Source organism: Bacteroides sp. D20, from assembly GCF_003436255.1.
In the GTDB taxonomy this organism is placed as follows: Bacteria; Bacteroidota; Bacteroidia; order Bacteroidales; family Bacteroidaceae; genus Bacteroides; species Bacteroides uniformis.
In genome coordinates, this window is sequence record NZ_QSOO01000003.1 from 288357 (window position 1) to 346027 (window position 57671).

General features: G+C 48.0%; 36 protein-coding genes (2 of these 36 cut by a window edge). 27 read left to right on the forward strand and 9 right to left on the reverse strand.

Annotated elements, in window-relative coordinates; translation table 11 throughout:
- From speA to DXD78_RS04660, 7 genes are all read left to right on the forward strand, one after another.
- Positions 1 to 1834: the 3' portion of a biosynthetic arginine decarboxylase gene (speA, locus tag DXD78_RS04630; RefSeq protein ID WP_005825878.1), read on the forward strand. It extends 59 nt beyond the left edge of the window; the window shows 1834 of its 1893 coding nt (coding positions 60-1893); the start codon falls outside the window, past its left edge; it ends in the stop codon at positions 1832 to 1834.
- 1 nt (position 1835) lies between these two features.
- Entirely contained in the window at positions 1836 to 2606 is a 771-nt protein-coding gene (argB, locus tag DXD78_RS04635; RefSeq protein ID WP_005825877.1) for an acetylglutamate kinase, read from the forward strand.
- Between the two features lie 60 nt (positions 2607 to 2666).
- Positions 2667 to 3176, forward strand: a complete 510-nt coding sequence (locus tag DXD78_RS04640) for an RNA polymerase sigma factor (RefSeq protein ID WP_009037385.1) — start codon at positions 2667 to 2669, stop codon at positions 3174 to 3176.
- Entirely contained in the window at positions 3166 to 3648 is a 483-nt protein-coding gene (locus tag DXD78_RS04645) for a hypothetical protein (RefSeq protein WP_009037384.1), read from the forward strand. Before DXD78_RS04640 ends, DXD78_RS04645 begins: the two co-directional genes overlap by 11 nt.
- A 288-nt stretch (positions 3649 to 3936) precedes the next feature.
- Complete coding sequence (locus DXD78_RS04650; RefSeq protein ID WP_009037383.1) at positions 3937 to 5607, forward strand: LuxR C-terminal-related transcriptional regulator; 1671 nt, start codon at positions 3937 to 3939, stop codon at positions 5605 to 5607.
- Positions 5608 to 5761: 154 nt separating this feature from the next.
- Positions 5762 to 6166 (forward strand): hypothetical protein, encoded by a 405-nt coding sequence (locus tag DXD78_RS04655; RefSeq protein WP_005825870.1) that lies wholly within the window; start codon positions 5762 to 5764, stop codon positions 6164 to 6166.
- A 12-nt stretch (positions 6167 to 6178) separates the two neighbouring features.
- Positions 6179 to 8515, forward strand: coding sequence for a carboxypeptidase-like regulatory domain-containing protein (locus DXD78_RS04660; protein ID WP_009037382.1), 2337 nt, complete (start codon positions 6179 to 6181; stop codon positions 8513 to 8515).
- Between the two features lie 148 nt (positions 8516 to 8663).
- Here DXD78_RS04660 and DXD78_RS04665 read toward each other — a convergent pair whose 3' ends face one another.
- Entirely contained in the window at positions 8664 to 9524 is an 861-nt protein-coding gene (locus tag DXD78_RS04665; protein WP_009037381.1) for a head GIN domain-containing protein, read from the reverse strand.
- Between the two features lie 287 nt (positions 9525 to 9811).
- Here DXD78_RS04665 and DXD78_RS04670 point away from each other — a divergent pair, with 287 nt between their 5' ends.
- The gene (locus tag DXD78_RS04670) at positions 9812 to 10522 is read left to right on the forward strand and encodes a SprT family zinc-dependent metalloprotease (RefSeq protein WP_005825865.1); all 711 of its coding nucleotides are present in this window, start codon (positions 9812 to 9814) and stop codon (positions 10520 to 10522) included.
- A gap of 314 nt (positions 10523 to 10836) precedes the next feature.
- Here DXD78_RS04670 and DXD78_RS04675 read toward each other — a convergent pair whose 3' ends face one another.
- A complete protein-coding gene (locus DXD78_RS04675) occupies positions 10837 to 11235 on the reverse strand; it encodes a hypothetical protein (RefSeq protein WP_005825862.1) in 399 nt (132 codons plus the stop codon).
- A 62-nt stretch (positions 11236 to 11297) separates the two neighbouring features.
- Positions 11298 to 15350, reverse strand: a complete 4053-nt coding sequence (locus DXD78_RS04680) for a hybrid sensor histidine kinase/response regulator transcription factor (RefSeq protein ID WP_083790045.1) — start codon at positions 15348 to 15350, stop codon at positions 11298 to 11300.
- A 259-nt stretch (positions 15351 to 15609) separates the two neighbouring features.
- Between DXD78_RS04680 and DXD78_RS04685 the strand changes: the two genes are divergently transcribed.
- The 18 genes from DXD78_RS04685 (at position 15610) to DXD78_RS04770 (ending at position 44356) form a co-directional block, all read left to right on the forward strand.
- On the forward strand, positions 15610 to 17265 hold the full coding sequence (locus tag DXD78_RS04685) for a carboxylesterase/lipase family protein (RefSeq protein WP_034529157.1): 1656 nt from the start codon (positions 15610 to 15612) through the stop codon (positions 17263 to 17265).
- 49 nt (positions 17266 to 17314) lie between these two features.
- Positions 17315 to 20446 (forward strand): TonB-dependent receptor, encoded by a 3132-nt coding sequence (locus tag DXD78_RS04690; RefSeq protein WP_009037377.1) that lies wholly within the window; start codon positions 17315 to 17317, stop codon positions 20444 to 20446.
- 51 nt (positions 20447 to 20497) lie between these two features.
- Positions 20498 to 22048 (forward strand): RagB/SusD family nutrient uptake outer membrane protein, encoded by a 1551-nt coding sequence (locus DXD78_RS04695; protein WP_229079545.1) that lies wholly within the window; start codon positions 20498 to 20500, stop codon positions 22046 to 22048.
- A gap of 153 nt (positions 22049 to 22201) precedes the next feature.
- On the forward strand, positions 22202 to 24568 hold the full coding sequence (locus DXD78_RS04700; RefSeq protein ID WP_117652549.1) for a glycoside hydrolase family 3 N-terminal domain-containing protein: 2367 nt from the start codon (positions 22202 to 22204) through the stop codon (positions 24566 to 24568).
- A gap of 86 nt (positions 24569 to 24654) precedes the next feature.
- Entirely contained in the window at positions 24655 to 25539 is an 885-nt protein-coding gene (locus DXD78_RS04705) for an esterase family protein (protein WP_009037375.1), read from the forward strand.
- 31 nt (positions 25540 to 25570) lie between these two features.
- Complete coding sequence (locus DXD78_RS04710; RefSeq protein ID WP_008661994.1) at positions 25571 to 26776, forward strand: esterase; 1206 nt, start codon at positions 25571 to 25573, stop codon at positions 26774 to 26776.
- Positions 26777 to 26821: 45 nt separating this feature from the next.
- A complete protein-coding gene (locus DXD78_RS04715) occupies positions 26822 to 28018 on the forward strand; it encodes an esterase (RefSeq protein ID WP_008661993.1) in 1197 nt (398 codons plus the stop codon).
- Between the two features lie 4 nt (positions 28019 to 28022).
- Complete coding sequence (locus DXD78_RS04720; protein WP_009037374.1) at positions 28023 to 30347, forward strand: glycoside hydrolase family 3 C-terminal domain-containing protein; 2325 nt, start codon at positions 28023 to 28025, stop codon at positions 30345 to 30347.
- Positions 30348 to 30483: 136 nt separating this feature from the next.
- Positions 30484 to 32973 (forward strand): glycoside hydrolase family 3 N-terminal domain-containing protein, encoded by a 2490-nt coding sequence (locus DXD78_RS04725; RefSeq protein WP_009037373.1) that lies wholly within the window; start codon positions 30484 to 30486, stop codon positions 32971 to 32973.
- A 470-nt stretch (positions 32974 to 33443) separates the two neighbouring features.
- A complete protein-coding gene (gene rimP, locus DXD78_RS04730) occupies positions 33444 to 33911 on the forward strand; it encodes a ribosome assembly cofactor RimP (protein ID WP_005824352.1) in 468 nt (155 codons plus the stop codon).
- 4 nt (positions 33912 to 33915) lie between these two features.
- Positions 33916 to 35181 (forward strand): transcription termination factor NusA, encoded by a 1266-nt coding sequence (gene nusA, locus DXD78_RS04735; protein ID WP_005833693.1) that lies wholly within the window; start codon positions 33916 to 33918, stop codon positions 35179 to 35181.
- A gap of 118 nt (positions 35182 to 35299) precedes the next feature.
- Positions 35300 to 38347, forward strand: coding sequence for a translation initiation factor IF-2 (infB, locus tag DXD78_RS04740; protein ID WP_009037372.1), 3048 nt, complete (start codon positions 35300 to 35302; stop codon positions 38345 to 38347).
- Between the two features lie 153 nt (positions 38348 to 38500).
- Positions 38501 to 39013: a CvpA family protein gene (locus DXD78_RS04745; RefSeq protein WP_034529152.1), complete on the forward strand. Its 513-nt coding sequence runs from the start codon at positions 38501 to 38503 to the stop codon at positions 39011 to 39013.
- 48 nt (positions 39014 to 39061) lie between these two features.
- Positions 39062 to 40516 (forward strand): Fe-S cluster assembly protein SufB, encoded by a 1455-nt coding sequence (sufB, locus tag DXD78_RS04750; protein WP_005824359.1) that lies wholly within the window; start codon positions 39062 to 39064, stop codon positions 40514 to 40516.
- Between the two features lie 44 nt (positions 40517 to 40560).
- Positions 40561 to 41316: a Fe-S cluster assembly ATPase SufC gene (sufC, locus tag DXD78_RS04755; RefSeq protein ID WP_005824362.1), complete on the forward strand. Its 756-nt coding sequence runs from the start codon at positions 40561 to 40563 to the stop codon at positions 41314 to 41316.
- Between the two features lie 17 nt (positions 41317 to 41333).
- Positions 41334 to 42677, forward strand: coding sequence for a Fe-S cluster assembly protein SufD (gene sufD, locus DXD78_RS04760; protein ID WP_009037370.1), 1344 nt, complete (start codon positions 41334 to 41336; stop codon positions 42675 to 42677).
- 67 nt (positions 42678 to 42744) lie between these two features.
- Positions 42745 to 43965, forward strand: a complete 1221-nt coding sequence (locus DXD78_RS04765) for a cysteine desulfurase (RefSeq protein WP_050756854.1) — start codon at positions 42745 to 42747, stop codon at positions 43963 to 43965.
- Between the two features lie 70 nt (positions 43966 to 44035).
- Complete coding sequence (locus DXD78_RS04770) at positions 44036 to 44356, forward strand: heavy metal-binding domain-containing protein (RefSeq protein ID WP_005824368.1); 321 nt, start codon at positions 44036 to 44038, stop codon at positions 44354 to 44356.
- A gap of 93 nt (positions 44357 to 44449) precedes the next feature.
- Here DXD78_RS04770 and DXD78_RS04775 read toward each other — a convergent pair whose 3' ends face one another.
- Positions 44450 to 46531: an LruC domain-containing protein gene (locus tag DXD78_RS04775; protein ID WP_034529148.1), complete on the reverse strand. Its 2082-nt coding sequence runs from the start codon at positions 46529 to 46531 to the stop codon at positions 44450 to 44452.
- 66 nt (positions 46532 to 46597) lie between these two features.
- Here DXD78_RS04775 and DXD78_RS04780 point away from each other — a divergent pair, with 66 nt between their 5' ends.
- A complete protein-coding gene (locus DXD78_RS04780; protein ID WP_009037367.1) occupies positions 46598 to 48802 on the forward strand; it encodes a sodium-translocating pyrophosphatase in 2205 nt (734 codons plus the stop codon).
- Here the strand turns inward: DXD78_RS04780 and DXD78_RS04785 are convergent.
- The 5 genes from DXD78_RS04785 to pnp all read right to left on the reverse strand — a co-directional run.
- Positions 48799 to 50400: a SusD/RagB family nutrient-binding outer membrane lipoprotein gene (locus DXD78_RS04785; RefSeq protein WP_009037366.1), complete on the reverse strand. Its 1602-nt coding sequence runs from the start codon at positions 50398 to 50400 to the stop codon at positions 48799 to 48801. The genes DXD78_RS04780 and DXD78_RS04785 overlap by 4 nt on opposite strands.
- A gap of 12 nt (positions 50401 to 50412) precedes the next feature.
- Positions 50413 to 53760: a SusC/RagA family TonB-linked outer membrane protein gene (locus DXD78_RS04790; RefSeq protein ID WP_009037365.1), complete on the reverse strand. Its 3348-nt coding sequence runs from the start codon at positions 53758 to 53760 to the stop codon at positions 50413 to 50415.
- Positions 53761 to 53925: 165 nt separating this feature from the next.
- Entirely contained in the window at positions 53926 to 54861 is a 936-nt protein-coding gene (locus tag DXD78_RS04795; RefSeq protein WP_005833683.1) for a FecR family protein, read from the reverse strand.
- A 96-nt stretch (positions 54862 to 54957) separates the two neighbouring features.
- Entirely contained in the window at positions 54958 to 55530 is a 573-nt protein-coding gene (locus DXD78_RS04800) for an RNA polymerase sigma-70 factor (RefSeq protein ID WP_005833682.1), read from the reverse strand.
- Between the two features lie 172 nt (positions 55531 to 55702).
- Positions 55703 to 57671, reverse strand: partial view of a polyribonucleotide nucleotidyltransferase gene (gene pnp, locus DXD78_RS04805; RefSeq protein WP_009037364.1) — the 3' portion only. It continues 176 nt past the right edge of the window; the window shows 1969 of its 2145 coding nt (coding positions 177-2145); its start codon lies beyond the right edge, outside the window; it ends in the stop codon at positions 55703 to 55705.

The window sequence follows — 57671 nt, forward strand, 5'->3', positions numbered from 1 at the left end:
TTCGTACTTTGGTATCAATGACAAAGGTCATGTTGTGGTGACACCGCGTAAGGATGGGGTTGCCGTCGATTTAAAAGAGTTGGTGGACGAGTTGCAGTTGCGCGATGTAGCGGCTCCGGTATTGGTGCGTTTTCCCGATATTCTGGACAACCGCATCGAGAAGGTGTCCTGCTGCTTCAGACAGGCAGCCGACGAGTACGGGTATAAAGGAGAGAACTTTATTATCTATCCCATTAAAGTGAATCAGATGCGTCCCGTGGTAGAAGAGATGATTAACCATGGGAAGAAGTTCAATCTGGGGCTGGAAGCGGGTTCAAAGCCGGAGTTGCATGCTGTGATAGGGGTCAATACAGACCCGGGTTCCCTCGTGGTTTGTAACGGATATAAGGACGAGAGCTTCATTGAACTGGCACTGTTGGCACAGAAAATGGGCAAACGCATTTTTCTTGTTGTAGAGAAACTTAATGAGTTGAATCTTATTGCCAAGATGGCGAAGCAATTGAAGGTGAAACCTAATATCGGTATTCGCATTAAATTGGCTTCCAGTGGAAGTGGCAAATGGGAAGAAAGCGGAGGAGATGCCAGCAAGTTCGGACTGACATCCAGTGAACTGCTCGAAGCGCTGGACTTCTTGGAGAAAAAAGATATGAAGGACTGTCTGAAGCTGATACATTTCCATATCGGCAGTCAGATAACCAAGATACGCCGCATCAAGAATGCTTTGCGTGAAGCTTCGCAATTCTTTGTGCAGCTGAACAAGATGGGCTTCAACATCGAATTCGTGGATACTGGTGGCGGTATGGGAGTTGATTATGACGGTACACGCTCTTCAAGTAGCGAAAGCTCCGTCAACTATTCCATCCAGGAATATGTCAACGATGTGGTGTCGACTTTCGTTGATGTTGCCGACAAACACGGGTTCCCTCATCCCAATATCATTACCGAGACGGGACGCAGCCTGACTGCCCATCACTCCGTGCTTATCTTCGAAGTGCTGGAAACGGCTTCCCTGCCCGAAATGGACGACGACTGGGAACCGGGAGAGGATGCTCACGAACTGGTGAAGGAACTGTATGACATCTGGGATAATCTGAGCCAGCGCAGTATGCTGGAACCTTGGCACGATGCGCAGCAGATACGCGAAGAGGCACTCGACCTTTTCAGCCATGGCATCGTCGACCTGAATACGCGTGCACAAATAGAGAAACTCTACTGGAGTATCTGCCGCGAAATCAACTCCATTGCCAGCGGCATGAAGCACTGCCCCGAGGAATTCCGCAAGTTGAGCAAGCTGCTTGCCGACAAGTATTTCTGTAACTTCTCGCTGTTCCAGTCATTGCCCGATTCCTGGGCTATCGACCAGATGTTCCCCATCATGCCCATACAACGGCTGGATGAAAGACCCGACCGCGAGGCTACCTTGCAGGATATGACTTGCGACTCGGACGGCAAAATTGCCAATTTCGTCAGCTCGCGTGCCGATACGACCACCCTGCCGCTGCACTCGTTGCGCGACAAGGAACACTACTATCTGGCGGTTTTTCTGGTCGGAGCTTATCAAGAGATTCTGGGAGATATGCACAATCTGTTTGGTGATACGAATGCCGTGCATGTGTCTGTCAATTCCAAAGGCTACACCATCGACCAACTGATTGACGGCGAGACGGTGGCTGAGGTGTTGGACTACGTGCAATATAATCCTAAAAAACTGGTACGTACGCTGGAAACTTGGGTGACGCAGTCCGTCAAGGAAGGGCGTATCTCTGTGGAAGAAGGGAAGGAATTCTTGTCTAATTACCGTTCCGGACTGTACGGATATACTTATTTGGAATAAAATGGAGAAACTGACTGTAATAAAGGTGGGTGGCAAGATTGTAGAAGAGGAAGCCACCCTCTATAAGTTATTGGATGACTTTGCAGCCATCGAAGGCTACAAGGTCTTGGTACACGGAGGCGGACGCTCGGCCACGAAGCTCGCTGCCCAACTGGGTATTGAAAGTAAAATGGTGAATGGCCGCCGCATCACTGATACCGAAACGCTGAAGGTGGTGACCATGGTGTATGGCGGACTGGTGAATAAGAATATCGTTGCCGGCTTGCAGGCGCGTGGTGTCAATGCACTGGGCTTGACGGGAGCCGATATGGATGTAATCCGTTCGGTAAAGCGTCCCGTGAAGGAGGTGGATTATGGGTTTGTGGGCGATGTGAAGCAGGTGAATGATGCTTTCTTGGCAGACCTCATTCATAAGGGTGTGGTTCCCGTGATGGCTCCGTTGACACACGATGGAGACGGGCACATGCTGAATACGAATGCCGACACCATTGCCGGAGAGACCGCCAAGGCTTTGGCGGGCTTGTTCGATGTTACTTTGGTATTCTGCTTTGAGAAGAAAGGGGTGCTGCGTGACGAGAACGACGATGATAGCGTGATTCCACAGATAACGCCGGAGGAATTCAAGCAATATGTGGCAGATGGTGTGATTCAAGGTGGCATGATTCCAAAATTGGAGAACTCTTTCGAGGCGTTGAATGCGGGTGTGTCCGAAGTCGTAATCACTTTAGCATCAGCCATCAACGGGAACAGTGGAACCCGTATCCGAAAATAATTCAAAAAAAACGGCAATAGGCTGTAACTTTCTGAATACTTAACCGTCAATTTATTAGAGATGCAAGAACTCAGCTTTCGCAATGACATTCTCCCGCTGAAGGATAAGCTTTTTCGGTTAGCCTTGAGAATTACGTTTGATAGGGCAGAGGCAGAGGATGTCGTGCAGGAAACGCTGATAAGGGTTTGGAACAAGCGTGACGAGTGGTCGCAGTTTGGTTCTATTGAGGCCTATTGCCTGACAGTGGCAAGAAATCTGGCGATAGACCGTAGCGAGCGAAAAGACTCCCGTACCGTGGAGCTGACCCCCGAAATGGAGCAGGCCTCCGATGCATCGGGCCCTTACGAGAAGCTGGTGAACAAGGAACGGATGGCGTTGATACACCGGCTGATGAACAGACTTCCCGAAAAGCAGCGGCTGATTATGCAGCTTAGGGATGTGGAAGGTAAAAGCTATAAAGAAATAGCAGCAGTCCTGAACTTGACCGAGGAGCAGGTAAAAGTGAACCTCTTCAGGGCGCGGCAAAAAGTGAAACAAACGTTTATTGATATAGAAGGTTATGGACTCTAAATATATAGAACAACTCTTGGAGCGCTACTGGCAGTGCGAAACTTCTTTGGAAGATGAGGCTGAATTGCGTGCTTTCTTTAGCGGAAGCGATGTGCCCAAGCACTTGCTTCGCTACAAGGATTTGTTCGTATATCAGCAGCTTCAGCAGGAAGTGCATCTGGGTGAGGATTTTGATGCCCGGGTGCTTGCCGAAGTGGAAGTTCCGGTGGTCAAGGCAAAGCGCCTGACACTGGCCGCACGCTTCATGCCGCTGTTCAAAGCCGCCGCAGTAGTGGCAGTGGTTCTTTCGCTGGGAAATGTGATGCAGCATTCATTCTTTTCGGATGTAGAGGAAGTAGCCGCAACCGATACTATCGGTAAACAGATTTCCGCACCGTCGGTAGCTCTTTCGGGAGATGTGCCCGTGTCTCATGAGAAGCAGGTGATGGACAGCCTGCGCCGGGTGAACAAGGAGCTGGAAATCAAGGAATAGATATTTTCATTTGCTTTTAAAATAACATTTTCATTTGCTTTAAACATAATAATAGTTAGTGTGCTTTATTAAAACAACTTGAGGCTGTGAAGTTTCAATTCTCTCAAAATCTTATAAAAACTAACTAAAATAGAAGGGACGCCGCGTGATGCAGCGTCCCTTTGTTGTTCTTGCCTGTGGGTTACAAGGCTTTTTATTTAAGGGAGTTATTATTTACAGTATATATAGTTTGGAGTCTGCCGTTTTTTTTCTCAACTTTACTCACTGCAAATATATACAATGGAGAAGATGAGAAACATACTATACATCTGTATTATGCTTTTAGGCATTATGTGCTTTGTAGGCTGTAATGACTGTCATGGCAACAAAAAACTTTTGGCGCAGACCGACTCTTTGTTGCAGAGCCGTCCGGACAGTGCGCTGAAGTTGCTTAATTCCATAGAAAAGGATGTCGGGTTTTCAGAAGCGGAGTGGATGCAGTTCGTTTGGAACTGTGCGCAGGCCCGCTACCGTATGGGTATGTCATTGGCGGAAGATTCGCTGCTTCCTGAAGCGATACACTACTATCGTGAGCGGAAAGACTCTTCCCGTATGCTTGATGGCTACCTGCTTGAAGCCTCCTATTATAAATGGATGAAGCAGGAGGAACGCATGGATGAAGCGATTGAGAATGGCTTGGACTATGCCATAGCCCGGAAAGACACCTTCTGGCTTCTTCTTTTTTATCGGGGAAAGGCAGAGATAGCTTATCTGAGAAATGACCACTCCCAGGCGATAGAGTTGATGGAAAAGATATTGCAATATGCTGATAAGCTATCTGTCCGGGAACATTGCTCCATACTCTATGACCTGGGACTCAATATGGCGCTTGCCAACCACCCTTCTTCTTCGGATTACCTGGAACAGAGTATTGACATGGCATTGGCGGCAGCCGATACAGCTTCGGCCTGTCACTATCTGAGGAATTATGCCGCTTTTCTTGCCAACAGCCATGAATATACCAAGTCCAATGAACTGCTTCACCGGGTTAGACGGCTGATGCCTATGACCGACAACTATCCCATTCTGCAGGTAATCTTTGCTGAAAACTTCCTGAACCTTCATCAGTTGGATTCTGCCCGTTACTATTGGGAGCAGGCGTGGAACAATGAATTGAAGCAGGAAGAAAAGAGAGCCGAGGGCTTTTCTGTACGCAGTGCGCTGGCACAGTTGAAAACAATTCTGGACTATACTTCCGGGGCACCTTTGGACATTGTCACTTTCGGTAGGTTTGCTGATTCTGTCAGGAATGAGATGAGGGACCAGAATAGCGTGATAGAGCAACAGCTGGTGACCAGGAACAAGCTTCAACAGTTGAACTATGAGTTGATAATCAAACGGCAGAAGACACGGATGTATTCGATGCTGGTTGTTGTTGTGTTTGTCGGGGTACTTGTTTCCCTTACCTTTTATATCCGTAACAGACGGAAGCGCCTTGCCGAAGCCGAGGAACGTATTGATGCACTGACCCGCCTGCTGGAAGATGCCCAGAAGGTATCGGACAATCAGGAAGAGAATAGCGGTGCTTTCTTCAAGAAGCTGCTTCTTCAGCAGCTGGGTATCATACGGCTTGTTGCCAATACGCCTACCTCACAGAACCAGGCGTTGCTGAAACTTATTTCGGGCATCGGCAATAAGGAGATTCCGGTGGAAGGACTTCTTGCCTGGGCAGACCTTTATCCGGTAATTGATAAACTATACGATGGCTTTTATTCCCGCATGATGGAAAAGTTCGGACAGGTATTGTCTGATAAGGAAGTGCAGATATGCTGTCTGCTCTGTGCCGGTTTCTCCACGAAAGAAATCGGTGTGGTCACCCAACAGACAAGTGCAACCATCTACGTGCGTAAGACTTCCATCCGAAAGAAGATAAATGCAGGCGAAAAACAGGATATTGTGGAGTGCATAAGAGGCATTTAGACCGGAAGAGGCCGGATTAAGACTTTTATAATATGTCATTGTTGATAATCAGTGCTTTATGTGCTAAGTATTAAGACTTTTAATAGTGCGATTTAGTAGGAGTTAAGAGACTTCTTGCCTTAACTTTGCATCAAATCAAAAAACAGAAAGTCTTATGAAAAGTACATTCAGAACAATGGCAATCGCAGCGTGTTTCGCACTTGTATCTCTTACTTCATGTTACTTCCCCGGAAGCGACCAGTATAAAATAAAGTCGGCAACTAAGGAATATGTTAAGTCGCAGTTAGGCGAAGGTGAGAAATTCCGTTACGGATACCTGGAGCGTAAATGTGGTCGTAACGTAGACGGCAAATTTTGCAAGTATGCCGAAGTGCACTATGAGGTAATAAGCGCGTCGGGCGAAACTTCAGAGAAAATGCTCTTTCTGCTGATGTCGGAACATTGCGATTCCGTATTGGATATCTCGGAGGAGAGAGACAAGGAGTGGACCAATAAAGAAACTCTTTCGTCAGAAGAGATAAAGGCAATCATCGAGTCAGCTTTAAAAGACAAACTCTAAACACCGGCATTTATGAAAAAGATTCTTGTTATAGCTATCGTATGCCTGTTGGGTAGCTTTGCCGCAGCGGCACAAACAGTGAAAGTAAACGGTACAATTGTAGATGAACAGAACCGTCCGGTGGAATTTGTCAATGTAGCCCTGATTTCCTTGCCCGACTCTTCATTCGTTACGGAAAGCACCACTGATGGCAAAGGTAAATTTGCTTTGAGAGCCACTGCCGGTTCGGATTTCCTGTTAAGACTCTCTTATATCGGTTACGTCGGCGAACAGATTGTCATCAGGACTCCCCAAGGCACTGTGCAGATGGGAGACATTATCTTGAAAGAACAGTCGGTAGCACTGGACGAGGTGGTAATATCGGGCAGCAATATCACGCAGAAGGTAGACCGCATGGTTGTAGTACCCACCGCTACTGCCATGAAGAATTCCTATAATCCCTACGACCTGATGCTGAACCTTGCCATTCCGCACTTGAAGGTGGATGCTCTTGGTAAAGGCCTGGAAGCCAATGGCGGCAGCGTACAGACACGTATCAACGGTATTGTGGCTACCTCCACCGAAGTGGCAGCCCTCCTGCCCAAGGAGATTGTAAGAATAGAATTCATCGAAAATCCGGGAGAGCGCTATGGCGACAGCAGCCTGGGCGCTGTGGTGGACATCATTGTCCGCCGCCGCGAAACGGGTGGACTGGTCAATATACAAGCCACTAATGCTCCCCACATGTTGTTTAGCGAGGACAATGTGGTGGCAAAGTTCAATCATAACAAGTCACAATGGGGATTGTTCTATAACTTGTCTGCCCGTAACTTCAAAAAAACATATACGGATATAGACGAGACATATGTGTTGGAAAATAAGACGATACATCGTGTGCAGGAGGGGCTTCACGACCAAAACAAGCACTTTACCCACAATATCGACCTCTCTTACAATCTGACGGAGCAGGATAAGTACGTATTCAACGTCGTGTTCCGCAACAGTGTCTATGATGCCCCTTGCCTGAACCAGTCGAACAAGTTGTATGATGCTGCGGATGCCGATAACTATATCTTCTCCAGACTGAAGAACAAGCAGTCCAGCTACACTCCTTCGCTCGACCTTTATTACCAGCGTACATTACCGAAGAATCAGATGCTTACGATGAGCGTGACCGGTACGCTGATGCACACCGACAATAATAGGCTCTACCACGAATATACGCCTCAAGCCGAAGACCTGGCGATGATTGAAACAGATGTGACGGGGAATAAGCGTTCCATTATCGGTGAAGCCATCTACGACAAGCGTTTCAAGTTCCTCGTATTCAGCGCCGGATTGCGCCACTACCAGATGTATGCCAGGAACGAGTATGCAGGCTCTTCACCCGTCGTATCGGAAATGAACCAGGCAAAGACAGCGGCGTTTGCCGAGGTGCAGGGTAATATCAGGAAAGTGAGCTATGGTGTGAGTGCCGGACTGACCCGCTCTTATTTCAAGGAAGGAGGGGAGGAACATACCTACTATACCTTTACTCCCACTGTCCGTCTGAACTTCTCTCCGCACAAGAACGGCAACATCAACTATCGGTTCAATGTCGAACCCAAGATTCCTTCGCTCAGTGCATTGACCAATGTGGAGCAGGCGATAGATACCATCCAGATAGTACGCGGTAACCCGGCATTGGAGACTTACAGCGTTTTCAACAATACGTTGAACTATTCCTATATGAAGAAGAAGTTCGTCTTCATGCTGAATGTGACACATGGCTATCACAAGAATATCATCATGGAGAGTGTGTTTGCCGAGGGAGACAAGTTGGTTTCGATGAACGAGAACCAGCGTTCTGCACAGTTTCTGCGCTTTGGCCCTTCTTTCACATTCCGCGGACTGAACATTGGTAGTCTGAAGAATTTCCTGACGCTGAGTATAGATGGTGGATTTACACGTTACTGGTCTAACGGCAATACCTATACCCATACGTATAATGATTTCTATTACAACCTGGGTGCCGTGTTCAATTATAAGCAGTTCTCTCTGTTGGGACAATTCAGTAAAAGGGCGAACGAGCTGATGGGCGAAACGATTTATAAGGGTGAAAACCAGGCTGCTGTTTTAGCCACTTATACCCACAAGCGGCTGCAATTAGGAGCAGGGATGATGTTCCCGTTCACCAACAACTACAAGACGGGCAAGGAACGGGTGAGCAAAGTGGCGCCCTATACCTCGTGGAGTCATGCGAAAGAAATAGGACAGATGGCGGTTATCAAGCTGAGTTATAACTTCGAGTTTGGTAAGCGTTACAAATCATCCGGCAGACGCATCAATAACAGCGACAATGAATCGGGCATTCTGAATATAGATAAATGACAACTGTTCCCGTGCTTCGGAGGTGTGGGGTGATAAAAGAACGAAGGGCTTCCTCGCGGGAGTCCTTCGTTCTTTTTGCAGGTAATTATTTGAGAGAGAATTTAGTTTAGGTTTATAGTCATCAATCTGAGAATCTATGTTTTCTATGTTAGAGTTTATACAGTCCTTTCTTGGGATAGTCCAGTTCCGGATTACCCTTGTAGCCTACACTGCCGCTTCCGCTGGTGCGTACTTTCAGGAAATCTGTGGCATGGCACTTGATGTCGCCTGAACCGGCAACACTGGCAGATGCTTTCTTGGCAACGAAATCGGAAGCAAGCAAATCACCCGAACCTGCCACGCTGTATTCAGCTTCTTGGGTACTGCCGCTCAGGATGGCGGTACCCGAACCGGCAACGGATGCTCTGGTGAAGTTGGCGGTTACGTTATTCAGCTTCATGTCACCTGAACCTGCAACGGATACTTGGAGGTCATTGCAAGTGATGTTGCTGCTATTGATGTCTCCCGAGCCTGCGATGGAAATATCGAGGTCTGTGCAGGAGATGTTGTTTCCACTGATGTCACCCGAACCAGCCACAGAGATTTTGATGTCATCCGTCTTCAGTCCGTTTTTCAGTTCCACGTCTCCCGAACCTGCCACGGCAATGCCGTTCAGCTTTTCTGCGGACACACGTACTTCCAGTTTATTATAGGATACGCTGACGTTCTTCTTGAAGCCGATGTAGAGGGTATTGTCCTTGACACGGATATCCAGTAAGTCTACAATGTTGTCCGAGGTGTATACTTCCACTGTCGGTTTGCCGGACTTCTGCGTGTAGGTCACGTCGGGGCTGCCGGCTACACTCAGCTTGGTGAAGTTGTCCACTTTTATGTCTTTGGTTACATAATTCTTGCTTGCCTTGACCGTCTTGCTGCCGAAGCCTCCGGAACGGTATGTGTGTTGTTGTGAACAAGCGGTTGTACTGAATGCCAATAAGGCGATTGCGATAAATGTTGTTAGAGCTTTCATATTCTTTTGTTTTTTGTGATTCAGTATTTATTAGTTAGACGTGATCTACCTTGAAAAAGTTGCATATAAAAATGCTTTTTTCAAAGGACGCTCGGTCATCATACTTTAATCAATTATTGTGCCATAAGTGTAAAATGTTGATTATTAAAGGATAGTCGCTTTTGTGTAGTGTTCATTATCGGACACTCCGTCCGCTTTTGTCAGGTATTTGCTTGCGTTTTTGGACGATTCTTTGTTCATTTGCAAAGCCTCTTCCCGCCCCTTTCCTATGGGAGAGGCTTTGATTTATGACAGTAAACCGCATTATAGAAGATAAAGAGCTTGGTCCTTTGTTTGTCCGGGTCAATGCCCGGGCACGGCGTCTTACTTTCCGTACAAAGGAAGATGGAATTTACGTGACTGTGCCTCCCCGGACTTCTCTTGCCGAGGTAGAGAGTGCCATCGAGCAGCTTCGTCCGCGTCTGAAAGCTGCCAGACAGAAGCTGGTCAGAAAGCTGATTGATTTGGATTACCGCATTGATACGGAGTTCTTTAAACTGACGTTGGTCAGCGGACAACGGGAACGGTTCTTGTCCCGTTCGGAATTGGGGGAAATGCAGATAATCTGTCCTCCTGATGCCGATTTCTCGGATGAGAAGTTGCAGGCTTGGCTGCGCAAGGTAATTGAGGAAGCTTTACGGCGAAATGCGAAGATTATTCTTCCGCCCCGTCTGTATATGCTTTCCATGCAGCACAACCTTCCTTACAAGAGTGTGAAGATAAATTCCAGCAGCGGGCGTTGGGGAAGCTGTTCGGCACAAGGCAATATCAACCTTTCCTATTATCTGGTACTTCTTCCCAAGCATCTGATAGACTACGTGCTACTGCACGAACTGGCACATACCCGCGAGATGAATCACGGGGAGCGTTTCTGGGATTTGCTCGACCGGATGACTGATGGAAAGGCACAAGCATTGAGAGCGGAGCTTCGGAAATATCAAACGAAAATAAATGGTTAGAGATTAGTATGGACGGTAAGTAGTTCCTTGTTTTACAGACAGTGATACTGCAAAACTACTGCATACCTCTTGCACTGTCACTGCACTCCTTTTGCAGTGCTGCTGCAATACCTTTGCAGTGACACTGCAACTGTTTTGCAGTAACGCTGCAAAAGGTATGCAGTATCGCTGCAGTGTCACTGCAGGAGTTGTGTAATGTCTTTGCAGTAGCACTGCAAAAGTTATGTGATGTCTTTGTAGTGGCTGTTGGTAAGCCAGGAAAAAGCTTGTTGACTCCGAAATATGAGAGCAAAATGCTTCACAACTTTTTATCCCTAATTTTTTGCCAGCTGCTTCACCTCTTCCCCTTCCTTCTCGAACCGGTATTCGCCCCCTTTTTCGCTTAGCTCAAATAAGGAAAGCTTTTCAGTTGCATTGTTTACAATCATGAGTGCGTTTTGCTCGGCAAAGCGTTTCACTTCGATGGTGAAAGGTTCTTCTGCAATGGTGCGGTTCACCAGCAGGCTGTCGTTGATGAATATGGAAGTGGAATCTCCGGCAAATCCTTTCGTCAGTGTGATGGTGTATGTCTCGATGAAGTTGCGTTCTCCTTCTTTCCGTTGTTGCAGCCTCATGCTCATGTAGACAAAGATGACAACTACAAAAATCACGGCGAAAGCAAGGATGCCGTTGCCTATCATAAACTGCTTGTTGGTATTCAGTCGGTGTGCCATGGATAAAAAGTTTTTTTAAGAATGGTACAAATGTAATGAATAAATTTGAACCGACTGGTTTTTTACTTGCTGTATTCGCTCGGCGTCGCCCCGAATTGTTTCTTGAAGCTGGTCGAGAAATGGGACAGTGTACTGAATCCCGTCATGTCCGCTATCTCTGAGATGGTATATTTCCCTTCCTTTATCAATTTGGCGGCACGGTTCAGCTTGTAGGTCTTGAAGAATACGCTGGGGTTCTCACCCGTCAGCCCCTTTACCTTGTAATAGAATTTGGTGCGGGAGATTTTCAGCAGCTCGGTCATGCGCGCCACGTCCAGTTCCGGATTGGAGAGTTCGTTTTCCATCAGGTGGTAAAGTTCGGTCATGAAGGTGTTGTCTTGCGGGGAGAGCACGTTCTCCTCAATCTCATCCGTTTGGGTGGAACGGCTCAGGAGACTGCGCACTTTCTCACGGTTCTTCAGCTGGGATTTGATAAGCGCCAGCAGGTAGTTGGGCTCGAAAGGTTTCGTTACGTAGGCATCTGCACCGGTATTCAGACCTTCCACCTGGTTCTCTACAGTAGCTTTGGCTGTTACCAGTATCACGGGGATGTGGCATAGTTGCAAGTCTTCCTTTATCTGTCGGCAGAGGTCGTAACCGTTTCTTCCGGGCATCACTACATCGCTCAGTACGAGGTCGGGAGCTTCTTCGCTCATGGCTTTGAAGGCGCTGTCGGCATCGAAGCGGCAGACAACGTTGTAGACGGGAGAAAGCAGGGCCTTCAGGTAGTGGGCCACTTCCGTATCATCGTCTACCACCAGCAGGGTTTGCTTTTGTTGCCGGATGCTCTCTGTGTTTTCCAGTTGATACTGTTCTTCCGTTTGTATCGGAAACGCCTTGTTCTGTTCTTCTTCGGGGAGGGTACATTCTTCGGGGGTATAGGAGAGGTCATTCACCGGCAGCAGCAGGGTGAAGACGGCTCCGCTTCCTTCGGTACGGTTACCGGCTTTCAGGTAGCCGTGATGCAGCAGCGCCAGGCTGCGGGCGTAGTACAAGCCGATGCCGGTTCCCCAGTTATAGGTGCCTTTGGATTGATTGTCCAGTTGGTAGTAGCGTTCGAATACCTTCTCCAACTGTTCCTCGGGGATTCCGTTCCCGCTGTCGGCCACGGCAACTTTGACGTATTGCGTGTCGATGTCTTTGTCGGTCAGCGTAAAGAGACGCGCAGCCTCTTCGCGGGTAATGACGTCGAAGCACAGTTCCACTTTCCCACCGTTCGGAGTGAACTTCAAGGCGTTTGAAAGCAGGTTTCCTACAATCTTGTCCAGCTTGTCCACGTCCAGCCACATGAGGAAAGTATCCTCCAGGCCATAAGTGTTCAGTGCGATGCCTTTCTCGTTGGCGTTGATGCGGAAAATATCTACAAAGCGTTGCAGTTGCGAGATGATGTCAGTCCGTTTCACTCGCAGCTTCAGGGTGTCATTCTCCAGTTTGTTGAAGTCCATCAGCTGGTTCACCAGACGGAGCATGCGCCCCACACTGCGTTGTACGATGTAAAGCAGTTGTTTGTTTTCTCCCTCTATCTTGGGACTTTCGCAAAGTTGTGTCACCGGGCCCGAAATCATGGTGAGCGGGGTGCGGAACTCGTGCGAGATGTTGGCAAAGAAACTCATGTTCATGCGGTTCACCCGTTGTTCCTGCTCCTTCTCAAGTTTGGCACGCCGGGTGGTTTCTTTTTCCTGCTTGATACGTAGCCAGGCACGGATGAAGATACCGATGATGGCGGCGGCAATAAGCAGATAGATACACCATGCCCACCACGTTTGCCAAGGGGCGGGCTTTACGATGACGCGTATGGAATTCTCCCTTTCTACAATGCTCTTGTCGTTATTGGTTATTTTAACTTTGAAGGTGTAGGTACCGGCAGGCAGATTGGCATAGTAGGCCTCGCGGTTGTTGCGGGCATCAATCCAATATTTGTCGAAACCGTCCATCTTGTAATAATAATGTACGCGTTCATATTCGCAGTAGTCCAGTGCGGCAAAGGAGATGCTGAAACCATTCTGATTGTGGTCCAGGCAGATGTCCGGTCGGTAGGAGAGGTGCTTGTCTATACTTTCGCTGTCTTGTGGGCGTGCCAACCGGTTGTGTATCTTCAAATCCTCGAAGAGCAGTGGAATTTCCCGTTTGGTACTTACGTCCATAGGGTTGAAGAAAGTCAGCCCGTGCGTACCGCCAAAAACAAGTGTCCCGTCGGGCAGGCGGCATGAAGAACGGTCGTAAAACTGATTGCCGCCTATGCCGTCGGCGGCATAGTAGTTGGTAAATTTCCCTACGGTGCGGTCATATTTGCCCAGCCCGTATTGTGTGCCTGCCCATATATTGCCTTGTGCATCTTCCTCAATGCAAGAGATGTCCCGGCAGGGTGTACCCTCTATGGTCTCGATTTTTCCGGTGGCGGCAGAATAGTGCAGCAGTCCGTTGCTGACGGTCCCAATCCATACATCTCCACGACTGTCTTCGAAGATGTCGGTAGGGATGAATACTGAACGTTGGATACAAGCTTGCCAGTCGGTGTTCTCGAATGGTACTTCAGCGCTTTCCCAATTGTCGGGATTGATTTGCATGACTGGGTTCATGAAGGCAGTGGTCCACATCTTTCCGTTGTTGCGTGGAAGGAGTCCGGGTATGAAGGTTCCCGTCCAGGAAAATACTTTTGTTTGGACAAATTCTTTTTCTTTACGCTTTTTGGCATAAAGTTTAGGGCTGTATGTACCCACCCAAATTGTTCCACAACGATCTTGTGCAAACGACAGTGGTAGGAAGATGTCATGAATAGACTCTGTCTTCAGTATGCCGTTTTTATAGCTGCATTTCATCACCCTGCTCGCATAGAGGGCCGCCAGCCAGATGTAGCCCTCATCATCTACGAATACGCGTGTGATGTCCGGTTTGTCGGTAGCGCTTTTTCCCGGAAGTCCAGCCGAGTCCACTTCTTTCACTTCGTGGCTGTCCATGTTGTAAACGTACAGCCCGTCTATCATGGTGGCCATCCAGAGATTTCGCTCCTTGTCCACTGCCACGGACAGCACTGACTTTCGGTTCAGGTATGAGCTGAGATGATTATTGGTGTTGAAACGTTCTTTATAGTTGTAACGCACGACATAGCCTTGGTCTACAGAGCCTATCCACAGGTTTTTCTGTGAGTCGGTAAACATGGTGCTTATCTTGAAGTGAGGCACTTCGAAGGGAAAACCGTTTTCGCTCTGATGTATCACGTATCCTTCCACGTAGTTGTAGAGAAACATTCCTTGTTGGTCGGTATTCAGCAGCAGGCTGTTGCTGCCGTAAGGGTGGATGTAGTTGACGTTGGCATGCAGCAGCAACGGATGGCTCCGAAGGGCTTGGGGTGTTTCCTTGAATTTGTGCGTATGTGTGTCGAACAATGTTATCTGGCGGTTTCCCGCCAGCCATAGGATTCCGTTGGTGTGCATGAAGAAGTGGGTGGGAAAAATGCCCTGCATTGGGATGGAGTCTTCCAGTGCCAGTGTGGAGGAGTTGTAGCGGCGCAGAGACAGTGGGGTCACTGCCCACAGTTTGTTGCTCTGGTCTATGAAGCAGCGGTTGTTGAAGGTATAGTTTGGGTCAAATATCTTGATGGGTACGTCAAATTTGTGTGTTTGTGGATTATATACGGCAAGGTTGTGCATCATGTTCAGAAAAATCTTTCCGTCTTTGTTCTCGAGTATTTGGATGCCGTTTTTATTGGGGAAGTCCAGTGGGATATTTTGGAAATTATCTTTGTCTGTGTATAGGCTGGTTCCATTTACGGTGACTACCCACAACCGGCCTTGTGAATCACGGAAGAGGTCGTTGATTTGATTATCGGGTATATCCAGCGAGTCATCCGTACAGTAATACTGATGATATTCGTGTACATTATATTTGTTTACCCCTCGTGAAGTTCCTATCCAAATGTGTCCTTGTGCATCTTCGGCAAAGGCGGTGACCTTCTGATTGGAGAGGTCATTGGTGATGACGGGGCTTTCGATGCTGCCTTCCGGTGTGGGCTTTGTGTCCGACGGATTGCACGCGGTGATTAAACACAATAGAAGTAAGTATTTAATGTATTTCATAATATATAGTGTAGACTAAAAGCATTGGCATGTCATCCATTTGTTTTGTTCAACGAATCTCTGCATTACGATGCGAAAATACTCATAAAAATTGAGAGAGAGACTGCCGGAGAGCATGTTTTGAACAAATCTGCAAACATTTGAACATTGGAGAAAGCTGTTTTGAACATCGGGGAAAGCCGTTTGGATAACGTAGAAAATCCTTCTGGGGAGAATGTGCTAATATTGCAATCATAAAAACATAAAACTAATACATAATATGAAAAAGCAATTCTTGTCAGTGTTAGCATTCACCGCCATCCTACTTTCCTCGTGCGGAGGGACAGCTAAAATAGAGAAAGCATCTGCTTGTGGGCAGGAGGGGGAGATTACGGCTTCTTCGGCAACCGCCATTGCCGAGACCGAATCAGGAAAAGTAGCCGGATATGTGGAAAATGGTATCTATATATATAAAGGTATCCCATATGCCAAAGCCGAACGTTTTATGCCGCCCGTGGCCGCTGATAAATGGGAAGGCGTCCGCAGCAGCCGTGCCTATGGCCCTACTTGTCCGCAAGGCAAGCGCATGGGATGGTACAGCGACGAGCAGGCGTTTGCCTTCAACTGGGATGACGGTTATCCTGACGAGAATTGTCTGCGGGTGAATATCTGGACACCGGGACTGAAAGACGGGAAGAAACGCCCCGTCATGGTGTGGCTGCATGGTGGAGGTTATTCCGCTGGCAGTGGTCAGGAGCTTCCCTCGTATGACGGAACAAATCTGGCAAAGAAAGGGGATGCAGTGGTTGTGACGCTGAATCATCGTCTCAACGTCCTGGGTTTTCTCGACCTTTCCGCCTATGGCGATAAATATGCAAAATCGGGCAATGCCGGACTGCTTGATCTGGTGGCGGCACTGCAATGGGTGAATAAGAATATAGAATCCTTCGGTGGAGATGCTCGGAATGTTACCATTTTCGGTCAATCCGGTGGAGGAGGCAAGGTCTCTACGCTACTTGCCACGCCATCGGCGAGAGGCTTGTTCCATAAAGCCATTGTACAAAGCGGATCTATGCTTCGCACGATGGAGCAAAAGTATTCTCGTCGCATTGGCAGTGCCGTGATGGAAGAACTTGGTCTGAAGGCTTCGCAGATAGACGAACTTTGCAAGATGCCGTATGACAAGGTGCTTGCCGCCGGTGACAAGGCGATAGCCAAAGTGCGTGCAGAGGCAGAGAAGGAGGGGGTGTCTTCCTTCATTTTTGGCTGGGCGCCTACGGTGGACGGCGATGTACTGCCCGTACAGCCTTTCGACCCTCAAGCTCCAGCACAAAGCAAGGGCATTCCGGTAATGATTGGCACTACTCTGCACGAATTTACCATGAGTACTTATGTCCCCGCTTTCCGTACCATTACCAAAGAAAAAGCGGTGGAATTCCTGCAAAAGAAATACGGCGAACGTACGGACGAGTTCCTTACCGCTTTCGAGAAAGTCTACCCCGGCTATCAGCCTAAAGATTTGGTGGATGTGGACTTCGTGTTCCGTCCCGGTGCTGTGGAGCAGGCTAAACTGAAAGCTGCGCAGCAGGGTGCTCCGGTCTATATGTACATGTTCGCGTGGGAATCGCCCGTACTTGACGGCATGTTTCGCAGCACGCACTGCATGGACATTCCCTTTGCCTTCAACAATGTAGTGCGCCACGCTTCCATGACCGGGGGTGGCACTGAAGCACAAGCTTTGGGCGAAAAGATGAGCAGCGCGTGGTTGAACTTTGCCCGTACGGGCAATCCCAATGCCGAAGGGTTACCCGAGTGGGAACCTTATACCGCAGAAAAGGGAGCAACGATGATTTTCAATAACGATTGCCAAGTGAAGTATAACCATGACAAGGAACTGCTGGAGGTAGTGATGGCATTTCCTACACGTGGGTTCTGACACTTTCTTAAGAAACCTTTTATTATTAACATAAATCTAATTTAATCAAATGAAACAAAATCTGAAGCAAACAGCTCGGAAGAGACTTGCAGCTATGGCACTCTTCCTATTGATCTGTCTTCCTTTCAGTCTGGCACAAGCCCAGACTATAAAGGTGAACGGTAGGGTTACTGACGACCTGAATGAACCGATGATTGGCGTGAGTATCTTTGAGAAAGGCACTACCAACGGTGTCATTACGGATATGGACGGCAACTACTCTTTGTCTGTGAAAAAAGGAGCGACGATTGTCTATTCTTACATCGGCTACCTGACACAAGAAAAGAAAGCAGTGGCAGGAGTAATGAATGTGATATTGAAAGAAGACACTAAAACGCTGGATGAAGTGGTGGTGGTAGGTTACGGCGTGCAGAAGAAAAGTTCACTGACCGGTGCCGTATCTTCGGTAAAATCAGAAGATATGGAAGCACGTACCATTACCCGTGCTGAGCAGGCATTGCAGGGTAAGACTGCCGGTGTGCAGGTGCTCAGTGCATCGGCCAAACCGGGTGCTTCTCCGCAGGTACGTATCCGTGGAATAAGCTCTAACGGTTCTTGTGACCCGTTGTATGTAGTGGATGGACGTATTGCCAGCGATATTGGTGGTATCGACCCTAATGACATTGAGTCTATGGAAGTTTTGAAGGATGGTGCTTCTGCAGCTATCTATGGCGCTGCTGCCGGTAACGGTGTAGTATTGATTACTACGAAGAAAGGAAAAGGAAACGGTAAAATCACATACGATTTTCAATATACTTCACAGAGTTTGGGTAAAGTACCCGAAGTAATGAATGCTGCGCAGTACAAGGAATTCTTCTTGGAAAACAAGAAGCTTACCCAGAGTGCTTTTGATACCTATTGGGATGGAAAAACCGATACGGATTGGGTCGATGAGGCTTTTGAAAACAGTTCGATGGTACGTCATAATGTGACTTTCCAAGGTGGTAGCGACAGAGGTTCTTTCTATCTGTCATTGTCCCACCTTGATAACGACGGTATGATTGTCGGCAATGCCGATACTTATGAACGACTCACGGGAATGGTAAATGCCAGCTGGAAAATCAAACCTTGGCTGGAGGTAGGTACCAATAATCAGATTGAGCACTACAAAACTCAGTCCGTAGCCGAGGGCAATGAGTATGGTAGCATGATGCTTTCTGTATTACAATTAGACCCTCTGACCAAGCCTCTTTATCCTATTGATGACTTGCCGTTGAATATGGCTACCATCTATAAGGATCATAAGAATATGTTGGGCGATGGAAACGGCAACCTTTATGGTGTATCAGCTTTCACTGGCAATGCCGAAGCTATCAATCCTTTTGCCATGCGTGACAACTCTTATACCAAGAACAGAGGCTTTAATATCAATGGTTCTACTTATTTGAATTTTATGCCTATCAAGGGGCTTACCGTTACTTCTCGTCTTTCTTATCGTTTGGCTTCAACTTCCTCTTATGGCGTGGGGCAATCTTATTACTATACTGACAAGGCTAAACGTGATTGGGTGGAGGTTTCGGCTTCGGATTATAGCCCAACCTATTATCAGTGGGAGAACTTTTTGAACTACACCCGTTCTTTTGGCAAACACAACGCAACATTGATGTTGGGAACTTCTTATAGTCAGAGCCGTTCTTATGGCGTTAGCGGAAGTAAGAAGGGATATAATGAAGATACTACAGATATGTGGGGAAATGTGATTAACAGAGTTTCGCATTTGGGTTTCTTGCAGAATGATCCTAATTTCTTCTACTTTGCCTATGCTACATCTGATGCTGTAAAGGATGTAAGTGGTGGTGAGCCTACCTATACTCGTAAATTATCTTACTTCGGACGTTTGAATTATGACTATGCCGGAAAGTACATGGCTCAGTTCTCACTGCGTGCCGATGCTGCTGACCTCTCTGTGTTGCCAAAGAACAAACGTTGGGGCTATTTCCCGGCAGTTTCTTTGGGTTGGGTTCTTTCGGAGGAAAATTTTATGAAAGGAACTGAAGACTGGCTGTCACAATTAAAGCTCCGTGCCAGTTGGGGACAGAATGGTTCTACTGCATCATTGGGCGGTTATAAATGGAATGTATCAATTGGTGCTACCGGGCATTTGGCTGTAGGTGATAATAATAATTTCTCTTACATCAATGGTTATGCTCCCTCTGCTACCGGTAATGACGGACTTAAATGGGAAACTTCTGAACAAACCAATATAGGTATTGATGCCCGTTTCTTGAATAGCCGTTTGACTGTTACAGCCGATTATTTCCATAAAAAGACAAAAGACCTGATTGTTTCGGGCATTAAGGCTTCAACTGTAGTAGGTAACAGTTTCTCGCCAGTTAATGCCGGTAATATTACGAACAAGGGGTTTGAATTGGAACTGGGATGGCAAGATCGTATTGGTGACTTTGCTTATGGTGTCCGTGCCAACGTTGCTACATTGAAGAATAAAGTGACCAAGATGCATGAGTCTTTATCAAGTATTGATGGGGCTACTTATGTGACTTATGGAGCCATTACCCGTTTTGAGGTAGGTAAGCCCGCGTGGTATTTTTATGGTTATGATTTCATGGGTGTGGATTCAAAAACCGGTGAGCCAATCTTTAGAGATATTGATGGTGTAGAAGGTATTACGGATAATGATAAGACAGAAATTGGTAAGGGAATTGCCGACTATACTTATGGTATTACCTTGAATGCAGCTTGGAAGGGATTTGATTTTATCTTGTTTGGTACGGGTTCTCAAGGTAACGATGTGTTCTGTGGCTTGAACCGTGTGGATTACAATTTGAATCAGCTGACTTATTTTACAAAAAACCGTTGGACAGAAAGCAATCGCAATGGGAAGACTCCTGCATCAGGCGCTACAGATTATACCAAGTATCTGACTTCTTCCGGTTGTGTATTTGACGGTTCTTATTTTAAAATTAAACAGATTCAGTTAGGTTATTCTTTCCCGAAGCAACTGATTAAGAAGGTAGCAATTGAAAATCTACGTATATATGGCTCACTTGAGGACTTCTTTACTTTTACAGACTATCCTGGTTTTGACCCTGAAGTTACCGGTGTCGGAAATTCATTAGGTGTGGATAAAGGTAGTTATCCTAATTCAAAGAAGGTTGTTCTTGGTTTGAGTGTGACATTCTGATTTTTATGAACTTATTAAAATGAAAAACATATGAAATTAAGATATTCTTTAATGCTCGGAGCGCTCCTTATATTGGCTGGCACTTCGTGTGAAGACAAATTGGATATACCTCAAAAAGGTGTATTGGACTTTTCCACTTATTATAAAACTGACGAACAAGCTCAAGCAGCGGCTGATGCGCTTTATATACAACTCAAGGGTACATACTATAACTATACGATGATGAAGAATGCCCTTTCGGACGATGTTTGGGCAGGTGGTGGTGGTCGTAATGACAATGCAGAGCTGGAAGGCTGTAATGAATATTCATTTGGCTCAGACCAAAGTTTTATCGGAGGCGTATGGGAAAGCTACTATCAGCTTATTTATAAGGCGAATGTGATTCTGGGACGTGTTGAGCCTGATACTGATTTGAAGAAGAAGGCTTGTGCTGAAGCCAAGTTCTTCCGTGCTTTTGCTTATTTTGATTTAGTTTCTATGTGGGGTGATGTACCATTGGTAGACCATGAACTTGATAAATCCGAATATCAGTTGGCTCGTTCGCCTAAGGCTGATATTTGGGCGTTGATAGAGCGGGACCTGACTGAAGCTATCAATTCAGGACTCTTGGAGGAAAAGAAGAGTGTAGATGATAAAACGACATGGCGTGTTACCAAGCAGTTGGCACAAGCTATATTGGGTAAAGCTTATTTATGGCAAGAAAAATTCCATGAAGCTGCTGTTGTCTTGAATGAGGTTAGAGCTAGCGGTAAGTATAAACTTTATGATGGAAATTATGAGGATATCTTGACCTACAAGGCTGAGTATAATTGTGAAAGTATGCTCGAAAGTAACCGTATTTTTGATGCAAGTAATTCCATGGATGAGTTCAGTTTCTTTGAGGTGATGAATCATTGGCGCACTGATAAGTTGGATATGTCTGGCTCTAACAATCAGTTTAATGGTACCGGATGGGGATTTATGGTTCCTCAGAAAAAGTTGTATGATGCATTTGTTCAGGAAGAGGGTGTAGATGGTTATCGGTTGAATCAGACAATGAAAACCTATGACCAAATTTCTCAATTAGGTGTCAAGGTTGCCAAAGGGCAGAGTTTGATTAATGAAGGTTATTTCATGTGGAAGCGTCGCTTCTCGAATGTAGAATCTCCTGCTGGTTTTTGGTGTTCATATAATAACTATCGTTGGATGCGTTATGCTGAAGTCTTGTTACTGGCAGCTGAAGCAAACCTGAAGGATGGCAATCAATCCGAAGCTGATGCTTGCTTGAATGAGGTGCGTCAGCGTGCAAGATTGGATGCAAAGACGGCTACCTTGGATGCCATTAAATTGGAAAAGAGACTGGAACTCTGTTCTGAATATACCCGTTATCAGGATATTATCCGTTGGAAAGATGCGGAGGCTTTGCTTAAGGATCAGGGTGAAAGAACACCTATCTTGTCAAATAAGGCAGGAAAAGATGAGCCGGATAATGTAGCGGTAGAATACATTCAGTATAACAAGGATAAAACGCGTTATGGTTTCAAGGAAAGACATTATTTGTTGCCTATTCCGGCAAAGGAAATCCGCTTGAATCCGAATATGGAACAAAATGCAGGTTGGTAAAGCGCATAAAGAATCAAAATCTAACTTCGTCATCTGATGCAGATAGACAAAATTAGATTTTTCTAACTGATTAATTGTTTGTAGAAGAAGTCCCCCGTGGAAATCATCTAATTGTACGGGGGCTTCTTTTGTGGCTTTTTAAATATAATATATATGAGAAGATTGTCAATTACTTTATTTTCACTCTGTCTGGCATCTGCCTTGACTGCACAGACGACCGGTTCGAATCAGTCAGTCAGACTGCGTGCCGATAATATCGACGAAGTAGTCAGTGCCATGACCCTCGAAGAGAAGGTACACCTCGTCATCGGTTGTGGGATGTCGATGGGAAGTGATACCAAGTTTCCCGGAACAGCGGGACGTACTTACGACATTCCCCGACTGGGTATCCCTTCCGCCTATCTTGCCGACGGACCGCACCGGTTGGCGATGGCTGCCAAGCGGGAATTCGACAGCCGTACTTATCATGCTACGGAATTTCCTTCCAGCACCACGGTGGCAGCAACTTTCAATCCGGATGCAGCCCACAAGGTGGGACGTACTTTGGGTACGGAGGTGAAGGATTATGGTTTGGATGTGTTGCTGGCACCGGGTGTCAACCTGATGCGAAATGTGCTCTGCGGACGTAACCATGAATATTATTCGGAAGATCCGGTGCTGACCGGCAAAATGGCTGCTGCTTATATCAACGGAATCCAGAGCCGGGGGACAGGTACCTGCCTGAAACACTTTGCCGTAAACAACCAGGAGACCAACCGCAATAACAACGACTCTCGCCTGACACAACGCCCCTTGCGCGAGCTGTATTTGAAGTGCTTTGAGATTGCTGTCAAAGAGTCTCAGCCCTGGAGCGTGATGACCGCCTACAATAAGGTGAACGGCAAATATACCTGCGAGGACCGTGAACTGACAGAAGACATCCTCCGCGACGAATGGGGATTCAAGGGACTGGTGATGTCCGACTGGAATGCCGGAAAAGATGCCGTGACCTCCATCGTAGCAGGAAACGATATGCTTCAACCGGGGCAGGACCGCCAGTATAAAGCTATTTTGAAAGCCGTAGAGAGTGGTACACTGGATTTGGCACTCCTCGACCGCAGCGTGAAGCGTGTGCTGGAGTTTGTGGTCAAGAGCCATACCTTTGCCGGCTACGAGTATCCCAATAAAACCGACTTGGAGGCTCATGCGCAAGTAGACCGTGAGATAGGTGCGGAAGGTATCGTGCTGCTGGATAACAAGCAGGCGCTACCCATGGCTGCCGGCATCAAAAAAGTTGCCCTTTATGGAACTACTTCCTATGACATGGTTCCTGCCGGCATGGGCTTTGGCAGTACGGGCATCGGTTATTACACGGTTTCTATGGTAGAAGGTTTGCGTAATGCGGGCTACATCGTGGACAAAGAATTGCTGAACCGCTACAAGAAGCATATGGCCGACGAGCAGAAACGGCTTTTTCCTCACGGAAAACCGCCTTTCGCCTTTACTCCGCTGCCCCGTGCCGAGGAGTTCCTGCCCACTGCCGAGGAACTGGCTGCACAAGTGAAAGCCAACGACATTGCCGTGCTTACGCTGGGGCGTGTCAGTGGCGAGGGCTGTGACCGCCGTGTGGAAGATTTCCTTCTGAAGGAGAACGAATTGGCTCTGATTAAGCAGGTGTCTGCCGCTTATCATGCTGCAGGCAAGAAACTGGTGGTGGTTCTCAACATCTGCAGCCCGGTGGAAACTGCTTCTTGGAAGGGACTGGCAGATGCAGTGGTTTGTGCCTTCCAGCCGGGACAAGAGGTGGGCAATTGTATCACGGATATCCTGACCGGAGAGGTGAATCCTTCGGGCAAGTTACCCATGACGTTTGCCGTGAAATATGGCGATGCGCAGTCGGATGCTAACTTCCCTTTTGATTACGAGTTCAAGATGCCGTCGTTTGCTATGGGTACCGGTATGAATTTCAAGTCGAACAAGAAAGAGGAGAAACCGAAGGAACCGGAAAAAAATGTGGATTTCACTAACTATGAAGAGGGAATCTATGTGGGTTATCGCTATTTCGACACTTTCGGTAAAGAGGTTTCCTATCCGTTCGGTCATGGTTTGAGCTATACTGCTTTTGAATATGCGGTAGAGAGCGCCAAAATGGATGCCGACCGCTGCGAGTTGAAGATGAACGTGAAGAACATCGGCAAGGTGGCAGGGCGTGAAGCCGTACAACTCTATGTGAAAGCTCCGAATGGGGGACTTGACAAGCCTGCCAAGGAGTTGAAGGCCTTCGGCAAAACTGCCTTGCTCCAGCCGGGCGAGAGCCAGACACTGATTCTGACTTGGAACGTGATGGACATGGCTTCCTTTAATGAGAAAAACAGCTCTTGGGAGTTGGCTAAGGGTGAATATCAGTGGATGGTTGCCGCATCTTCGGCCGATGTGCGTTGTACAGCGGTACAGAGGGTGACAAAGGCACGCAAGCAGAAAGTGCATGATGCCATGCGGGCGCAAGTGCCTGTGGCTGTGCATCCGATGGTGAAGAGATGAGGGGTATATGCGTGAAAAACTGATATATATCAATTAGTTTTAGAATGGAAAACACTTATTTTGTAGTACATTTTTAAATCGATACCATGAAAAGATTGATACTCTCTCTTTTAGCCGTCTGCTTGCTGTGGATGGCAAATGCACAAAATCCTGCATGGGGACCGCAAAGCAAGGTAGTGACCGACAGCATTTACAGCCAGGTATTGAAAGCACACCGTGCCTACACCATCTATCTGCCGCAAAGCTATAGCAATGAAACGGATAGGAAATATCCTATCCTCTATTTGCTGCACGGCATGTCGGGGGTGAATACCAGTTGGTTTACAGACCAACGTGTGAAGGACGTGATGGACCAGTTGGTGGCATCGGGCGAGGCTTGCGAGATGATTATCGTCAGCCCCAATGCCGGAGGAAATCCGGCCACTTGCTGGAACGGCTACTTCAACATGCCGGGATGGGCTTACGAAGATTTCTTCTATAAGGAGTTCCTTCCTTATATAGAGAAGACCTACCGGGTGAAAGGTGATAAGCAGCATCGTGCCATTGCCGGACTTTCTATGGGCGGAGGTGGAACGACGAGCTATGCACAACGCTATCCGGATATGTATTGTGCTGCCTATGCCATGAGTGCTTTGATGAACATCCCCGTCAGTGGTGAGGAGGTGGGAAAAGATCCCGACCCCACAAACAAGATGGCTGTGCTGACGCGTTCTGTGCAGGAACATAGTTGCATCAGGTATGTGGTTGAGGCAGATGATGCGCGTAAGGCACAGCTTCGTACAGTACAGTGGTTTGTGGATTGCGGAGATGATGACTTTCTGCTGGACCGTAATATAGAGTTTTTCCAAGCGATGCGTAATGCCGGTATCCCTTGCCAGTTCCGTGTGCGGGATGGCGGACATACCAGCGAATATTGGCATTCGGCACTTTATATGTGCCTGCCTTTTGTAAGTCGCTGCTTTGCTAAATAACAAGAAGCTAATTCATTTAATATAAGAAATTATGAAAAGATTATTAAGTTTGGCAGCGATGCTGCTGGTCTGCTGTGTCACCCTTTTTGCACAGCAAGCTCTTTGGGGAGGTGCGGCAGTTGTCTCTCCTGATATTCATGACGACAACACGGTTACTTTTCGCTTGAAAGCTCCTAAGGCTGTAAGGGTGCAGATTACCGGTGATTTTCTGCCTCCACAAACTATTAAGACTCCTCGTGGCGATTATGATGCACCGGGCATTGCCGATTTGACAGAGGGGAAGGATGGCGTTTGGGAATTTACTACTCCCGAACCATTGAAGCCGGAACTTTATGGATACTCCTTTATTGTGGACGGATTGAGAATGATGGACCCGAGCAATGTTTACATGATTCGGGATGTGGCTACCGTGACCAATGTATTTATCATCGGTGGTGACCGTGCCGATTTGTATAAAGTGAATAAGGTACCCCATGGAACGGTAAGTCGCATGTGGTACAATAGTCCTTCGCTGGGAATGGACCGCCGTCTGACGATTTACACTCCGGCTGGTTATGAAACCAGCGGCAAGCGTTATCCGGTATTTTATCTGCTTCATGGTGCAGGTGGTGATGAGGAAGCTTGGATTGCTCTTGGCCGTACTTCGCAGATATTGGATAATCTCATTGCACAAGGCAAGGCTAAACCTATGATTGTGGTGATGACTAACGGCAATGCTTGGCAAGATGCTGCTGCAGGTGAATCTCCCAAGGGTTTTGTTGCCCCCTCCATGCGTCCCGACGAAAGAGCGAAGGTGGCGGAAGGTGCTTTTGAACTCTCGTTCCCCGAAATCGTGAAGTTCGTGGAGAAGAATTTCCGCACTCTTGCCAATAAGAAGAACCGTGCCATTGCCGGGCTTTCTATGGGTAGTTTCCACTCTTGCAATATTTCCAAGTATTACCCGGACATGTTCGACTATGTAGGTCTTTTCTCCGGTGCAAGTACCGGAAACGATAAATCGACTTGTCCGGTCTATACCGACTTCGAAGGTAAGCTGAAGACTCAGTTTGCCAAGAAACCGGCTCTTTACTTCATCGCATGCGGCAAGACGGACTTTGTTTATAAAGGTGTGGCCGATTTTCGCAAGTTGCTTGACGACAATGGTTATAAGTACGAGTATCTTGAAACGGGCGAGGGACATATCTGGAGGAACTGGCGAATCTATCTGACGGAGTTCGCGCCGAAGTTGTTCAAATAAGAGGATTTGGTATAACTAATTTAATAACAAAATAACATACGTATCATGAAAAGAATTTCTATTTTGTCAGCTCTGTTGCTGATGTGTGCGATGACTTTCGCGCAACAAGCTCTCTGGGGAGGCGCTCCCGTGGTCTCACCTGAGATACACGACAACAATACAGTAACTTTCCGCTTGAAGGCGCCGAAAGCCGTAAAGGTGCAAGTAACCGGCGACTTCCTGCCTACGCAGAAAATCAAGACTCCTTTTGGTGAGTTTGATGGTCCGGGTGTGGCAGATTTGAAAGAGAACAAGGACGGTGTGTGGGAATTCACTACTCCCGAACCGCTGAAACCGGAACTCTACAGCTACACTTTCCTGGTAGACGGACTGAAGATTAACGACCCTGCCAACGTCTATATGATTCGAGACGTGGCAAGCGTGACGAATGTATTCATCATCGGTGGTGACGAGCGCATCGACCTTTACAAAGTGAATAAAGTTCCTCATGGAACGGTATCTAAGGTATGGTACAACAGCCCTACGCTGGGTATGGACCGCCGTCTGACTGTCTATACGCCTGCCGGATATGAGACAAGCGGCAAGCGCTATCCTGTCTTCTACCTGCTGCACGGCATGGGTGGCGACGAGAACGCATGGAGCGAACTGGGACGTACGGCACAGATTCTGGATAACCTCATCGCCCAAGGCAAGGCCAAGCCGATGATTGTAGTAATGACCAACGGTAACGCTGCGTTGGAGGCTGCTCCGGGTGAATCGTCACTGGGTTTTGCCGCTCCCAGCATGAATCTGCCCAAGACGATGGAAGGCTCTTTCGAGACTGCTTTCCCCGACGTGGTGAAGTTCATTGATAAGACTTACCGTACGCAGGCCAACAAGCAGGGTCGTGCCATTGCCGGATTGTCTATGGGCGGTTACCACTCCATGCACATCTCCAAGCAATATCCGGATATGTTCGACTATGTAGGTCTGTTCTCGGCAGCCATCATGCCCAACAAAGATGTGAAGTCTCCGATTTATGACAACCTTGAAGCCAAACTGAAAACCCAGTTTGCCAAGAAACCGGCACTCTATTACATTGCTATCGGTAATAAAGACTTCTTGTTCCAAGCCAACAGCGACTACCGCAAGATGTTGGACGAGAAGGGTTACAAATATGAATATTATGAAACCGGAGAAGGTCATATCTGGAAGAACTGGCGTATTTACCTGACAGAATTCGCACCGAAGATATTTAAATAAGATTATGAAGAAGAATATCATATCCATGGCAGCAGCAATGGCTGTTTTGTCAGCTTGCGGACCGGGTGTGCCGCAGCTTGGAAAGTCCTCTCTGGATGAGGTGATTGGCGCCATGACCTTGGAAGAAAAGGCGCATCTGGTAGTGGGTACCGGTATGGCAGGTTTCTCGGGTGACAGTGCCGTAATCGGTGCAACGAGAAAGCTAGTGCCGGGTGCGGCAGGAACCACATACCCGATTGAACGCCTCGGCATTCCCGCTGTGGTGCTGGCTGATGGTCCCGCCGGACTGCGTATCGACCCCAAGCGTGAGGGGGATTCGGCTACGTACTATTGTACTCATTTCCCTATCGGAACTTTGCTCGCCTCTACCTGGGACCAGGAACTGGTGGAAAGTGTAGGTCAGTCCATCGGTAACGAAGTGCTGGAATACGGTGCGGACGTGCTGTTGGCTCCGGCGCTGAACATTCACCGTAACCCGCTTTGCGGACGTAACTTCGAGTATTATTCTGAAGACCCGTTGGTGTCGGGTAAGATTGCCGCCGCCTACGTACGTGGTGTGCAGAGCAACGGTGTGGGTACCAGTATCAAGCACTTTGCTGTGAACAACCAGGAAACCAACCGTATGGCTACGGATGCGCATGTATCTCCACGCGCCTTGCGCGAAATCTACTTGAAAGGGTTCGAGATTGCCGTGAAGGAATCCGCTCCTTGGACTGTGATGTCCTCATACAACTACCTGAACGGTGTCTACACTTCGGAAAACAAGGAGTTGCAGACAACCATGTTGCGCGACGAATGGGGCTTCAAAGGCATAGTGATGACCGACTGGTTTGGCGGCAAGGATGCCGTGGCACAGATGGTGGCAGGCAACGACATGTTGCAGCCCGGTCTGCCCAAGCAGTACGAAGCCATCGTGAAGGGTGTGCAGGACGGAGCGTTAGATGAAGCCATCCTCAATCAGAATGTGAAGCGTATTCTGGAGATGATTCTCCAGACTCCCCACTTCAAGGGATATAAATACTCCAACAAGCCTGATTTGAAGGCGCATGCTGCCGTTACTCGCCAGTCGGCAACGGAAGGTATGGTATTGCTGAAGAACGATAACGGTGCTCTGCCGCTGGCTGCCGACGTGAAGAACGTGGCACTCTTCGGTTGCACTTCCTACGATTTCATTGCAGGCGGTACAGGTTCGGGCAACGTGAACCGCGCTTATACCGTTTCGCTATTGGACGGCTTGAAGAATGCCGGCTATGTGGTGGATGAAGCGCTGAAGAATAGCTATGAAGCTTACCTGAAAACCGAGAAAGAACGTCTGTCCAAAGATAAGAAAGAGTGGTTCATGCCCGATACCCGTCCGGCTGAGATGGCTGTTTCCGCACAAGTCATCCGCGAGCAGGCTGCCAAGGCCGATGTGGCACTGGTGACGCTGGGACGTACCTCCGGTGAGTTCCTTGACCGTATGGTAGCCGACTTCAACCTCACCAAAGAGGAACAGAACATGTTGAAAGCTGTGTCCGATGCTTTCCACGCTGCCGGAAAGAAGGTAGTGGTAGTGCTCAATATCGGTGGTGTGATTGAAACTGCTTCTTGGAAATCTGCTCCCGATGCCATTCTTTGTGCATGGCAGGCAGGCCAGGAGGGAGGAAACAGTGTGGCTGACGTGCTGAGTGGCAAGGCTTCTCCTTCGGGCAAGCTGACAATGACTTTCCCGGTGAAGTTTGAAGATGCCGCTTCTTCCGACAACTTCCCGATAGACATGCGTGTGAGCACCGACCTCATGAACAAAGGCGGGAAGAAGAACGACGTGAAGAACGTGGACTATACCAATTACGAAGAGGACATTTACGTGGGTTACCGTTACTTCGACACCTTTGGCAAGCAGGTTTCCTATCCTTTCGGTTACGGTCTTTCCTATACCACTTTTGCTTACGACAAGGCTGCTGTCAAGGCAGACAACGGTGTCTATACCGTGTCTGTAGAAGTGAAGAACACCGGTAAGGTAGCAGGCAAGGAAGTGGTTCAGCTTTATGTATCCGCTCCCGATGTTGCTGCCAACAAGCCCGAAAAGGAACTGAAGGCTTTTGCCAAGACCAAGGAGCTGAAACCGGGCGAAGCGGTTGTGGTGACGCTGAAAGTGAATGCTGATGACCTGGCTTCCTACGATGAGGCTGCATCGGCATGGGTGGTAACTCCCGGAAACTACAAGTTCCTCGTCGGGGCTTCCTCACGCGACATCAAGGCTACGCTGGAGGCTGAAGTAGCTGCCGCAACGCAGAAGACGAACAACATCCTGAAACTTCAGGAACCGATGAGCCTCTTGAAGAGATGAGAGTAGGATTGTCTGAAAAAATAACAAATCATACCCTAAAAAACATCCTGTTGTACCCTTTGGTATGGCAGGATGTTCTTATCTTTGTGCCTCGTATAAACAGATAGTGCAACTATTATAAACCAATATCACAACCATGAGTAAAAAGTTAATCTTATCTTTAGCCCTATCAGGGTTAGTACTTGCTTCTACGGCGCAGACCACTGTTGCGCCTGCCATTCCAAGAGACGAGAAAATAGAACAGCAGATTGAGACTTTGCTGAAGAAGATGACGCTTGACGAGAAAGTCGGTCAGATGTGCGAACTCACTATCGACCTCCTGCAGAAACGCGCCAATCCTTTTGCCGGTCTCAATCCGAAAGATATAACTGTAGATGATTTGAAGAAAATCGTCAAGAGGTATAAGTTAGAGAAAGAGTTCAAGCTGGGTAAGGAGATGCCTTCGCAAGAAGTGATGATGCAGCTCTATATGCGTATCCAGGGTATTGAGAATGCCAAGGGCTTCCAGTTGGACGAGGCGATGCTCGACTCTGTCATCGGAAAATACAAAGTAGGCTCCATCTTGAACGTGCCTAACGGTGTGGCACAAAGCGTGGAGAAGTGGCAGGAAATCATCAAACGCATTCAGGAGAAATCCATGGAGGTGATGGGTATTCCTTGTGTGTACGGTGTAGACCAGATACACGGAACTACCTATACGCTGGGTGGTACTTTCTTCCCGCAAGGCGTCAATATGGGAGCTACCTTCAACCGTGAACTGACACGTGAAGGTGCACGCATCTCCGCTTATGAAACAAAGGCGGGAAGCATTCCCTGGACGTATGCCCCGGTGACCGACCTCGGACGTGACCCGCGCTGGCCTCGTATGTGGGAAAATTATGGTGAAGACGCCTACGTCAATGCCGAAATGGGACGTGAAGCAGTTATCGGTTTCCAGGGCGAGAACCCCAACCTGATTGGCGAGAACAACGTTGCCGCTTGTATGAAGCACTATATGGGTTATGGTGTTCCCGTTTCCGGTAAGGACCGTACGCCGTCTTCCATCACCGAGCAGGATATGCGTGAGAAGCATTTCGCTCCTTATCTGGAAATGGTGAAAGCAGGTGCCCTCTCCGTGATGGTGAACTCCGCCATGAACAACGGTCTGCCTTTCCATGCCAACTATGAGCTGCTGACCAAGTGGCTGAAAGAAGACCTCAACTGGGACGGTATGATTGTGACTGACTGGGCGGACATCAACAACCTTTATAGCCGCGACCACATAGCCAAGGATAAGAAGGAAGCCATCAAGCTCGCCATCAATGCCGGCATCGACATGTCGATGGACCCGTACGACTGGAAGTTCTGCACACTCCTGAAGGAGCTGGTGGAAGAAGGCGAAGTCCCCATGAGCCGCATTGACGATGCGGTGCGCCGCGTATTGCGCCTGAAGTACCGCCTCAATCTGTTTGAGAAACCCTATTATGATTTGAAAGACTTCCCGCTGTTCGGCAGTGCGGAACATGCCGCCGCCGCACTCCAGGCTGCCGAAGAGTCTTTGGTACTCCTGAAGAACACAGACGGCATACTGCCGCTGGCAAAAGGCAAGAAACTGCTGGTTACCGGTCCGAATGCCAACTCCATGCGTTGCCTCAACGGCGGCTGGTCCTACTCTTGGCAGGGTGACAAGGCAGACGAGCATGCAGGCCAATATAATACCATCCTCGAGGCTTTCACCAATAAATTCGGTGCGGACAACATCATCTACGAAGCCGGTGTCACTTATAAGCAAGGTGGCAACTGGTGGGAAGAGAATGCTCCTGAGATAGAGAAAGCCGTAGCTGCCGCTGCCGGTGCCGACTACATCGTTGCCTGCATCGGTGAGAACTCTTACTGCGAGACTCCGGGTAACCTGACGAACCTCTTCCTCTCACAGAACCAGCTCGACCTGGTGAAGGCTCTTGCCAAGACCGGCAAGCCCGTCATTCTGGTGCTGAACGAGGGCCGTCCACGCCTGATAGCCGACATCGAGCCTTTGGCAAAGGCTGTGGTCAACACCATGCTTCCGGGCAACTACGGCGGCGATGCGTTGGCAAACCTCATTGCCGGCGACGCCAACTTCAGCGGAAAGATGCCTTTCACTTATCCGAAGGAAATCAACTCGCTGATTACGTACGACTACAAACCGTGCGAACACATCGGCAAGCAGATGGAAGGCGCTTATAACTACGACGCGCAGGTGTCCGTACAGTGGGCGTTCGGCTACGGTTTGAGCTATACCACCTTTGCGTACAGCAACCTCAAGGTGGATAAGTCGGACTTTACCGCTGATGATGTGCTTACTTTCACCGTTGATGTGAAGAATACCGGTGACCGTGTCGGCAAGGAGAGCGTGTTGCTCTTCAGCAGTGACCTCGTTGCCTCCCTTACTCCCGATACCCGCCGTCTTCGCGCTTTCGAGAAAGTGGAACTGAAACCGGGCGAGACAAAGACCGTGACTCTGAAACTGAAAGGCTCCGACCTTGCTTTCGTAGGCTATGATGGCAAGTGGATTCTGGAGAAAGGTGACTTCCGCATCCAGACGGGTGACCAGACTGTGAACGTGGTTTGTACGGATACCAAGAAGTGGGAGACTCCGAATAAGTGATACGATAAGGTCTTTTAGACCTTTAGAACCATAGTAAAAGGGCCGATAGCATGAAACAAGCTATCGGCCTTTTATTTTTCCGCGTTGTCTTTCAACAGTATCTTTTTTCCGCTTGTACCTCCTTACTTCTTTTCCTGAAACAATAGAGATTGTACGCATGAGATGTATATCTCATGTTGTTCGAGATGTGCATCTCGTTGTGCTTGACATGTGCATCTCATGCAGTATGGAACGTGATAATTCATTTCATAAAGTATAAGCTTCTGTCTCATAAGATTATATGTTTTACACTTTATCTTGAAGTGTTGAAAGGGCGTGTCTGTAATATAATTCTCGTTTGAACCGTTAAATCAATCTTTTTTTCTCTAATATTTTGTAGTCGAACAGATTATTTATATCTTTGCAAGCGAAAACGGATGAAAGGTGGAGGGGCGATTAAGCTCCTCTTTTTTGTTCCTAATGGTTAATCTATGATAGAAAAGAAAACTGTTTGTCAGATTGTTGACGAGTGGCTGGCAGGAAAGGACTACTTCCTTGTGGAGGTGACAATCAGCCCGGATGACAAGATTTTGGTGGAAATAGACCACAAAGAAGGTGTTTGGATTGAGGACTGTGTAGAGCTGAGCCGCTACATCGAGTCCAAGTTGAACCGTGAGGATGAGGATTATGAGTTGGAAGTCGGTTCGGCCGGCATCGGACAGCCCTTCAAGGTACTGCAGCAGTACATTAACCACATCGGCAAGGAAGTGGAAGTGCTGGCAAAGGACGGCCGCAAGCTCAGCGGCGTGTTGAAGGAAGCCGACGAACAGCATTTCGTCGTGACCATTCAGAAGAAAGTGAAAGAGGAAGGTGCCAAGCGTCCCAAGCTGGTGGATGAGGACTTGACCTTTACGTATGAAGAGATAAAATACACTAAATACTTAATCAGTTTTAAATAAGACTATGGCCAAAAAAGTAGAAACTGTCAGCTTGATAGATACATTTTCGGAATTTAAGGAACTGAAGAATATCGACAGAACCACGATGGTAAGCGTACTCGAGGAGTCGTTCCGTAGTGTGATTGCGAAAATGTTCGGTACCGATGAGAATTACGACGTAATTGTAAACCCGGACAAGGGTGACTTCGAAATATGGCGTAACCGTGAGGTAGTGGCAGACGAGGATTTGGAAAACCCGAACCTGCAGATCGCATTGTCCGAAGCACAAAAGATTGATGCTTCTTATGAAGTGGGCGAGGAAGTGACGGATGAAGTTATCTTCGCGAACTTCGGTCGCCGTGCCATCTTGAACTTGCGCCAGACGCTGGCCTCCAAGATATTGGAACTGGAGAAAGATAGTATTTACAACAAATACATTGATAAAGTGGGTACCATCATCAATGCGGAAGTCTACCAGATTTGGAAGAAAGAGATGCTGCTGCTCGATGATGAAGGCAACGAATTGTTGCTGCCCAAGACCGAACAGATACCGAGTGACTTCTACCGCAAGGGCGAGACCGCCCGCGCCGTAGTTGCACGTGTGGACAACAAGAATAATAATCCGAAGATTATCCTGAGCCGTACGTCGCCCGTCTTCCTGCAACGTCTGTTCGAAATGGAAGTACCCGAAATCAATGACGGACTGATTACCATCAAGAAGATTGCCCGCATCCCCGGCGAGCGTGCCAAGATTGCCGTTGAGAGCTACGATGACCGTATCGACCCGGTAGGTGCCTGCGTGGGTGTGAAGGGTAGCCGTATTCATGGTATTGTCCGCGAGCTTCGCAACGAGAATATCGACGTTATCAACTATACGTCCAATATCCAGTTGTTTATACAGCGTGCCTTGAGCCCTGCCAAAATTTCTTCCATCCGCTTGAACGAGGAAGAACGCAAGGCTGAAGTGTTCTTGAAACCCGAAGAGGTGTCGCTGGCTATCGGTAAAGGCGGTTTGAATATCAAGCTTGCCAGTATGTTGACTGAGTACACCATCGACGTGTTCCGTGAGTTGGATGAGGCCATAGAGGATGAAGACATCTACTTGGACGAATTCCGTGATGAAATAGACGGTTGGGTTATCGATGCCATCAAGGCTATCGGTATCGATACGGCTAAGGCTGTGTTGAACGCTCCCCGTGAGATGTTGATTGAGAAGACGGACCTCGAAGAAGAGACGGTGGACGAGGTATTGCGCATTTTGAAACAGGAGTTTGAAGAGGAGAATGAATGATTTACGATTTTACGATTTACGATTTACGATTAGAGTTTGATTGTAAATGTAAGTCGTTCCGCTCCGAGTATTATCAATCGTAAATCGTAAATGGTTAAATCGTAAATAGAAAAAATTGATGACGATAAGGTTAAACAAAGTAACAAGAGATTTAAATGTAGGGATTACGACGGCTGTCGAGTTCCTGCAAAAGAAGGGATTTACCGTTGAGGCAAATCCGAACACAAAAATTACGGATGAACAGTTCGAACTGCTCAAAAAGGAGTTTAGTACAGATAAGGACCTTAAGATAAAGTCGGAGCGTTTCAGCCAGGAACGTCAGAGCAAGGACCGCAACAAGGCGTCCGTGTCTATTGACGGCTATAGGGAAACGCAGGAGAAAGCGAAGCCCGAGGAGATTAAGACGGTTGTTCCGGAAGACGCACGTCCGAAGTTCAAGCCGGTAGGCAAGATTGATTTGGACAAACTGAACCGTAGACCTGCTCCTGCTCAGGAAAAAGAGAAAGAAGCGGAAAAAGCGGTAGAGGAGAAGAAGGTGGAGGAACCGGCAGTTGTAGAAACGCCGAAACCGGAACCTGCTCCTGCTCCCCAACCGGAACCACAGCCGCAACCGGAGGTACAGCCGGCATCTGAGTCCGAGCCGCAGCCCGTTTCGGAACCGCAGCCACAACCCGTTGTCAAGGAAGAGCCTGCTCCGGTTGTAGAGGCTCAACAAGAATCTAAAAAGGAAGAAATGATAGAAGCGCCTGCTCCCGCACCGGCAGCTGAAGAAGCACCGGTTGAAAAAGAGGGGAAAGAAGAAGGAGAAGAAATCTTCAAGATACATCAGCCTGAGTTTGTTTCGAAGATTAATGTCATCGGACAGATAGACTTGGCGGCCCTGAACCAATCCACACGCCCGAAGAAGAAATCGAAAGAGGAGAAACGCAAGGAGCGTGAAGAGAAGGAAAAGATTCGCCAGGATCAGAAGAAGCAGATGAAGGAAGCTATCATCAAGGAAATCCGCCGTGATGACAGCAAGTTGAAGGATACCGCTGCCGGCGATGCCAACGGCAAGAAGAAACGTGTCCGTATCAATAAGGAGAAAGTGGACATCAACAATGCTTCCAACTTCCAGCGTGGTGGCAACGACCGTGGACACGCAGGTGCCCAGCAAGGTCAGGGTGCCCGCCCGCAAGGTGGAAACCAGCCTGGTGGAAACAATGCCAATAATAACCGCAACCGCAATAAGGACCGCTTCAAGAAGCCGGTCATCAAGCAGGAGGTTAGCGAGGAAGATGTAGCAAAGCAGGTAAAGGAAACTTTGGCACGCCTCACTTCCAAAGGAAAGAACAAAGGTGCCAAGTATCGTAAGGAAAAACGTGACATGGCTTCCAGCCGTATGCAGGAATTGGAAGACATGGAAATGGCAGAAAGCAAGGTACTGAAGATTACGGAATTCGTGACGGCCAACGAGTTGGCAAGCATGATGGATGTTTCTGTTACTCAGGTCATCGCCACTTGTATGAGCATTGGTATGATGGTATCCATCAACCAGCGTCTGGATGCCGAGACCATCAACTTGGTGGCTGAGGAATTCGGCTTCAAGACAGAATATGTAAGCGCAGAAGTGGCGCAGGCCATCGTAGAGGAAGAGGATGATGAGGAAGATTTGGAACCTCGCGCTCCGATTGTAACGGTGATGGGTCACGTAGACCACGGTAAGACTTCATTGCTCGACTATATCCGTAAGGCGAATGTGATTGCCGGTGAAGCGGGTGGTATCACACAGCACATCGGTGCCTACCACGTGTCGCTGGACGACGGACGTAAGATTACATTCCTCGATACTCCGGGCCACGAGGCGTTTACCGCCATGCGTGCCCGTGGTGCCAAAGCTACGGATATTGCCATCATCATTGTGGCTGCTGACGACAACGTGATGCCGCAGACAAAGGAAGCCATCAACCATGCCATGGCTGCGGGTGTTCCTATTGTATTTGCAATCAATAAGATTGATAAACCGACTGCCAACCCCGACAAGATTAAGGAAGAGCTGGCTGCCATGAACTTCTTGGTGGAAGAGTGGGGCGGTAAGTATCAGTCGCAAGATATCTCTGCCAAAAAGGGTATCGGTGTACCCGAGTTGATGGAGAAAGTGCTGCTCGAAGCAGAAATGCTGGAGTTGAAAGCAAACCCGAACCGCCGTGCTACCGGTTCCATTATCGAGTCCTCATTGGATAAGGGTCGTGGCTATGTGGCTACGGTACTCGTTTCCAACGGTACCTTGAAAATGGGCGACATCGTGCTGGCGGGTACCAGCTACGGTAAGGTGAAGGCTATGTTCAATGAGCGTAACCAACGCATGCAGGAGGCTGGTCCTTCTACACCTGCCCTGATATTGGGCTTGAACGGTGCACCTGCTGCTGGCGACACGTTCCACGTAATCGAAACGGAGCAGGAAGCACGCGAGATTGCCAACAAACGCGAACAGTTGCAGCGTGAACAAGGTTTGCGTACGCAGAAGATGCTGACGCTCGACGAAGTGGGCCGCCGTCTGGCGCTGGGTGACTTCCATGAGCTGAACGTGATTGTGAAGGGTGACGTGGACGGTTCTGTGGAAGCGTTGAGCGACTCTTTAATCAAGCTGTCTACGGAGCAGGTGCAGGTAAACGTAATCCACAAGGGTGTCGGTCAGATTTCCGAATCGGATGTCTCGCTGGCTGCCGCTTCGGATGCGATTATCGTCGGTTTCCAGGTACGTCCTTCGGGTGCTGCCGCCAAGATGGCAGAGCAGGAGGGTGTGGATATCCGCAAGTACTCCGTCATCTACGATGCCATCGAAGAGGTGAAGGCTGCCATGGAAGGTATGCTGGCACCGACATTGAAGGAGCAGATAACGGCAACCATCGAGGTGCGCGAAGTGTTCAACATCACGAAGGTGGGACTGGTGGCAGGTGCCATGGTCAAGACCGGAAAGGTGAAACGCAGCGACAAGGCCCGTTTGATACGCGACGGTATCGTAATCTTTACGGGTGCCATCAATGCCCTGAAGCGCTTCAAGGACGACGTGAAGGAGGTAGGTACCAATTTCGAGTGCGGTATCAGCCTGACAAACTGCAACGACATCAAGGTGGGCGATATTATCGAATCTTACGAAGAAATAGAAGTGAAGCAAACATTATAATTGAATAATGTGCAAATATGCTAATGTGCCAATTGGCTGCGCGTACAGAAAATGCCGCAGGGCAATTGGCACATTTTGCATATTAGTTATTTGCTCATTGACCCATTAGCATATTGGCACATTAGCATATTGTCACATTGGTACATTAATTTTATGGCAATTATAGATATCATCATATTGGCTGCTTTCGGCTTGGGCGCAATCATCGGCTTCATGAAAGGTTTTGTGAAGCAATTGGCCTCTCTGCTGGGGCTGATTGTCGGTCTGCTGGCGGCAAAGGCTTTGTATGCCTCGTTGGCAGTGAAGCTGTGCCCCATGTTGACAGACTCTATGACAGTGGCGCAAGTACTGGCATTTGTCTTCATCTGGCTGGCTGTTCCTTTGCTCTTCTCCCTGGTGGCTTCTCTGCTGACCCGGGCAATGGAGACCGTCTCGCTGGGCTGGCTCAATCATTGGTTGGGGGCTGGTCTAGGGGCTTTGAAGTACCTCCTGCTGACGAGCCTGCTGATTGGTGTCATCGAATTTATAGACGGAGACAATACGCTGATTAGCAAAACAAAAAAGAAAGAATCAGTGTTATATTATCCTATGGAAGAGTTTGCCGGGATATTCTTTCCCGCAGCAAAGGCGGTTACGGAGCAGATTGTAAACGGAGACTTTGACTGATACCGTGAACCGTGATTTTGTAATTCATAATTTGTAATTATAGAAGTGATGCAACAAGAAGAACCCAATAAATATGTAAAGGAACTCACTCAGGAGAAGTATAAGTACGGTTTCACGACCGACGTGCATACAGACATCATTGAGCGCGGGCTGAATGAAGATGTAGTGCGGCTTATCTCTGAGAAGAAGGGAGAACCGGAATGGTTGCTGGAGTTCCGCCTGAAGGCATATCGCCACTGGCTGACATTGGAGATGCCTACATGGGCACATCTCCGCATTCCCGAAATAGATTATCAGGCCATATCCTACTATGCCGACCCTACGAAGAAGAAGGAAGGACCGAAAAGCATGGATGAGGTAGACCCTGAGTTGATAAAGACTTTCAATAAGCTGGGCATTCCGCTGGAAGAACAGATGGCGTTAAGCGGTATGGCTGTGGATGCCGTTATGGACTCGGTGTCTGTAAAGACTACCTTCAAGGAGACACTGATGGAGAAAGGAATCATCTTCTGCTCATTCAGCGAGGCTGTACGCGAGCATCCCGACTTGGTACAGAAATATCTCGGTTCGGTGGTGCCTTATCGTGACAACTTCTTTGCGGCACTGAACTCGGCGGTGTTCTCCGACGGTTCTTTTGTCTATATCCCGAAGGGGGTACGCTGTCCGATGGAGTTGTCCACCTATTTCCGCATCAATGCCCGCAATACGGGGCAGTTCGAAAGAACCTTGATTGTGGCGGATGATGATTCGTACGTTTCTTATCTGGAAGGGTGTACGGCTCCGATGCGTGACGAGAACCAGTTGCACGCGGCCATTGTGGAAATTGTGGTGCACGACCGTGCAGAAGTGAAATACAGCACCGTGCAGAACTGGTATCCCGGTGATGCCGAGGGCCGGGGTGGTGTCTATAACTTTGTGACGAAGCGTGGCCATTGTAAAGGGGTGGACAGTAAACTGTCTTGGACACAAGTGGAAACAGGTTCGGCCATTACCTGGAAGTATCCGTCTTGCATCCTTTCCGGCGACAATTCGACAGCGGAGTTCTATAGTGTGGCAGTAACCAATAACCATCAGCAGGCAGACACGGGAACAAAGATGATTCATCTGGGCAAGAATACCCGGAGCACCATTGTGAGCAAAGGCATTTCTGCCGGAAAGAGCGAAAACTCTTACCGCGGCTTGGTGCGCGTGGCACAGAAAGCGGACAATGCTCGTAATTACAGCCAGTGCGACTCCTTGCTACTTGGTGACAAATGCGGCGCGCATACTTTCCCCTACATGGATATTCACAATGAAACGGCCATCGTGGAGCATGAGGCCACTACCAGCAAAATCAGTGAGGACCAGATATTCTACTGCAATCAGCGCGGTATTTCTACGGAAGATGCCGTGGGGCTGATTGTGAACGGTTATGCCAAAGAAGTTTTGAATAAACTTCCGATGGAGTTTGCCGTAGAAGCGCAGAAATTGCTTGCCATTTCGCTAGAAGGAAGCGTGGGGTGATTTATAAATAGTAAATTGTAAATAGTCAAATAGTAAATATAAAGATGTTAGAGATAAAAGACCTGCATGCCAGCATCAATGGCAAAGAAATATTGAAAGGCATCAACTTGACCATACGTGATGGAGAAGTACATGCACTGATGGGACAGAACGGTGCTGGTAAAAGTACGTTGAGTAATGTGTTGGTTGGCCATCCTGCTTACGAAGTGACGCGCGGCTCAATTACCTTTAATGGCAAGGACTTGCTTGCCATGAGTCCTGAGGACCGTGCACATGAAGGAATCTTTCTTTCTTTCCAGGCTCCGGTAGAGATTCCGGGCGTGTCGATGGTGAACTTCATGCGTGCGGCTGTGAATGAGCAACGCAAGTACCGCCATCTGCCTGCTTTGTCGGCCAGTGAGTTCCTGAAGCTGATGCGCGAGAAGCGTGCCATTGTGGAGTTGGACAACAAGCTGGCCAACCGTAGCGTGAACGAAGGTTTCAGCGGCGGTGAAAAGAAGCGTAACGAGATATTCCAGATGGCGATGTTGGAACCGACTTTTGCTATTTTGGACGAGACGGATTCCGGATTGGATGTGGATGCTTTGCGTATTGTGGCCGACGGTTTCAACAAACTCAAGACTGCGGAAACCAGTGCTATGGTCATTACCCACTACCAGCGGTTGTTGGACTATATCAAACCCGATACGGTACATGTACTGCTGGGTGGACGTATCGTAAAGACCGGTGGACCGGAATTGGCGAAGGAGATTGAAACACGTGGCTTCGATTGGATAAGGAAAGAAGCAGGTGAATTATAAACTCATAATCTGAAAACATGAGTGTAGAGCAACAATACATAGACCTTTTCTCCCAAACGGAGGCGATGATATGCCGGCATAGTGCCGAGGTGCTGAATGCGCCGCGTGCCGTTGCTTTTGCTGACTTTGAGCGCTTGGGCTTTCCCACCCGTAAGGAGGAGAAATACAAATATACGGATATCAGCAAGTTCTTTGAGCCGGATTATGGCTTGAACTTGAACCGGTTGGAAATTCCGGTGAACCCTTATGAAGTGTTCAAGTGCGATGTTCCCAATATGAGCACTGCTCTTTATTTTGTGGTGAACGATGCTTTTTATGGCAGGGCTTTGCCCAAGTCCCATCTGCCTGAAGGGGTTATCTTCGGCAGCCTGAAGGAGGTGGCCGGGAAACATCCCGATTTGGTAAAGAAATATTATGGCAAGTTGGCTGATACGGCAGAGGATGGGGTGACGGCGTTCAACACCGCTTTTGCACAAGACGGCGTTCTGTTTTATGTTCCTAAGAACGTGGTGGTAGAGAAACCTATTCAGCTGGTGAATATCCTGCGTGGTGACGTCAATTTTATGGTGAACCGCCGTGTGCTGATTATTCTGGAGGAGGGTGCACAAGCCCGCTTGTTGGTGTGTGATCATGCGATGGACGGCGTGAACTTCCTGGCAACGCAGGTGATAGAAATCTTTGCCGGTGAGAATGCCATTTTCGATTTTTATGAACTCGAAGAGACACACACCAGTACGGTACGTATCAGCAATATGTATGTAAAGCAGGAAGCCAATAGTAATGTATTGCTGAATGGTATGACCTTGCACAACGGAACTACACGGAATACAACCCGTGTGACGCTTGTCGGTGAACATGCGGAGCTGAATCTGTGCGGTATGGCCATTGCAGACAAGAATCAGCATGTGGACAATCATACGACAATCGACCATGCCGTGCCCAACTGTACCAGCAATGAGCTTTATAAGTATGTCCTTGACGAGCAGGCTGTAGGTGCCTTTGCCGGTCTGGTTTTAGTGCGCCCTGACGCACAGCACACCAGTTCGCAACAGACCAACCGCAATCTTTGTGCCACCCGAGATGCACATATGTACACCCAGCCTCAGCTGGAGATTTATGCAGATGACGTGAAGTGCAGTCACGGCGCTACGGTGGGGCAGCTCGATGAAAGCGCTCTCTTCTATATGCGGCAGCGTGGTATCCCGGTGCGCGAGGCGCGCCTGTTGCTGATGTTCGCTTTTGTCAACGAAGTTATCGACACCATCCGTTTGGATGCTTTGAAAGACCGTCTGCATCTGCTGGTAGAGAAGCGTTTCCGGGGGGAACTGAACAAATGCCAGGGGTGCGCCATCTGCAAGTGATAGCTTATAATTTCGATTCATTATGAACAACGATATAAATAAGAGTAGTATCTTGGCTCCCCTCCCTATGGGAGAGGGGCTGGGGGAGAGGCTTCGAGCTGATTTCCCTATCCTTTCCCGTGAGGTATATGGCAAGCCGTTGGTCTATCTGGACAACGGCGCGACTACGCAGAAACCTCGCCAGGTAGTAAATGCCATTACGGACGAATATTATTCGGTGAATGCCAATGTGCATCGCGGAGTGCACTTCCTGTCGCAGCAGGCTACAGAGCTGCACGAGGCCTCGCGTGAGACGGTGAGACGTTTCATCAATGCTCGCAGCACGAATGAGATTGTCTTCACCCGTGGTACGACGGAGAGTATCAACCTGCTTGTCTCCAGCTTTGGTGAGGAATTTATGCAGGAGGGGGATGAGGTGATTCTTTCTGTGATGGAACACCATAGCAACATTGTTCCCTGGCAGCTGCTTGCCGCCAAGCGTGGAATTACCATCAAGGTGATTCCGATGAATGACAAGGGCGAACTCTTATTGGACGAATATAGGCAGTTGTTCTCCGAACGTACCAGGATTGTCAGTGTGGCGCATGTTTCCAATGTGCTGGGTACGGTCAATCCCGTCAAGGAGATGATTGCTTTTGCCCATGAGCAGGGTGTTCCGGTGCTTGTGGACGGTGCCCAGTCCATTCCCCACATGCCGGTAGATGTGCAGGATCTGGATGCCGATTTCTTCGTTTTCTCTGCGCACAAGGTGTATGGTCCTACGGGGGTAGGGGTGCTTTATGGTAAAGAGGAGTGGCTGGATAGAATACCTCCCTATCAGGGCGGTGGAGAGATGATTCAGCATGTATCTTTTGAAAAGACTACCTTCAATGAATTGCCCTTCAAGTTTGAAGCCGGTACGCCGGATTATATCGGTACTACCGGACTTGCCAAAGCTTTGGACTACGTTTCGCTGGTTGGGATGGACAAGATTGCCGCCTATGAACACGAATTGACCCAGTATGCCATGCAACGGCTGAAAGAGATTCCCGGTATGCGTATCTTCGGCGAGGCAGAAGACAAGGGTAGTGTCATATCGTTTCTGGTAGGTGATATCCATCATTTTGATATGGGTACATTGCTCGACCGTCTTGGCATTGCCGTACGCACGGGACATCACTGTGCCCAACCATTGATGCAGCGTCTTGGCATCGAAGGAACAGTGCGTGCATCTTTCGGGCTTTACAATACCCGGGAGGAGATAGATGTGCTGGTGGCAGGTATAGTTCGTGTCAGCCGGATGTTCTGACCAAAGCAAAGCTTTGCAACCTTTCTTTCATTCCTTGCGTCTAATATGTCAACAACTAAAAAAATGAATTATGTTAGTAACAACAACCCCGACTATTGAGGGTGGACGTATCACCCGCTATTATGGCATCGTTTCCGGTGAAACGATTATCGGTGCCAATGTATTCCGCGATTTCTTTGCCAGCATCCGCGACGTGGTGGGTGGGCGAAGTGGCTCTTATGAAGAAGTGCTGCGCGAAGCTAAAGATATAGCCTTGCGCGAGATGCAAGAACATGCCCGTGCTATGGGTGCCAATGCCGTGATTGGTGTAGACTTGGACTATGAAACGGTAGGAGGCAGTGGCAGCATGTTGATGGTTACGGCATGCGGTACGGCTGTAACGGTGGAATAAGTTCGCTCTACTATATTACAACATAGGAAGATATAAGAAATGGCAACCCTGTGAATGGTTGCCATTTTCTTTATAAGGAGTATCTTTTATCGGTTATTTGTACCAATCCTTATAATCTGTTCCATTGGAATTGACCCAATCCATAAAATGTTCAAAGCTCTTGTCTATCGGCTGGGTTTCAGGAGTATTGAAGTTTGTGGCTCCACTTAGATGAATGGCAAAAGGATAGTTGCCATTGGCTACATAATAGCTTGTCGGTACAGAGGACAAATCCTCTTCGGTATGGAATAGAGCCATGTCTGCCTTTTCAGTAGGAGGATAGTTGACCAAATGCACTTCGATGCGTGATTCTTTCAATTCGTCATGTACCATGATGAATGGATTATAAGGGGGAATTCCAAGCGTTTCGTGTGATAGTGGAGTCTTGAAGGTGTTCTTTATCTTATATGTAGCGGTTTTTGTATTTCTCTCTGTTACATCGAGCGCACTTAGAAATACATTGACGGTAGCTTTGGAAAGGTCTGTATCCAGTCCTTGTCCGTTGAAACTTGTGGGGGCTTCCAATATTTCAGTTGACATATTGCTGCGTTCTGTATTCAGTTGGTAAGCGAAACCATTTTTGAAAGTGGCACCGGACCAAAGCAACTCATAGGTGTCTTCTGTAGAAAGGGCCTGATTGGCATCATTGAAGTTCAATACGGACTGGTATTTTACAATAACATCATTCAAGTCATAGTCACCCTTTCTGGGCCAATTATCTTCGAAAGCGATGATTCCTTTGTATTCCAGACTGTATTTCTTATCCTCGTTGCCACCGTCAGGTTTGATATCAGGAATATCCGGATTGATGATGGCTTCGATGGGGTTGGACCATACGTTGAATTGTATATCATTATAGTCTTGGTCTGTCCAATCTTCAAAGGACAATACGACAAAATCATCGATGCGGAATGCGGCTGTATGTGTACGGCCGTCCCCATTCAGCTTTGTAGTAGAGTAGAAAGGCTTATTGTTTCCGCCATAGAAGCTGTCATTCAATAGGAACCATCCGATTTTTACTCCATTGGGAAATACGGTGCCTTGGTCCACTCCGTCGGGGTCTATGTAATGAAGCTTTACACTTTCACCGCCTTGTAGTCCGGAAGCCTTTTTATTATAATAATTATCCATCAGAGTGTTTGGAAAAACAATGCATTTGGGGGCTTTTTTAATTTCACTTAAAGATGCGTCTGCCCTATAGCAATAATAGCCAAAGGCGCTCGCTGCACCGCTGGTTCCTCCAATTATCCGGATGGATACTTCCGCATTGCGCCCTTCCGGATCATTGATTTCAAAATCTATGGCTTGTCGGTATTGCTTAGGGCATGTGCCTCCTTCCTTCAAGGTCGTATTGATGATTGTCAATACATCACCGGGAATTGTGATTTTGTTGTCTGTGTCTAAATAATGAGGATATCCTTTGGAGCTCCATGTTCCTAATACATGGTATCCTTTGGGTGCCTGCCATCCCTCCGCCCGTGTTTGCGGATTATCATCGGTGGAATCCCATTTGATGTCGGCAGTAATGGCATCTCCTGCAATAACTGTTTTGAAGAGGGTGGGGACCCCTATATAAGAAGTATAGATATATGCTTCGTCCCCATGGTCCGAATTGATGATTTCCTTGCCGCTATATGCACCGTTACCGTCTGTCATGCGTCTGATGACCGGTTCCAGGTCTGTGCGTTTTATAATCTGGCCATCTTTGTCAATCGTGAACGGGTCTTCAAGATAGATTTCAAAAAGTACTTTATAGCCTTCGGGGACATCATACTTTACATTTACTTGGATGGAAGATGTCGTAGAAAAATCAAAAGAGTTGGGAGTCTTCTCATCGTCTTTTCCATTATCGGGATTGTAGACGTCATGTTCGCATCCTATGGATAGGAATGCCAGCATAATGCTGCATAATGTCAAAGCCAGCATCTTGCATGTCAGGTTAGAATAGATTGGTTTCATAATGCCTTTGTTTTTAGCTTGTTTACTTGTTGCAAAGGTACTATAAAAGTTGTAATATATATCTATATGTGCTCTGTTCTTCTCATTAAATACAAAAAATAGGTAAAAAAGGGTACTGCTTGTTGTTTTATTCGCCAGTATAAATACATGCTTGCTTGGATTTCTTTTCTTTTTCATTTGCTTATTTCGTTTCAAATCAATATTTTTAGGCTTTCGTTCAACCTTTTAATACGAATAAATGCTATGGACCAAATCCTATTCTGGCTGGTTCCAGCCGCTTCTATTATGGCACTTTGTTTTGCCTGGTATTTCCATCGTCAGATGATGAAAGAGAGTGAGGGTACGCCTCAGATGATTAAGATTGCCGCTGCTGTGCGCAAAGGTGCTATGTCTTACCTTCGCCAACAATACAAGATTGTGGGCTGGGTATTTCTGGGGCTGGTTATCCTTTTCTCCATTATGGCATACGGTTTCGGAGTGCAGAACTCCTGGGTGCCGATTGCTTTCCTTACCGGAGGATTCTTTTCCGGACTTTCCGGCTTTTTGGGTATGAAGACGGCCACCTACGCATCGGCTCGCACTGCCAATGCGGCACGCACATCGCTGAATGCCGGACTACGCGTGGCTTTCCGTAGCGGTGCGGTGATGGGACTGGTAGTGGTTGGCCTTGGCTTGCTTGATATATCTTTCTGGTATCTGTTGCTGAATGCTGTAATTCCGGAAGATGTAATGACTCCCACCCATAAACTCTGCATCATTACCACTACCATGCTGACTTTCGGTATGGGCGCTTCCACGCAGGCATTGTTTGCACGCGTAGGTGGCGGTATCTATACAAAGGCTGCCGATGTAGGTGCCGACCTTGTGGGAAAGGTGGAAGCCGGTATTCCCGAAGACGACCCGCGTAATCCTGCCACGATTGCGGATAATGTAGGCGACAATGTAGGCGACGTGGCAGGTATGGGGGCTGATTTGTACGAAAGTTATTGCGGTTCTATCCTTGCTACGGCTGCCCTCGGTGCTGCGGCTTTTATCCACTCGGGTGATACGCTGATGCAGTTCAAGGCCGTAATCGCTCCGATGCTGATTGCAGCCGTCGGAATATTGCTTTCCATTATCGGTATCTTCTCCGTGCGTACCAAAGAGAATGCGAAGATGAAGGACTTGCTGAACTCACTGGCTTTCGGTACTAATCTCAGCTCTATTTTGATAGTTGTCGCCACTTTCTTTATCCTGTGGTTGCTGAAGTTGGACAACTGGCTGTGGATTTCCTGCTCCGTGATAGTGGGTTTGATAGTAGGTATCATCATCGGGCGGTCTACGGAGTACTATACTTCCCAATCCTACCGTCCTACCCAAAAGCTGAGTGAAAGCGGAAAGACCGGTCCGGCGACAGTCATAATTTCCGGTATAGGCTTGGGAATGCTTTCTACGGCTATTCCGGTGATTGCCGTGGTGATAGGTATCATTGCTTCTTATCTCTTTGCTTCGGGCTTCGACTTCTCTAATGTGGGTCTGGGGCTCTATGGTATTGGCATTGCCGCAGTAGGTATGCTTTCTACATTGGGCATCACGCTTGCTACAGATGCTTACGGACCGATAGCTGACAACGCGGGTGGCAATGCGGAAATGTCCGGTCTGGGTGAAGAGGTGCGTAAGCGTACCGATGCGCTTGACTCCTTGGGCAATACTACAGCCGCTACGGGCAAAGGCTTTGCCATCGGTTCCGCCGCTTTGACGGGATTGGCTTTGCTGGCCTCTTATGTCGAGGAAATCCGTATCGGGCTGACCCGCCTCGGGACTACCGAACTGTCGCTTCCTCATGGCGATGCCGTGGCTCTTCAAGATGCCACTTTCTTCGACTTTATGCATCACTACGATGTGACGCTGATGAATCCGAAAGTTCTTTCCGGTATGTTTCTGGGCTCGATGATGGCATTTCTTTTCTGTGGATTGACGATGAATGCGGTAGGGCGTGCAGCGGCCCATATGGTAGACGAAGTGCGCCGCCAGTTCCGCGAAATCAAGGGAATCCTTACGGGAGAAACGGAGCCTGATTATGAGCGTTGTGTGGCAATCTCGACGAAAGGGGCGCAACGCGAGATGGTGATTCCGTCACTGATAGCTATCATTGCTCCGATTGCGACGGGACTTATTTTCGGTGTTCCCGGTGTGCTCGGCCTGCTGATTGGCGGATTGAGCAGTGGTTTCGTGCTTGCCATCTTCATGGCAAATGCCGGTGGTGCATGGGATAATGCCAAAAAGTATGTGGAAGAAGGCAACTTTGGCGGCAAAGGCAGTGAAGTCCACAAGGCTACAGTCGTGGGTGACACCGTAGGAGACCCGTTCAAGGACACATCCGGTCCGAGCTTGAATATCCTAATCAAGCTGATGAGCATGGTAGCCATTGTGATGGCAGGGCTTACGGTTGCGTGGAGTCTGTTCTAGAAAGAGTTTTTCCCCGTATCCCACCAAAGGCGGGTGGCGCCGTTATCTGCGCCACCCAGTTTTTCCGTGAGGGTGGCGTATTGTGCCGGGTCGGCAGTGGCGGCGTCCGTTGAGAACGGAAGGCGGCGGATCATGATATCCGTATCAATCACTTTTCCGGTGTTGTTTTGGACCTTGAAAAGTTTGGGGTATCCGGTACGGCGTTGCTCAGCCCATGCCTCATAACTTTCGGGCCAGCATGCCAGCCACTTCTGGGTAATAATCTTTTCGAGTTTCGTCTCTATGTCTGCATCTTCTTCCCATTTGGGGGATATGGTAATCAAGGCTTTCATGTCCTTGCCTACCTTGCCGCCTGAGACTACATCTTTATAATCGGCAGGGGTTTTGTCGCTTTCCAGATATTCGGAGGCACCGGCACAGTCCCACTGTGTAAATGAAGTACTTACCCCGTATTCATAGCATGTGCGGGGATTCTCTTTGGTATAGCCACGGAGGGCTGCTTCGGCCCTGAGCAGCCAGACTTCTGCCGCACTCATCAATACGGCTCCGGTCTTTTCGCCGATGGTACTTGTGTTGAGGGAAGAGCAAAAACTGTAAATGTTGGCGTCACCGTCTTTCATGGGTAACCCGATGGGAATGCCTAACAACTGTTTTTGATAACCTTCGAGAAGGGCGGTGTTATACCATTTCTTGCCACGCGGGTCCTCATAACCGTTGATAATGGATTCCATCGAGGCATTCATGTAGACTTCACCCCAACCGGCAACGGCACACAAAGGATTGATATAGTTCTTGCCCATTACAGCGATGGTTTCCCTTGCACCTTCCAGTACACCTTGATTGTCATTCAGTGCTTTGGTTGCTTGGTCTTTGGCAAGTGTTGCATCCACATTGGAGATGCGCATGGCAAGGCGCAAACGTAGTGAGTTGGCAAACTTTAACCACTCCTTCAAGGTCTTGCCGTTGGTCAGCATATCATACTCTTTGAATTTGTTGTTGTCACCGCCCTCGTCCAGGTATTCCCTTATCAATTGCTGCCCTTCGTCCAGGTCTGCAAAGAAGCGTGTATAGGCTTCTTGCAGTCCGTAAACCCGGGGTGTCTCACCCAGTTGATGGTAGACCAGCGGACCGTATGTATCGGCAATGCGGTGCATCAGTTCCACTTTCAAAATTTCGGTAATGCCGAGGTAGCCTTTCAAGTTGTCATTGCCATAAAAGTTCTTTTCTGCCTTCTGCACCTCCGTGTAGACATATCCGTAAGTACATTGCCATGCGGCATTGGTCCAGCCTGAGTTCAGGTTGTAGCAGGCGTTGGATTTCATGAATTTAGGAATAGGGTCCATGAAGTAGCCGGAGAACATGTCATGGTTCAGGGATTGTGTCATCTGCCATACCCAATTTAAGCCAACAGAACCTATATTGAAGTAGATACCCGACTGTATGGGTTCGAATGGAGCAGTCAGGTTCTGGAAATCTATTTCCTTTTTGTCGTCCGAGAAACCTCCCTTGATTTCGTTGTCGTTCTCAAAACCGCCGGTGCAAGCTGCAAGCAGCAATATGCTATGGCAGAAAAGGAATATGATGCACTTGTTTTTCATAAGGTATTCATTTTAAAAGGTTAATCTTAGGTTAAAGCCGATATTCCGGGTAGTAGGCATGCCAAACACGTCTACTCCTTGATTGTTGTTGCCTACGGACATTACTGCATCGGGGTCGAACGGTGCTTCCTTCTTTAAGAAACACAAGTTGCGCGCTGCCAATGATACGTCGATTCCCTTTATGAATCTACTGTTTTCCAGTATCGTTTTCGGGAAAGAATAGCTCAGTGATACTTCACGGAGTCTGATGCAGGTTGCGTCGTACATATAATATTCGGAGATGGCATTTCTGCCGCCTACTGCGCTGTAGAATGCTCTCGGGTCGTTGAACTTCTGTCCCTGGTATTCTACATATCCTCGGGCGCGGGCATCTTCGGTGACTTTGGTCACGCCGTTGGCATCCAACTCAGACTGTGTCAGTGACATGACTTCGCCGCCAAAGCGGAAATCTATCAGGAAATAGAGCTCCAGGTTCTTGTAGGTAAGTGTGTTGCTCCATCCCATGGTGAAGTCAGGATTGGCATTCCCAAGCAAATCCTTGTTTCCGGTATTTCCTAAAGGTCTTTTGCTGGTTTCATCAACCATGATGCTGCCATCCTCGTTACGGCGGAAAGCATTTCCATAAATATCCCCCAGGCTGCCTCCTTCTTTGACGCGCATCTGATAGCCTGCGTTGAAACCTTCTTCGTAGTAGGAAAATTCCGGATAGTCAGGATGCAGGGTCACTACTTTGTTCTTGTTGGCGGACATGTTGATGAGACTCTTCCACGAAAAGTTTCTGTATAGTAGCGGAGTGGCGTCTACCGTCAGCTCAAAACCCTGGTTACGTATTTTTCCGGCATTGACATACCGGTATTTATAGGTGGAGCCCGTAGGATTGTCCATTCTCAACAACTGGTTCTTGGTATTGGTCTGATACCAAGTGAAGTCTATCCCGAAGCGGTGATGGAAGAAGCGCCATTCTGTACCGAATTCGATGGAGCTGCTGATTTCCGGTTTTAGGTCACCGCGCTGTTCTACGGTATTTACATTGATACTGCCGCCTACCATGATGATGTCTACCGGATTGGTGATTCCTATCGGGAGGTCATTACCGACTTCCGCCCATGAAGCGCGCACTTTTGCAAAACTTATCCATTTGGGCAGGGAGCAGGTTTTGTTAAGAATCCAGGTAGCTCCTATGGAGGGATAGAAGAATCCGGTATTCTTGCTGTCTGTGTGGGCTAATGTGGATGACCAGTCGTTACGTGCGGTAATGTCCAAGTATAGTAGTCCTTTCCAGCCCCACTGCATGGTGGCAAATACTGATTGGAGCGTGCGTTTGCTGTCGATGCTCTGATTTACGGCTGCTTTGGAGTCCATCACTACATTGGGGACGGTAAATACATTCGGTTTGTAGAGGGAAGCAAGCCTTGAGTCTATTGTCAGTGAATTGACTTTACTCATGTTGATGCTGGCTCCCAGTGCCGTATTGAGGGAAAAGTCATCAAATTCCTTGTTGAACAAGACCATTGCGTCACCGTAGACTTGGATTTCCTGGCTGTCCGACCAGATGTAACGTCCGTTTTCCTTGTCCTCGTATTTGCCGGCGATGTTGGGAGCTGTAGTGGCATACATCTTATTGTCGAATTTATCACTGATATAATCCACATTACCCCGTACCTGCAGGTTGAAGTAGTCCGTAATGTGCAGATTGGCTCTGGCCGATGCCACAGCGCGATAACGCTTGTAGCCACTGAGCACGCGGTTTTTCAGCCAGTAGGGATTCTGTCCCCATTCACTGACGGTACCATCTCCATTCTTTTCAATCCAGTTTTGTGTCATCATATTGCGGTCGGCATTCCACGTTTCAAAGTTTTCTCTGTAAGTGCTCATGTCTACGCCACGTGGGAAACTGTACAAGCTGACCAGCGGATTCAGATAATAGCCGCCGGTAGCAGGGGAGTTCTTGACGGTTTGGGTCATTAGTGTTGCAATGCCGTCCAGTTTCAGCTTGTTGTTGAAGAGGCTGGCCGTTTCGTGTAGGTTCAGGTTATTCTTCTGTAGTTTGTTATTGTCCACAATTCCTTTAGCCGTGGTGTTGGCGTATGAGAAATAAGTTTGTACCTTTTCATTTCCGGTAGTGATGGCCAGCGAATTGAAAGTGGTGATGCCATTGCTGAAGAATTCGCCTATGTTGTCATAGTCCGTTACATTGCCTTTTGTACCCCAGCTTGCCGTACCGCCATCTTCGTTCCGGCCGTATGTATTTTGGAATTCGGGGGTACTGATGGCGTGACTTACGGTCAGGTTGGAGGAGAATGTAACGCGCTGCAGTCCGGCCTTTCCCTTTTTAGTGGTGATCAGAATGACGCCATTAGCTGCCTGCGAACCATAAAGCGCGGCGGCAGAAGAACCTTTCAGGATGTTGATGCTTTCTATGTCGTCCGGATTCAGGTTGGAAATCCCGTCACCGGCATCACGGTTCAATCCATCGTAGTTACCGCCGATTACGGTGGAGGTGGATTCTGTTGAGCTGTTCAGCATAGGAACACCGTCAATTACGTACAAGGGCTGGTTGTTGCCGCTGGCAAATGCAGAGCGTGCACCGCGAATGACGACTTTGGCAGAACCTCCTAAATTGGCGGTTTTATTGATTTGTACTCCGGCCGTCTTTCCTGCCAGTGTATTAATCATGTTCGGCTCTTTGGCACGGGTCAGCTCACTGCTGCTTATTTGTTGGGTAGAATAGGTCAATGAGGACATTTTCTTCTGGATACCCATGGCGGTTACCACTACTTGCTCCAGGGCGAGGCTCTTTTCTTCCATCCGGATGTGGAGATTATTTCTACCGTTCAGGGCAATGGTTTGCGGTTCATAACTGATGTAGGATACGACAATAGTGGCATAAGGAGGGATATTCATACTAAATTCTCCTTCGGTATTGGTGATAACACCATTGGCGGTCCCTTTTTCAAGAATGTTGGCACCGATAATCGGTTCGCCTTTGGAGTCCGTCACCTTTCCTCTTACAGTAGCCATTTCCTGCAGAGTGTCTGTCTTATCCTCAGCACTCCTGCTGTTTTTGGTTAAAACGATGTTTTTGCCTTCCATCACATACTTGATGTCTGTCCCTTTGAACATTTGGTCAAGTACTTCGGAAACAGTTTGGTTGCTTGCATTGATGTCGACGGTACGGCGTACATCGACGTTCTGTTTGTTATATACAAATAAGTATTCTGTTTGCGATTCAATTTGCTCGAGAACTTGCCCTACTCTCAGCCGGGCATTTTGAATGCTGACCCTGGCATTCTGAGAGTAGCAGTTCCCGCTGTACACCTGAAATATAACAAGCAGGAGAAGGAATAATGTGATTTTCATAGGTTTGCAATAATTGCTTAAAATCTAATTTTTTTAGATAAAAAAGCCTCATCAACAAAATTTTTCTCATATCTTTGTCACTGTGTTAAGTTAATAAATTGATTAAGGTCGATTTTTGACTGTTTCGGATCGGAAAGTATGGGGGTACTTTCCGATCTTTTTTTCTTACTCATATATAACAATTGAATCCTTTTCTTCGTTGATGCGGAACTTGAAAGGATGGTCTTTCGAGATGGTCCGCAGTATATGTTCGATGCCGTCCTGCTCTCTGAACTTGCCGGTAAAGCTGCCGTAGTTCAGCAGTTGAGGACTGGCAACGGTTATCTTTACATTATAGTATTTCTCCAGTCTACCGAGGATACCGCTGAATGGAGCGTCGTCAAAACAGTATAGTCCCTCTTTCCAGCGTAGATATTCATAGGAAGGAAGGACGGCCTTTCTACATTTTCCGTTTTCATTGAGAAATACCTCGTCTTTCTGCAACCTGGTGATTATCTGGCTGCTGTTGGCCGGATAGATATCGACGATACCTTCCACCAATGTGGTTCCGAACTCATGGCTCCCACTGTAGGCACAGACGTTGAAACTCGTTCCTACAACTTTTACCTTGTTCGTTTCTGTATGTACATAGAATGGGATATTCTTGTTTTTGGCTACTTCAAAGTAGGCCTCTCCGTCCAATTCCACATTTCGTTCGTTGCGTCCGAAGTTGGCGGCATATTTCATGGTGGACTTGGAGTTCAGCCATACGCGTGTTCCATCGGCGAGGGTAATTTGGGCCCGTTGTCCGGCAGGCACAGTGACTGTTTGCAACTGCACCTCCTTGTTATATAAAAAGTCGGAGGTGATGAAATAACCGGCAATGGCGACAATGGTGACGGCGGCTATACGGGCCGCCCAGCGGAGCATCGGCATGATGCGCACCGTTTTCTTTTCATTGTTTCCCTGCTTGTCCGAGAACAAAGAAATGTCGTATATCATGCGCTCTTTCAGGAAGATGTTCCGGTTTTCATCCGAGGCGTCTATCCAGTCGAGTATCATCTTTTCTTCTTCAACGGAAGTAATACCTTTGAAATATTTATATAATAGCTCTTGGTTCATTGTCAATAATTTATTTCTTTTCTAAAACGTGCTCTTTTTACCTTTTGTATATATAACCGGAAAGTGGGCGGTAACCCTATTCCGTAGAAGCATTTTTTAGGATATTAATATTATGAGTATGGTAACAAGATAATCTTTCAGTCTCAGCCGGAGAATCCGCAGTACTTTGGTGATGTGTGCCTCTACGGTTTTAAGTGATATGTCCAGACTATCGGCAATCTGCTTGTTTGCCAGGTTCTGGTATCGGCTCAACATGAATATCTTCCGGCTTTGCTCGGGCATTTCCTGTAAGGTCTTATTTACGATATGCTGTATTTCCGTGTTGAATATCTGGTCCGGTTCGCAGGCTTTCAAGGTGGAGATGCGTAAGTCCAGTTCGCGCAGGTTGTGGCTGCTGATGGTTTCTTCCGCTCGCAGACGCACCTGCTTGTGCTCGAGTACGTGCAGGGCTTTGTTCTTTATGATGGTCAGCAGCAGGGCATGCAGGTTACTGTTTTCTTCCCAGCGGTCTCGGTTTTCCCATAAGGCAATCATGGATTCCATCACAACGTCTTCCGCTTCTGCTTTATCCCTGAGATAAGAATAAGCAAAAGCCAGAAACTTTTCTTGGTTTTCCTGGAAAAAGCGTGAGAAAAGATTCATAGTATGTAGGCTCCTTAAACCGGACATTAATTGAGGTTCTTTATGGAATATAAGGCTTTACATAGCAAAAAAACATAATCTTTTTGGAATATGCAAGCATTATGCCTTGTTTTTTCAGAGCCATTTCTGGCAGTATTGACAAAAAGAAAGCCTGATGGGGTTCCACCAGGCTTTATATACTTAAAGAATAAGAGATTTCTTATTTCTTTTCCGGTCTTTCTTGTCTTTCCGGCCTCGGAAGCAATACTTTGCGTGACAGCTTAAATTTTCCGGTCTTCGGGTCGATGTCGAGAAGTTTTACGTCAATTTCATCACCTTCCTTGATACCGGCTTCTTCTACTGTTTCCAGACGTTTCCAGTCGATTTCGGAGATATGGAGCAAGCCGTCCTTACCCGGCAGGAATTCAACGAATGCACCGTAAGGCATAATGGAGCGTACCTTGCCTTTGTAGACTTCGCCTACTTCGGGGACAGCTACAATCCCTTTGATGATACGCATAGCATCATCGATGCTCTTCTTGTTGGTACCGGCGATTTCGATTCTACCGATGTTGTCCACTTCTTCAATAGTAATGGTAGCACCGGTTTCTTCCTGCATACCTTGGATAATCTTTCCACCAGGGCCGATGACAGCACCGATGAATTCCTTGGGAATGGTCATTGTCTCGATACGCGGAGCGTGAGGTTTCAGGTCTTCGCGAGGCTCGGCAATGCACTCGGTGATTTTGCCCAAGATATATTCGCGGCCTTCTTTAGCCTGCAGCAATGCCTTTTCGAGGATTTCGTATGACAGACCGTCCACTTTGATGTCCATCTGAGTGGCGGTGATACCGTCTTTTGTTCCGGTCACTTTGAAGTCCATGTCGCCCAAGTGGTCCTCATCACCGAGGATGTCGGACAATACGGCATATTTGTCTTCGCCTGCATTCTTAATCAATCCCATGGCGATACCTGATACCGGTTTCTTGATTTTCACACCTGCATCCATCAATGCCAGAGTTCCGGCACATACGGTAGCCATGGAAGAAGAACCGTTTGATTCGAGGATATCGGATACCACGCGTACTACATACGGATAGTTTACAGGAATCTGACCCTTCAATGCACGCCATGCCAGATGGCCGTGGCCGATTTCACGACGGCCTACACCGCGCTGTGCCTTGGCTTCGCCCGTAGAGAACGGAGGGAAGTTGTAGTGCAGAAGGAAACGTTCTTTTCCGTGTTCCAATACGTCGTCGATAATCTTCTCGTCCAACTTGGTGCCTAAAGTCACAGTAGACAAAGACTGTGTTTCGCCACGTGTAAAGATAGCGGAACCGTGAGGGCCGGGCAGGTAGCTGGTCTCACACCAGATAGGACGGATTTCGGTCGTCTTACGTCCGTCAAGGCGCTTGCCTTCGTCCAGAATGGAACGGCGCATCGCCTCTTTTTCCACATCGTGATAGTAACGGTCGATGAGGGCTGCCTTTTCTTCCAGTTCTTCTTCGGAGAACTGTGCCTTGAATTCTTCGCGGATGGCATCGAAAGCATCCATGCGTTCGTGCTTGTTCTTGTTTCCGGAAGCGGCAATGGCATAAGCCTTGTCGTAGCAAGCGTTGTGAACGGCCTTACGGAGTTCTTCGTCGTTCACTTCGTGGCAATATTCGCGTTTCACGGTAGAGCCTACTTCTTCTGCCAGTTCCATCTGTGCCTTGCACTGAATCTTAATGGCTTCGTGTGCGGCCTTCATCGCTTCCAGCAAGTCCTGCTCGGAAACCTCGTCCATTTCGCCTTCCACCATCATGATGTTTTCATAAGTGGCGCCCACCATCAAGTCCATATCGGCTTGTTCTAGTTGTTCGAAGGTAGGGTTGATGACGAATTGTCCGTTGATGCGTGCTACGCGTACTTCGGAAATAGGTCCGTTGAAGGGGATATCTGAAACTGCAAGTGCGGCAGAAGCTGCGAGTCCGGCCAGAGCGTCGGGCATATCTACGCCGTCTGCTGAGAAAAGAATGATGTTTACGTATACCTCTGCATGGAAATTATCAGGGAATAAGGGGCGGAGAGCACGGTCAACGAGGCGGCAAGTGAGGATTTCGTAGTCAGAAGCGCGTCCTTCGCGCTTTGTGAAACCGCCGGGGAAACGTCCGAATGCGGAGAATTTTTCTTTGTACTCTACCTGTAAT

Excerpts from the sequence above, each read along its gene's own strand:
- argB (WP_005825877.1), top strand. The coding sequence starts at position 1,836 with ATGGAGAAACTGACTGTAATAAAGGTGGGTGGCAAGATTGTAGAAGAG.
- DXD78_RS04640 (WP_009037385.1), top strand. The coding sequence starts at position 2,667 with ATGCAAGAACTCAGCTTTCGCAATGACATTCTCCCGCTGAAGGATAAG.
- DXD78_RS04645 (WP_009037384.1), top strand. The coding sequence starts at position 3,166 with ATGGACTCTAAATATATAGAACAACTCTTGGAGCGCTACTGGCAGTGC.
- DXD78_RS04650 (WP_009037383.1), top strand. The coding sequence starts at position 3,937 with ATGAGAAACATACTATACATCTGTATTATGCTTTTAGGCATTATGTGC.
- DXD78_RS04655 (WP_005825870.1), top strand. The coding sequence starts at position 5,762 with ATGAAAAGTACATTCAGAACAATGGCAATCGCAGCGTGTTTCGCACTT.
- DXD78_RS04660 (WP_009037382.1), top strand. The coding sequence starts at position 6,179 with ATGAAAAAGATTCTTGTTATAGCTATCGTATGCCTGTTGGGTAGCTTT.
- DXD78_RS04665 (WP_009037381.1), bottom strand. The coding sequence starts at position 9,524 with ATGAAAGCTCTAACAACATTTATCGCAATCGCCTTATTGGCATTCAGT.
- DXD78_RS04670 (WP_005825865.1), top strand. The coding sequence starts at position 9,812 with ATGACAGTAAACCGCATTATAGAAGATAAAGAGCTTGGTCCTTTGTTT.
- DXD78_RS04675 (WP_005825862.1), bottom strand. The coding sequence starts at position 11,235 with ATGGCACACCGACTGAATACCAACAAGCAGTTTATGATAGGCAACGGC.
- DXD78_RS04680 (WP_083790045.1), bottom strand. The coding sequence starts at position 15,350 with ATGAAATACATTAAATACTTACTTCTATTGTGTTTAATCACCGCGTGC.
- DXD78_RS04685 (WP_034529157.1), top strand. The coding sequence starts at position 15,610 with ATGAAAAAGCAATTCTTGTCAGTGTTAGCATTCACCGCCATCCTACTT.
- DXD78_RS04690 (WP_009037377.1), top strand. The coding sequence starts at position 17,315 with ATGAAACAAAATCTGAAGCAAACAGCTCGGAAGAGACTTGCAGCTATG.
- DXD78_RS04695 (WP_229079545.1), top strand. The coding sequence starts at position 20,498 with ATGCTCGGAGCGCTCCTTATATTGGCTGGCACTTCGTGTGAAGACAAA.
- DXD78_RS04700 (WP_117652549.1), top strand. The coding sequence starts at position 22,202 with ATGAGAAGATTGTCAATTACTTTATTTTCACTCTGTCTGGCATCTGCC.
- DXD78_RS04705 (WP_009037375.1), top strand. The coding sequence starts at position 24,655 with ATGAAAAGATTGATACTCTCTCTTTTAGCCGTCTGCTTGCTGTGGATG.
- DXD78_RS04710 (WP_008661994.1), top strand. The coding sequence starts at position 25,571 with ATGAAAAGATTATTAAGTTTGGCAGCGATGCTGCTGGTCTGCTGTGTC.
- DXD78_RS04715 (WP_008661993.1), top strand. The coding sequence starts at position 26,822 with ATGAAAAGAATTTCTATTTTGTCAGCTCTGTTGCTGATGTGTGCGATG.
- DXD78_RS04720 (WP_009037374.1), top strand. The coding sequence starts at position 28,023 with ATGAAGAAGAATATCATATCCATGGCAGCAGCAATGGCTGTTTTGTCA.
- DXD78_RS04725 (WP_009037373.1), top strand. The coding sequence starts at position 30,484 with ATGAGTAAAAAGTTAATCTTATCTTTAGCCCTATCAGGGTTAGTACTT.
- rimP (WP_005824352.1), top strand. The coding sequence starts at position 33,444 with ATGATAGAAAAGAAAACTGTTTGTCAGATTGTTGACGAGTGGCTGGCA.
- nusA (WP_005833693.1), top strand. The coding sequence starts at position 33,916 with ATGGCCAAAAAAGTAGAAACTGTCAGCTTGATAGATACATTTTCGGAA.
- infB (WP_009037372.1), top strand. The coding sequence starts at position 35,300 with ATGACGATAAGGTTAAACAAAGTAACAAGAGATTTAAATGTAGGGATT.
- DXD78_RS04745 (WP_034529152.1), top strand. The coding sequence starts at position 38,501 with ATGGCAATTATAGATATCATCATATTGGCTGCTTTCGGCTTGGGCGCA.
- sufB (WP_005824359.1), top strand. The coding sequence starts at position 39,062 with ATGCAACAAGAAGAACCCAATAAATATGTAAAGGAACTCACTCAGGAG.
- sufC (WP_005824362.1), top strand. The coding sequence starts at position 40,561 with ATGTTAGAGATAAAAGACCTGCATGCCAGCATCAATGGCAAAGAAATA.
- sufD (WP_009037370.1), top strand. The coding sequence starts at position 41,334 with ATGAGTGTAGAGCAACAATACATAGACCTTTTCTCCCAAACGGAGGCG.
- DXD78_RS04765 (WP_050756854.1), top strand. The coding sequence starts at position 42,745 with ATGGGAGAGGGGCTGGGGGAGAGGCTTCGAGCTGATTTCCCTATCCTT.
- DXD78_RS04770 (WP_005824368.1), top strand. The coding sequence starts at position 44,036 with ATGTTAGTAACAACAACCCCGACTATTGAGGGTGGACGTATCACCCGC.
- DXD78_RS04775 (WP_034529148.1), bottom strand. The coding sequence starts at position 46,531 with ATGAAAAAGAAAAGAAATCCAAGCAAGCATGTATTTATACTGGCGAAT.
- DXD78_RS04780 (WP_009037367.1), top strand. The coding sequence starts at position 46,598 with ATGGACCAAATCCTATTCTGGCTGGTTCCAGCCGCTTCTATTATGGCA.
- DXD78_RS04785 (WP_009037366.1), bottom strand. The coding sequence starts at position 50,400 with ATGAAAAACAAGTGCATCATATTCCTTTTCTGCCATAGCATATTGCTG.
- DXD78_RS04790 (WP_009037365.1), bottom strand. The coding sequence starts at position 53,760 with ATGAAAATCACATTATTCCTTCTCCTGCTTGTTATATTTCAGGTGTAC.
- DXD78_RS04795 (WP_005833683.1), bottom strand. The coding sequence starts at position 54,861 with ATGAACCAAGAGCTATTATATAAATATTTCAAAGGTATTACTTCCGTT.
- DXD78_RS04800 (WP_005833682.1), bottom strand. The coding sequence starts at position 55,530 with ATGTCCGGTTTAAGGAGCCTACATACTATGAATCTTTTCTCACGCTTT.